A 55353-nucleotide genomic window follows, 5' to 3' on the forward strand; every position below is an offset into this window, starting at 1 on the left:
GGCGCCGGCCGATGGATGGCCGGGTGCCCCGGTGCGGTACAACGATCGGCCAGCCTACCGCGCGCGGTATGACAACAGGATCACGGGGCGCGGTCGGCGGCCCCGTCCGCCACCCTCGGCCACCACCCCTCGACGGGCCACTCAGCGCCGTGGCAGCTCTCCGCTGAGCAGGAAGGCGACACTGCGTTCCTTCTCCGTCCAGGCCCGGGTGTCGAGGCCGACGGACTGCAGCAGGGCGCATTCGACGACGTAGCCGTGCTCGGTCAGGTCGCGGCCGACGAGTTCGGCGGCGTCGCGGGTGGCGGCGTGCGTGACGATGCGCTGCGGGCGGCGGTCGGCGACCGCGGAGACCACGGCCGCTCCCCCGCCGCCGACGCGGACGACGTCGGGTTCGGGGAGGTCCTCCAGGACGTGCGGGGCGGTGCCGCAGACCGTCTGGAGCTGGACGCCGAAGTGGCGGGCGGTGGCCTCGGTGCGGGCGCAGGCGTCCGGGTCGCGGTCGACGGCGATGACGGCGGCGCCGCCGCGGGCGGCCTCGGTGGCGAAGGCGCCGCTGCCGCAGCCGATGTCCCACACGAGGTCGCCCAGGCGCGGTCCGAGGCGGGCGAGTTGGACCGTGCGGAGCAGGTCGGTCTCGCCCTCGCCGAGGCCGCCGCCGTACGCCTCGGCGGGCAGCGACCAGCCGCGGGGGCCGGCGGCCGGATCGCGTCCGGCGGTCCAGCCGCCGTCCGCGCCGGCCCCGGGCCCGCCGGGACCGCCGGGACCGCTGGGGCCGCCGATGACGATGACGACGTTGGGGTCCCGCCAGGTGTGGTCGGCGGCCTTGTCCGAGGTGACGACGGTGACCCGTTCGCGTGCGGTGCCGAGTTCCTCACAGATGACGAAGGTGCGGTGGACGCCCTCCAGGAGCAGGCCGAGTTCGGCGGGGCCGGCGCCCGGCGCGGTGAGGACCGCCACCTTGGTGTGGGCCCGGCACACGTTCACCGCGCGGCGCAGGGTGCGGGGGTGGGCGACGACCACCTGGGCGTCGTCCCAGGGCATGCCGGCCCGGGCGAAGGCGGCGGCGACGGAGGAGACGGCCGGGACGACCTCGACCTCCAGGCCGAACTCGGGGACGCGCAGGGTCCGTACGACACCGAAGAAGCCGGGGTCGCCGTCGGCGAGCACGACCGCCGTGCCGCGGTGGGCGGCGATGCGGCGGGCGGCGAGGGCGACGCTGCCGAGGCGGACGCGTTCGGCGGTGGGCGGCACCTCGGGCAGGGCGAGGTGGTGGGCGGCACCGGCCACGAGGGTGGCGGCGCCGAGCGCGGCGCGTGCCGCGGCGGTCAGCGGCGAACCGTCCCAGCCGATCACCGTGACCCGGTCGGCCATCGTCGTCAGTCTCCAGGTGTTTTGCGCAGATCGTTACGGGAAACGCCCGTGGGCGGGCTTGGTGAGGTTACCCGGTGCGGCGGCCGGGCGCGGCGGTGGCGTCGCCCGTGGGGCCGTTCGGGCCGGTGGGGGGCCGGTCAGTTCCAGTCGGTGAAGCCGGTGCCGGCCGGATGCCCGCCCGCGCCCTCCAGGTCCTCGGGCAGCAGACTCCACACGATGAAGTCGGTGCGCACGTCGGTCCAGGTGCCGTCCTCGGCGCGGACGTGCGCTATGCAGGCGTTGCGCAGGACGCCCTCGCTGATGCAGCCGATCTTCTGGGCGACCTGCTGCGAGGCGGTGTTGTCGGCGGCCGTGCGCAGTTCGATGCGTTCGAACTTCTGGTCGTGAAAGAGCCACCGGGCGGTGGCGAGCGCGGCCTCCGAGGCGTAGCCCTCGCCGCGCGCCCAGGGGGCGATGATGTACGACAGCTCGGTGGAGCGTACGTGCCAGTCGGTCCTGGTGAGCTGGAGGACGCCGACCAGGCGCTGGGTGAGGAACTCGGCGACGGCGAGGTCGAGTCCGCGGCCGGCGGCGCGCCGGGCCGGGGCGTGCTCGGTGACCCAGGCGCGGGCTCCGTCCTCGGTGAAGGGACGCGGGACGTCGGTCCAGGCGGCGACCTGCTCGTCGTTCATCATCGCGGCCAGGGCGGGGACGTCGTCCGCCTCCAGGGGGCGCAGCACCAACCGCTCCGTGCTGATGGAGATGTCGGGGAAGGTGCTCGTCATGCGCCACTCCGTAACCTGGGAGACCTGGGAGACCCGGGAGACCTTGGGCCTTTCGGACCGTCAGGGCCTGCTGAACTGCCCAGCATGCAGCATGGGAGCCTCGAACCGCACCAGGGGGGTCGGCCCCGCCGGGCGGAGCCGACCCCGTGCGTGGCGGGACGGCGGGTCAGAAGGAGGCGACCACGGACCCGGCGTACTTGTCCTCGATGAACTTCTTCACCTCGGGGGAGGTGAGGAGCTTGGCGAGCTTCTTCACGCGCGGGTCGTCCTCGTTGCCCTCCTTGACCACGAGGAGGTTGACGTTCGGGTTGTTCTCGGCGGACTCCAGGACGAGGGCGTCCTTCGCGGGCTTGAGGTCCGCCTCCAGGGCGTAGTTGCCGTTGATGACGGCCGCGTCGACGTCGTCCAGGGAGCGCGGGGTCTGGGCCGCCTCCAGCTCCTTGAACTTGAGGTTCTTGGGGTTCTCGACGATGTCGGCGGAGGTGGCCTCGGTGCCGACGCCGTCCTTGAGGGTGAGGAGTCCGTTGGCGGCGAGCAGCTGCAGGGCGCGGGCCTCGGTCACGGTGTCGTTGGGGACGGCGATGGTCGCACCGTTCTTCAGGTCGCCGGGCTTGTCGGCCTTCCTGGAGTACAGGCCGAGCGGCTCCAGGTGCACCGAGACGACGGACTTCAGGTGGGTGCCGTTCTTCTTGTTGAAGTCCGCCAGGTACGGCTCGGTCTGGAAGTAGTTGGCGCCCACCGAGCCGTCCTCCGTCGCCGTGTTCGGCGTGACGTAGTCGGTGAACTCCTTGACCTCCAGGTCGAGGCCCTCCTTCTTCGCCAGGTTGTCCTTGACGTAGGTGAGGATCTCGGCGTGCGGGACGGGGGTCGCGGCGACGACCAGCGGTCCCGAGGTGTCGGAGGCGGAGCCCTTGTCCGAGCCGCAGGCGGTCAGCCCGAGGGTGAGGGCCGAGGCGGCGAGGACGGCGGTGGTGATCTTGGCGGTGTTACGCACGAAAAGTGCCTTTCCTTGTGGGTGGTGCGACCCCGTCTCCACGGTTGCGGCGGGAACGGGGAGTCCGTGGGGGTGCCCGGCGGTTACGCGGCCTTCCGGACGTCGGCCGCCGCGGGTTCCTTGGCCTTCAGCAGCCGCAGCCTGGGCGCGGGGCCCGAGCGGCCGCCTCGGCGGTGCAGGGTGCGGGCGGCGTAGTCGCCGGCGAACTGGATGAGGGAGATGGCGACGGCGAGGATCGCCACGGTGATCCACATCAGGCCGGTCTCGAAGCGCTGGTAGCCGTAGCGGACGGCGAGGTCGCCGAGACCGCCGCCGCCGACGGTGCCGGCCATCGCCGAGTAGCCGATGAGGGCGATGATCGTGGTGGTGGTGCTGGCGATCAGCGACGGGAGCGCTTCGGGGACGAGGACCTTGCGGACGATCGTCCAGGTGTTGCCGCCCATGGCCTGGACGGCTTCGACGAGGCCGTTGTCCACCTCGCGGACGGCCGTCTCCACCAGGCGGGCGAAGAAGGGGATGCCGCCGATGGCGAGCGGCACGATCGCGGCCTCGCTGCCGATGGTGGTGCCGGTGATCCAGCGGGTGAAGCTCATCAGCGCGACCATGAGGATGATGAACGGCATCGAGCGGCCGACGTTCACGATCTGCCCGACGACCTTGTTCACCACGGTGTTCTGCAGCAGGCCGCCCTTGTCGGTGAGGACGAGCAGGACACCGATGGGGAGGCCGGCCACGACGGCGATCACGGTCGACCAGCCGACCATGACCAGCGTCTCCCGACACGCCTGCTCCAGCAGCGGCTGCATCTCGGACCAGGTCACTTGGCACCTTCCTTCGCCGGTACGGGCCGGTTGTCGTCCACCGCGTCGGCCGCGGCGGCCGTGTCCACCACGTCGACCTGCAGGCCCTGTTCGCGCAGGAAGCCGACCGGTACGACGTTGTCCTCGTAGCGGCCGGGCAGTTCCAGGCGCATCCGGCCGATCTGGAGGCCGCCGACGGTGTCGATGGCGGCACCGAGGATCGATATGTCGATGTTGTAGGTGCGGGCGAGCTGGGAGATGACCGGCTGGGTGGCGGCCTCGCCGTGGAAGGTGACGTCGAGGACGGTGCGGTCGTCGGCGGAGGGCTCCCCGCCGACCGGGAACAGCGCGGCGGCCAGCTCGGAGCCCGGGGTGGCGAGCAGTTCGCTCACGGTGCCGGACTCGACGACACGGCCCTTGTCCATGAGGGCGGCCGAGTCGCAGATGCTCTTGACGACGTCCATCTCGTGGGTGATGAGCAGGACGGTCAGGCCGAGCTGCCGGTTCAGGTCGCGCAGCAGCGTCAGGATGGAGCGGGTGGTCTCCGGGTCCAGGGCGCTGGTGGCCTCGTCGGACAGCAGCACCTTGGGGTCGCCGGCCAGGGCGCGGGCGATGCCGACGCGCTGCTTCTGGCCGCCGGAGAGCTGGGCGGGGTAGGCCTTGGCCTTGTCGGCGAGGCCGACCAGGTCGAGCAGCTCCAGCGCCTTGCGGGACCGTTCCCCGCCCGAGACGCCGAGGATCTCCAGGGGCAGTTCGACGTTGTCCTGCACGGTCCGGGTGGACAACAGGTTGAAGTGCTGGAAGACCATGCCGATGCGGCTGCGCGCCTGCCGCAGTTCCCGGCCGGCGCGGGGTCCCCGGCCGGCGAGCGCGGTGAGGTCCTGCCCGGCGACGGTGACCGTGCCGGAGGTGGGACGCTCCAGGAGGTTGATGCAGCGGATGAGCGAGGACTTGCCGGCACCGGACTGGCCGATGACGCCGTACACCTCGCCTTCACGGACGTGCAGGTCGACGCCGTCGAGGGCGGTGACCTCACGGCCGCGCGAGCGGTAGACCTTGGTGAGGCCCGTGGTGGTGATCACGTGGGTTTCCGTCACTGTCGAGTGCGCGGCGCGTGCGTGGGCGCCGGCACGGGCGTTGTTCTTCGGGGGTCTTCGGAACGCGGCACGGTTCTCGCCAGGGCGGTCGAACCGGGGAGAAACGTGTGCGCGAGGGGGGCGCCCCCCGTGCCGTCCGGCAGTGGGGGCGGCTCGCTCGTCCGCACGGGGGCGCGGTGGCGGACGCGAGCGGCACTCGCTTCGGGGCGCGAGGCTCGGATGGTGCAGGGGCCCTCTAGAAGGCGCACATTCGACGCGTACACAGACAACGAGCACCGGGCGTCATGGTCGCCTCGGTCGCAGGGGTGCGGTCGCTCGTCGTGGTCATGCGATCAGTAAAGCAGACATATGGATGCGGCCGGATACCTCTGTCCGCAATGTGGACAGCGGACGGGCCGGCGGGCGCGCGCCGGGGACGGGCGGTACGCACCCGGCCCCGGTGACGACCAGGATCGATGGGGCGGCGGCCGCCCGCCCGCCGGCCCCGCGCCGAAAGGGGCGGGCGAGGCGGGATGTGGCCAACACCACGGTCGCCGTCCCGCACGCGGACTCCCGGTCCCCGGGCGCGGACCGCTGCCGGGGCCGGGCACCGGGGATCTTTCGGGCCGTAATAGGGTCGCTGCCATGCTTGACGTCCTGACGCTGGCGACCGGCGTCGCCGCGCTGCTGCTCGCCGCATGGTGCGGCTGGGCGGCCTACCGTGATCAGCCGACGAAGGACTGGCACTTCATCGGGATGGCCGTGGTGACGCTGCTGGCCCTGGTCCAGCTGGCGGTCGGCGTCGTGCAGCTGGCGCGGGGCGGGAAGCCGGAACAGGGCACGACGATCTTCGTGGCGTATCTGCTGGGCGCCTTCGCGTGCGTCCCGGCGGCGGGATTCATGTCGCTGGCCGAGCGCACCCGCTGGGGCTCGGTGACGGTCGCGGCCGGCGGTGTGGTCCTGGCCGTGCTGGAAGTGCGGCTCCACGACATCTGGGGAGGCTGAGATGGCGGCCGCGCGGTACGGGCGGGACACGCGGGAGGGACCGGCGCAAACGCGCCTCGTCGGCGGCCCCGGGATCCTGCTCGTCTGGCTGTACGGCGTGATGGTCGTGGGCGCGGTGTCGCGCTCCGTCTACCAGATCGCCACCGGGTTCGACCGGGCGCCGCTCGCGTACTCCCTGTCGGCGGTGGCCGGGCTGGTGTACGGCTTCATCACGTACTCGCTGGTGCGCGGCGGCGAGAGGGCCCGCAGGGCGGCGCTGGTGTGCTGCGCCGCCGAGCTGGTGGGTGTGCTGACCGTGGGCACCTGGACCCTGGCCGATCCGTCCGCCTTCCCGGACGCGACCGTGTGGTCGGACTACGGGATGGGCTACCTCTTCATCCCCGTGCTGCTGCCCCTGTCCGCCCTGTACTGGCTGCGCGGGGGCGCGCGCCGGCAGCGGCGGGACACCGCCGGCTGAGCGGCCGGGGGCGGCCCGCGGGTCAGGCCGTCGCCGCGTACGTCCCCGCGCGCTTCTCCAGCACGACCATGGGGATGCCGTCCGCGCCCCGCGCGGTGCCGATCGCCTCGTAGCCGGCGCGGCGGTACAGGCGCAGACCGCCCTCGCCGCGGTGTCCCGTGCGAAGGCGGAAGTGCGTGGCGCCGTGCTCCTCGGCGAGGGCCGACTCGGCCGCCCTGAGCAGGCGCGCGCCGATGCCGTGCCCCTGGAGGCGGGGGTGGACGCAGAGCTTGCCGATGGACGCGGCGCCGTCCTCGGTCAACCGGCCGCGCACCGATCCGACCACCTCGTCGCCGAGCCGCGCCACGAAGACGCAGTCCCCGGCGACCTCCTCGCGGACGGAGTCCAGGGTCTGGACGAGCGGGTCGATGCGGTAGTTGCCGTACAGCGCCGCCTCGCTCTGGAAGCAGAGGTACTGCAGCCGGAAGATCTGTTCGGCATCCTGCCCGGTCGCCGCAGAGATGGTCACGCTCATGCCCATGTGCGCATGCCTCCCGCTCACCTGCTCGCCTGTCGTCCCCCACTCCTATCCCCGCCGTCAGCGGGCCGCAATCTCCGGGGTGAGCAGGCGCCGCAGACATCCCAGACATCTGGAGCGTTCCGGCCCGAGGCTGCCCTGTGAGATACCCAACTCCCCGGCGATCTCCCGGTATGTCAGGTCCTTCGGGGACAGCAGGGCCTCCACCAGCCGGGGGCAGCGGCCGGGCAGGCGGTGTACCGCCTCGCGCAGGGCCCGGTGACGGGCGGTGGCCAGGGCGAGCGCTTCGGGGCCGCGGGTGACGTCGTCGGCGGGTTCGCTCTCGTACGGCCGCTCGAGACGGGCGGTACGGCGGCTGCGGCGGGCCTCGGAGCGGACCGCGCTGCGCAGCCAGCCGTGGGGGTCGCGGGGCGGGCCGTCGGCCCTCAGGCGTTCCAGGAGGCGGAGCCAGACCGCCTGTTCCAGGTCGCCGGGTTCGGCCCCGGACGCATATGCCTCCGCGGAGGCCTCGGCGGTGAGCAGTGGGCGCAGAACGGCGACCAGGTCGTGCGTCATATGCGCTATGACCCGGCCGTCCGGGCGGGAGTTGCCCGGACGCCGGAAGGCCACCCGACCGGGGTCGTCGGGCTCAGCGGTTGACGAAGTCCTCGCGGGCCAGCAGCCCGGTGTCCGGCTGGTCGGTGAAGATGCCGTCGATGCCGGTGGCGAAGTAGGCCCGGTAGGCGCCGAAGACGTCGCCGTAGGCGTCGGCGCCGGTGCCCTTGCGGAAGTCCGCGGGCAGGAAGGGGTTCTCGTTGCGCAGGGTGTACGGGTGCACGATCAGGCCCGCCCGGTGGGCGTCGCGGACGAGGGTGGTCGGCTCCTTCAGACGGCCGGCGGAGTCACGCGGAATGACCAGGTCGAGGGTCGGGCCGATGCCCCGCGCGTAGGAGGCGATCTCCTTCAGGCCCTCGGGGGTGACGAGGTCGGCGACCGTGCGCGGATCGCCCGCCTCCGTGAAGTCCCACGGGCGGGTGTCGGCGCCGGACAGCAGCACGACCAGCGGGTTGCCGACGAGCTTGGCCAGGCGCCGGACACTGGTCGGCTCGAAGGACTGCAGGACGACCGGGGAGTTCCTCTCGTCCTTGCCGTGCCTGCGCAGGACGCGGGCGACCCGCTCCTCCAGGCCGAGGCCCAGGCCGCGGAAGTAGGTGGGGTGCTTGAGCTCGGGGTAGATCCAGACCTGCTTGCCGCGCCGCCGGGTCTGCTCGTCCTGCCAGCGGAGCACCTCCTCGAAGGTGGGGATCTCCCAGCGGCCGTCGTACAGGGTGTTGTGCGGGCGGTTGGCGGGGATGCGCTCGGTGGCGCGGAGCGTCTTGAGCTCGGCGAGGGTGAAGTCCTCGGTGAACCAGCCGGTGGTGACCACGCCGTCGAGCGTCTTGGTCCGTCTGCGGCCGGCGAACTCGGGGTGGTCCGCGACGTCCGTGGTGCCGCCGATCTCGGGTTCGTGGCGGCAGACGAGGTGGCCGTCCTTGGTGGGAACCAGGTCGCCGGCCTCGACGATGTCGGCGCCCATGTCCAGGGCCAGCTGGTAGGCGCCGAGGGTGTGCTCGGGCCGGTAGCCGCTGGCGCCCCGGTGCCCGATGACCGTCGGGACGGGCAGGCCCTTCAGGCCGCTGCCGCCGCGCCGGGCGCCGGCTGCTCCCGCCGCGCCGGGCAGGCCGAGGACGGCTCCGCCCGCGCCGAGCACGGCCGCGCCGAGGAGCGTCCGCCGCCCGGTCCCGCCCGCCCGCTCGTTCGACTCCTGCGTTCCCATGAGCGCCCTCCTGCCGTCGGCTCCTGTGGTGCGCGCCGATCGTAGGGGCGCGCATGTGACGGGCGGGAGACCCTCGGCGGAACGCCGGGATGACGGGGGGTGACGTGCGTGAGGCGATTTCTGACGGATCGTCGGCTTGTCGGCGGCGGAGCGGGGTACGCGGACGGCGACGAGGACGGCCACGACGGACACCGCGGGCTCACCCCCTGGGGACGCGACGTGCCTCACATCGTTCCGGCCGGGTTGCCGCCGCACGACGGCGCGGCCACGCAGGTGAACGCGCGTCAACAGTGTGTAAGACCTCGGTGAACCCGACGTGCGTTCCCCCATGGGCCGCGAGTAATGTCCTCACCTGCACAGACTCGCACCGCATTCCTCGACGCACCCAGACACCGCTCGACCACTCTCTTGACAACCGGAGGGCCCGTTGTCCCGCTTCGCGATCATCAAGGCAGTGCTCGGTCCGATCATGCGCCTGATGTTCCGCCCACAGGTGGAAGGCGCGGAGCACATCCCGGCCGACGGCCCGGTGATCCTGGCCGGCAACCACCTGACGTTCATCGACTCGGTCGTCCTGCCCCTGGTCACCAAGCGCCAGGTGGTCTTCATCGGCAAGGACGAGTACGTCACCGGCAAGGGCCTCAAGGGTCGGCTGATGGCGTGGTTCTTCACCGGCGTCGGCATGATCCCCGTGGACCGGGACGGCGCGAACGGCGGTGTGGCGGCGCTGATGACCGGACGCCGGGTGCTGGAGGAGGGCCGGGTGTTCGGCATCTACCCCGAGGGCACCCGCTCCCCCGACGGCCGCCTCTACCGCGGCCGTACGGGCATCGCCCGGCTCACCCTGATGACCGGCGCGCCCGTGGTGCCGTTCGCGATGATCGGCACCGACAAGCTCCAGCCCGGCGGCCGGGGCATCCCGCGGCCGGGCAAGGTCACGGTCCGCTTCGGCGAGGCGATGGAGTTCTCGCGGTACGAGGGCATGGACCGCGACCGGTACGTGCTGCGGGCGGTGACCGACTCCGTGATGACGGAGGTCATGCGGCTGTCGGGACAGGAGTACGTGGACATGTACGCCACGAAGGCGAAGAAGGCCGCGTAGCGCGTCGGCACCGGGCACACGGACGGCGGGCCGCCTCCCGGGCGGTCCGCCGTCGCCGTTTCCGGCGGCCGTCCTCGGGACCGGTCCGCGGTTCGCCCCCACCGCACCGGGCGCGCCCCGCGGGCCGGGCCGCCGGGCGCACCCTCCGCCGGCGCCCGCCTTCCGGGCCGGTCCCGGGCTCGCTCCCGCCGGGGCCCGCCCTCCGGGCCGACCCCCTCGGCCGCACCCCCGCCGGAATCCGCCGCGGCGGCGCGGGTCCCGGTGCGCGGGGCGGGAAGCCGGGGCGGGCCCGCGGCTACCCGTGCCCGGCGCCGTCCTCCAGCTTCTGTCCGCGCAGCAGGAACCAGGCCGCCACGGACGCCGCCAGCAGGACCACCGCGCCGGCGCCCGCCGCGAGGGAGAGGCCGTCGACGAAGGACTGCCGGGCCGCGTCCAGCATCGCCGACGCCGTGGGGGCGGGCAGGCGGGCGGCCGCCTCCACGGCACCGCCCAGCGACTCGTGTGCCGCGGCCGGGGTGCCCGCCGGGCCCGTGAAGTCCCGGTACACCCCGGTGACGATGGAGCCGAGCACGGCGATGCCGAGGGCCGCGCCGAGTTCGTACGCCGTCTCGGAGACCGCGGAGGCGGCGCCCGCCTGCTCCTTGGGCACGCCGGAGAGGATCACGTCGGCGGTCACGGTGAACGAGAACCCGGCGCCGGCGCCGACGACCAGCAGCGCCGCGCCGAGCAGCGGGTAGCCGGTGGACCGGTCGATGACGGTCAGCACGGCGAGCGCCGCGCCGACCGCGGCGAGTCCGCCGCAGACCACGGCCCGCACCGAGAAGCGCCGGGCCGCGCGGCCCGCGACCAGACCGGCCGCCACCGCGCCGACGGCGGCGGGCAGTTCGGCCAGCCCCGCTTCGAACGGCCGCCTGCCCTGCACGAGTTGCAGGTACTGGGAGAGGAAGAACACCAGGCCGGACAGGCCCAGGACGGTCAGCAGGTCGGCCAGTACGGCGCCGCTGAAGCCGCGGTTGCGGAACAGCCGCATGTCCAGCAGCGGGGCCGGCAGGGCGAGCTGACGGCGTACGAACCCGGCCAGCGCGGCGGTGCCCGGCACGCCCGCGGCGAGCGTGCCCCAGCCGAAGCCGTGCGCGGCGGTCTCCTTGACGGCGTAGACCACACCGACCATGCCGACCAGGGAGAGCACGACGCTGAGCGGATCCCACGGGCCGGGACCGGGGTCGCGGGACTCCGGCAGCAGCTTGATCCCGACCAGGACGAGGACGGCCATCACCGGCAGGTTGATCAGGAAGACCGAGCCCCACCAGAAGTGCTCCAGCAGGAAACCGCCGGCGATGGGCCCGACCGCCGTACCGGCGGAGGCGGTGGCGCCCCAGACGCCGACGGCGAGACTGCGCTCGCGGGGGTCGTGGAAGAGGTTGCGGATCAGGGCGAGGGTGGCGGGCATCAGGGTGGCGCCCGCGACGCCGAGCAGGGCCCGCGCCAGGATCATCAGCTCCGGCGTGGTCGCGTAGGCGTTCAGGACGGAGATCGCACCGAACGCCGTGGCGCCGACGAGCAGGATCCGCTTGCGGCCGGCGCGGTCGCCGAGGCTGCCCATGGAGACGAGCAGTCCGGCGATGACGAACGAGTAGATGTCGCCGATCCACAGGAGCTGGGTGCCGGAGGGCTTGAGGTCTTCACTGATGTAGGGGGTCGCGAGACCGAGGACGGTCGCGTCGACGGCCACCAGCAGCACGGCCGGCACGAGGACGGCGAGGGCGAGCCAGCGGCCCGGTCGCTCCACCTGTGCCGCGCGGGCCGGCTGCAGGGTGCCGGTCATGATTCCTCCCTCCGCGCCGCACCGCCGAGCAGCAGCTCGACGATCATGAAGGGGAAGTCCTTGGCGGCCACCCGGCCGTCCAGTACGGCCCAGGCGCCCGAGGCGATCAGGCCGTAGAGGGCCTCCGTGAGCCAGGCCGGGGTGAGGTCGATGCGGAACTCGCCGCCGCGCTGGCCCCGCCGGAACATCTCGGCCATGCGCGCGTCGAGCCGGGTCCAGCCCTCGTGCTGCGCGCCGCCCTCGAAGAGCTGGCTCTCGGTGTAGAGGAAGGCCAGCAGTCCGGCGACGGGCTCGATCTCGCGCACCAGCCGCCGCACGGCGTCGCCCGCGCCGCCCTCGTCCAGCCGGGCCCGGTCCAGCGCGGCCTCGCACTCGGCGATGCACAGCGCCTCCAGCGCGCGCACCAGCGCGTCACGTCCGGCGAAGTGGCGGTGCAGCGTGGCCCGGCTGATCCCGGCGGCCTTGGCGACCTCGTCCATGGTCGCGGTGGATTTGCGGGTCAGCAGGGCCGCGGCACTGCGCAGCACATGGTCACGGTCGACAGCCATGAGACAACCATAGACCATGTGAGACATTGATGCCTCATTGCAGGCATGCGTGCCTCATGTAGCTGGTCAGAGCGGGAACAGCGGACGCCGTCCGGACCCACGGACCGGCCCGGGTCGAACCGGGCGGGCCGGGTCAGTGCCAGGGCAACCGCCCGCGCCGCTGCCAGTACGCGCGGGGGTCCTCGGCCAGGTCCGCCAGCCGGGCGAGCCGGTCGTCGTCCAGGTCGACGGCGGCGGCGTGCAGGTTGGAGGCGAGCTGCGCGGTGGTCGCGGCGCCGGAGAGGACGACTCCGGCCCAGGGCTGCCGCAGGATCGCGGCGAGGGCGACGGCGTCGCAGCCCACGGCGGTCTCCTCGGCCACGGCCCTCAGGGCGGCCGGCGCGTCCGGTCCGGCGAGCCGCCCGTTGGCCATGCCCTCCTTGACGATCACCGTCAGCCCGGCGTCGTGCGCCTCGGCGAGCGCGGGACCGGCGGAGGTCTCCAGCACGTTGTACGTCGACTGGACGGTACGGAAGAGGGGCTCGCCGTCGACCGTCACGGCGAGCGCGGCGCGGATGGCGCCGGCCTGGTCCGGGCCGCTGGTGGAGAAGCCGACGGTGACGCCCTGGGCCGCGGCCTCGGCCAGGCGGGCGTGCAGCTCCTTGTCGGTGAGGGCGGGGCTGTCCGGGGTCACCGAGTGGATCTGGTAGAGGTCGAGCCGGTCGCCGAGCAGGGCGTCGGTCTCGGCGCGCTGGCGTGCATACGCGGCGACGCTGTGGTCCTTGATCTCGTGCCGCTCGGCTTCGGTGGACCAGCCGGCGGTGTAGGTGTAGCCCCACTTGCTGCCGATCACCATGTCGGTGGCCTCGGGGCGGGTGCGCAGCCACTCGGAGAGGAACTCCTCGGAGCGGCCGTAGGAGCGGGCGGCGTCGACGTACCGGACGCCCTGCGCGTAGGCGGCGTCGAGGAGGTCGTGGGTGCGCGTCCGCAGCGCCTCCACGCTGCGCTCGGCCGGGAGGTCGCGCTCGCGGCCGAGGTTGATGTAGCCGGGCCGGCCGACGGCGGCGAGTCCCAGGCCGAGGTGGCAGGTGGGGGTCGTCGCTGCGGTGAGGCGGGCGAAGGGCATCGCGGGCTCCGTTCGGTCGGCTGCTCCGTGCGGCTGGGACCAACGTAACCCGCGACGCCCTCAGGTCACTTCCGGGCGCCCGCCCATGCGTGCTGCGCCGCCACGTCGGCCTTGACCTCGGCGAGCTGGACGGCGACCGCGCCGGGCGCCGTACCGCCGCGCCCGCCGCGGGAGGCCAGGGCACCGGGGACGTTGAGGACGGAACGGACCTCGGGGGTGAGGTGGGCGGAGATCGCGGCGAACTGCTCGTCGGTGAGGTCGTCCAGCTCCTTGCCCTCGGCTTCGGCGACCTTCACGCACTCGCCGGCGACCTCGTGCGCGACCCGGAAGGGCACGCCCTGCTTGACCAGCCACTCGGCGATGTCCGTGGCGAGCGAGAACCCGGCCGGCGCCAGCTCCTCCATCCGCTCGCGGTGGACGGTGAGCGTGGCCATCATGCCGGTGAACGCCGGCAGCAGGACCTCCAGCTGGTCGATGGAGTCGAAGACCGGCTCCTTGTCCTCCTGCAGGTCGCGGTTGTAGGCGAGCGGCAGCGCCTTCAGCGTCGCCATCAGGCCGGTCAGGTTGCCGATGAGGCGGCCGGACTTGCCGCGCGCCAGCTCGGCGATGTCCGGGTTCTTCTTCTGCGGCATGATCGACGAGCCGGTGGAGAAGGCGTCGTGCAGGGTCACGAAGGAGAACTCCTTCGTGTTCCAGATGATGACCTCCTCGGCGATCCGGGAGAGGTTCACGCCGATCATCGCGGTGACGAAGGCGAACTCGGCGGCGAAGTCGCGCGAGGCCGTGCCGTCGATGGAGTTTCCGGCGCTGCCGCGCTCGAAGCCGAGGTCCGCGGCGACCGCCTCCGGGTCCAGGCCGAGGGAGGAACCGGCCAGCGCGCCCGAGCCGTACGGCGACACGGCCGTGCGCTCGTCCCACTGGCGCAGCCGCTCGGCGTCCCGGGACAGGGCCTGGACGTGGGCGAGGACGTGGTGGGCGAACAGCACCGGCTGGGCGTGCTGGAGGTGGGTGCGGCCCGGCATGGCCACGTCCGGGTGGGCCTCGGCGAGTCCGATCAGCGCGTCCTGCAGGTCGGCGATCAGGCCGCCGATGATCCGGGCGTGGTCGCGCAGGTACATGCGGAAGAGGGTGGCCACCTGGTCGTTGCGGGACCGGCCCGCGCGGAGCTTGCCGCCGAGGTCGGGGCCGAGCCGCTCCAGGAGACCGCGCTCCAGCGCGGTGTGGACGTCCTCGTCGGCCACCGTCCCGACGAAGTCGCCGGAGGCCACGTCCGCTTCCAGCCGGTCCAGCCCGGCGATCATCCGGTTCAGCTCGTCCTCGGTGAGGAGACCCGCCTTGTGCAGCACGCACGCGTGCGCGCGGGAGCCGGCGATGTCGTAGGGGGCCAGCCGCCAGTCGAAGTGGACGGAGGCGGACAGCTTCGCCAGGGCCTCGGCGGGTCCGTCGGCGAAACGGCCGCCCCAGAGCCGTACGTCACCGCTGTTGCTGCTCACTTGCGTTGCTCCTCGGGAGGGTCTGCGGGAGGTCTGGATGTGCCGCCGCCTCCCCACCCGTGAGTGATCCGTGAGTGAGGAGGCGGCGGCAGGCTCGTGCGTGTGAGGGACGGCCGGGCGCCTACGCCAGGTCCCGCTTGGCGGCGATCTTCGCCGACAGGCTGTAGATGTCGATGAAGCCCTTGGCCGCGGCCTGGTCGAAGGTGTCGCCGGTGTCGTAGGTGGCGAGGTTGAAGTCGTACAGCGACGACTGCGAGCGCCGGCCGGTGACCACCGCGCGACCGCCGTGCAGGGTCATCCGGATGTCACCGGAGACGTGCTGGTTGGCCTCGTTGACGAAGCCGTCCAGGGCGCGCTTGAGCGGGGAGAACCACAGGCCGTCGTAGACCAGCTCGCTCCAGCGCTGCTCGACCTGGCGCTTGTAGCGGGCCAGTTCGCGCTCGACGGTGACGTTCTCCAGCTCCTGGTGGGCGGTGATCAGGGCGATCGCGCCCGGCGCCTCGTACACCTCGCGGGACTTGATGCCGACGAGGCGGTCCTCCACCATGTCGATCCGGCCCACGCCCTGGGCGCCGGCGCGCTCGTTGAGCTGCTGGATGGCCTGGAGCACGGTGACGGGCTTGCCATCGATGGCGACCGGGACACCCTGTTCGAAGGTGATGACCACCTCGTCGGCCTCGCGCGGGAGGGCCGGGTTCTGGGTGTAGTCGTAGATGTCCTCGATCGGCGCGTTCCAGATGTCCTCCAGGAAGCCGGTCTCGATGGCCCGGCCGAAGACGTTCTGGTCGATGGAGTACGGGGACTTCTTGGTGGTCGCGATCGGCAGGCCCTTCTCCTCGCAGAAGGCGATGGCCTTGTCGCGGGTCATGGCGTAGTCGCGGACCGGGGCGATGCACTTCAGGTCGGGGGCGAGGGCGACGATGCCGGCCTCGAAGCGGACCTGGTCGTTGCCCTTGCCGGTGCAGCCGTGGGCGACCGTGGTGGCGCCGTGCTTCTGGGCGGCGGCGACCAGGTGCTTGACGATCACCGGGCGGGACAGGGCGGAGACCAGCGGGTAGCGGTCCATGTACAGGGCGTTGGCCTTGATCGCCGGGAGGCAGTACTCGTCGGCGAACTCGTCCCTGGCGTCCGCGACCTCGGCCTCGACGGCGCCGCAGGCGAGCGCGCGCTTGCGGATGACGTCCAGGTCCTCGCCGCCCTGGCCGACGTCGACCGCAACGGCGATGACCTCGGCGCCCGTCTCCTCGGCGATCCAGCCGATGGCGACGGAGGTGTCCAGACCGCCGGAGTAGGCGAGTACGACGCGCTCGGTCACGGGGTTCTCCTCACAGTGCATTCGCTGATATGCATGAGTATGCAGGAGTCCGCATGATTCGTCAATCCGTCCCGCCAGGACCCGCCGGACCGGAAGCGGACGGGGAAATTCCTTAGACATGCGAAATAAAAGGGCCCATCATGGCGGCCATGGGAAAGACCTACGACCGCATCGACGGTCGGCTCCGCGCCTTCATCGAGTCCCAGCCGCTCTTTTTCACCGCCACGGCGCCCCTGGGCGCCGACGGCACGGTCAACCTCTCCCCCAAAGGGCTCAAGGGTTCCTTCGTGGTGCTCGACGACCGCACGGTGGCCTACCTCGACTTCGCCGGCTCCACCGCCGAGACCATCGCCCACCTGCGGGAGAACGGCCGGATCACCTTGATGTGGTGCGCGTTCCAGGGCCCGCCGAACATCGTCCGCGTGCACGGCCGCGGCGAGGCGGTCCTCAGGGACGACCCGCGCTTCGGGGAACTGCTCGCCCGCTTCCCGGACATCGACCCCGCCCCGCACGGCCTGCGCGCGATCGTCGTCGTGACGGCCGGGCTGATCCGCGACTCCTGCGGGTACGCGGTCCCCCTCATGACGTACGAGGACGACCGCGACCTGCACGGCAGGCGCTTCGCCCGCGAGGACGACGCCTCGCTCAGCGCCTACTTCGCCAAGAAGGAGCACATAGCGACCAGCCTGGACGGACTTCCCGGGCTGCCGTTGCCGCTGCCCCCGTCTACGGTCTGACCCATGCGCCCCGCACGCCCCGGCGTCGCCGTCGTCGCCCTCCTCGTTTCCGCGTCCCTCCTCGCGCTCGGTGCCGCACCCGCCGGCGGGCCGCCGGCGGGGCCCTTGCCGGAGCGGATGGCCGACACCGGCGGCGGCCGTCAGCTGATCACCGCCGTCGCCCCGCGGACCGGTTCGACGACGGGCACGGTCACCTGGTGGGACCGCCGGGGCGGGCGGTGGGTGAGGGCCGGTTCCGCGCCCGCCCGCTTCGGGGCGAAGGGGCTGGTGGAGGGCGCCGCACGCCGGCAGGGCACGAACACCACGCCCACCGGGCTGTACGGCCTGCCCTACGCCTTCGGCACCGAGCCGGCGCCGCGCGGCACGGAGTACCCCTACCGCCCGGTGCGGCGGGACTCCTGGTGGTGCCAGGACAACGGCTCCCGCTCCTACAACCGCTGGACCGAGCCCCGCCCGGCCGACTGCGCCGCCGCCGAGGCCGAGCACCTCGTCACGTACGGCGCGCGGTACGCGCACGCGCTCGTCGTCGGCTTCAACTACGACCGTCCGGTGCGCGGGCGCGGCGCGGGCATCTTCCTGCACGTGAACGGGCGGGGCGCGACGGCGGGGTGCGTGTCGGTGCCGGCGGGGGCGATGCGCCGGATCCTGGCCTGGGCGGACCCGGCGGCCCGGCCGCACCTCGCCGTCGGCACGTCGGGCGGGGCGACGGCGATCACGCGGTACTGAGGCGGGGGGGGCGGCGCGCGGGAGGGTCAGCCGCCGTTCTGCGCCAGCCGCAGCAGATGGTCCGCCAGCGCCTGGCCCCCGTCCGGGTTCCGGCTGATCAGCAGCAGCGTGTCGTCGCCGGCGATCGTCCCGAGGATGTCGTGCAGTTCCGCCTGGTCGATGGCCGAGGCCAGGAACTGCGCCGCCCCCGGCGGGGTGCGCAGGACCACGAGGTTCGCGGACGCCTCCGCGGAGATCAGCAGTTCCTGGGAGAGCCGCCGCATCCGCTCCTCCTTGGCCGACTCCCCCAGCGGTGCGCGCGGGGTGCGGAAGCCGCCCTCGCTCGGGACCGCGTAGATGAGGTCGCCGTCGGTGTTGCGGATCTTCACCGCGTTCAGCTCGTCCAGGTCCCGGGAGAGCGTCGCCTGCGTGACGCTCAGCCCGTCGTCGGCGAGCAGTTTCGCCAACTGGCTCTGGGAGCGCACCGGCTGCCGGTTGAGGATGTCCACGATCCGGCGGTGGCGTGCGGTGCGGGTCTGCGGCACGGCAGGCCCGGGGTGCTGTCCGTGGTCCTGCGCCTGGCTCATCGTCGTCTCATTCTCCGGATCGTCCGTCCCCGTGGGCTTCGTCCAGGATGCCGGGGAGCGCCCCGAGGAAGGCGCCCACCGCATCGTCGCCGAGGTTCAGCGGCGGCATCAGCCGTACGACATCGGGTGCGGGCGCGTTCACGAGGATCCCGGCGTCCTGGGCCGCCTGCTGCACCTGCGGCGCGAGCGGCTCGGTGAGCACGATACCCAGGAGCAGGCCGGCGCCCCGGACGTGGGCGACCAGGGGGTGGCCCAGCGCCTCGATCCCGCCGCGCAGCTTCTCGCCCTGCCGCTTGACGTTGTCCAGCAGCCCTTCGCGGGCGATGGTGTCGAGGACGGCGAGGCCTGCGGCGCAGGCGACCGGGTTGCCGCCGAAGGTGGTGCCGTGCTGGCCCGGCCCGAGCAGCTCGGCGGCGCGGCCGAAGGCGACGGTGGCGCCGAGCGGAAGTCCGCCGCCCAGGCCCTTGGCGAGGGTGACGACGTCGGGCAGGACGCCCTCGTGGGCCTGGTACTCGAACCAGGTCCCGGTCCGTCCGATGCCGGTCTGCACCTCGTCCAGCACCAGCAGGGACCCGGTGGCGGCGGTGATGGCGCGGACCGCCTTGAGGTAGCCGGGGGGCGGGACGACGACGCCGTTCTCGCCCTGGACGGGCTCGATGACGACGAGGGCCGTCTCCTCGGTGACCGCGGCGGCCAGCGCCTGGGCGTCGCCGTAGGGCACGTGGGTGACGTCGCCGGGCAGCGGCAGGAAGGGCTCCTGCTTGGCGGGCTGGCCGGTGAGCGCGAGGGCGCCCATGGTGCGGCCGTGGAAGCCGCCGTGGGTGGCGACCATGTGGGTCCGCCCGGTCAGCCGGCCGATCTTGAAGGCGCCCTCGTTGGCCTCGGCGCCGGAGTTGCAGAAGAACACCTTGCCGCCGCGGCCGAAGAGCTGGAGCAGCCGTTCGGCGAGGGCGACGGGCGGTTCGGCGACGAAGAGGTTGGAGACGTGGCCGAGGGAGGCGATCTGCCGGCTGACGGCTTCCACGACCGCCGGGTGGGCGTGGCCGAGGGCGTTGACCGCGATGCCGCCGACGAAGTCGAGGTACTCCTTGCCGTCGGCGTCCCACAGCCGCACGCCCTCGCCGCGGACGAGGGGCAGCCGCGGGGTGCCGTAGTTGTTCATGAGCGCGTTCTGCCACCGCGCGGTCAGTTCCCGGTTGCTCACGACTCCCCCTGAGCGCTCTGATCGCTGTCGTCGGGCACGACCATGGTGCCGATGCCCTCGTCGGTGAAGATCTCCAGCAGGATCGAGTGCTGGACCCGGCCGTCGATGACGCGGGCGGTGTGCACGCCGTTGCGTACGGCGTGCAGGCAGCCCTCCATCTTCGGGACCATGCCGCTGGACAGCTCCGGCAGGAGTTTCTCCAGCTGGGACGCGGTGAGGCGGCTGATCACCTCGTCGGAGTCCGGCCAGTCCTCGTAGAGGCCCTCGACGTCGGTGAGGACCATGAGGGTCTCGGCGCCCAGTGCCGCAGCGAGTGCCGCAGCCGCCGTATCAGCATTGACGTTGTAGACATGGTGGTCGTCCTGGGAGCGGGCGATCGAGGAGACGACCGGGATGCGGCCGTCGGCCAGCAGCGCCTCGATCGCGCCGGTGTCGATCTCGGTGATTTCGCCGACCCGCCCGATGTCGACGTGCTCGCCGTCGATCTCGGGCCGGTGCTTGACGGCGGTCATGGTGTGCGCGTCCTCGCCGGTGAGGCCGACGGCGAGGGGGCCGTGCCGGTTGAGCAGCCCGACCAGCTCCCGCTGCACCTGCCCGGCCAGCACCATCCGTACGACGTCCATGGCGTCCTCGGTGGTGACGCGCAGGCCCGCCTTGAACTCGCTGACGATGCCGTGCCTGTCGAGCGCGGCGCTGATCTGGGGGCCGCCGCCGTGCACGACGACCGGTCTGAGGCCCGCGTGATGCAGGAAGACGACGTCCTGGGCGAAGGCGGCCTTCAGGTCCTCGTCCACCATGGCGTTGCCGCCGAACTTGATGACGACGGTCTTGCCGCGGTGGCGGGTCAGCCAGGGCAGCGCCTCGATGAGGATGCGGGCCTTGGGGAGCGCGGTGTGCTTGCGCGTCGTTCCGTTGCTCATGAGGAGTAGGCGCTGTTCTCGTGGACGTAGTCGGCGGTGAGGTCGTTGGTCCAGATGGTGGCGGTCTCGGTGCCGGCGGCGAGGTCGGCGACGATGTGGACCTCGCGGTAGCGCATGTCGACCTTGTCGCGGTCCTCGCCGACGGAGCCGTTCTTGCAGACCCAGACGCCGTTGATGGCGACGTTGAGCCGGTCCGGCTCGAAGGCGGCCTTCGTGGTGCCGATCGCGGAGAGGACGCGGCCCCAGTTGGGGTCCTCGCCGTGGATGGCGCACTTGAGGAGGTTGTTGCGGGCGATGGAGCGGCCCACCTCCACCGCGTCCTCCTCGGTCGCGGCGCCCACCACCTCGACCCTGATGTCCTTGCTGGCGCCCTCGGCGTCGCCGATGAGCTGCCGGCCCAGGTCCTCGCAGACGGCCCGCACGGCCTCGGCGAACCCGGCGTACTCGGGGGTGGTCCCGGAGGCGCCGGAGGCCAGCAGCAGCACGGTGTCGTTGGTGGACATGCAGCCGTCGGAGTCGAGGCGGTCGAAGGTGACCCTGGTGGCGGCGCGCAGCGCCTTGTCGAGGGTGGCGCTGTCGAGGTCGGCGTCGGTGGTGAGGACGACCAGCATGGTGGCCAGGCCCGGCGCGAGCATGCCGGCGCCCTTGGCCATGCCGCCGACGGTCCAGCCGTCCCCGGTCACCACGGACGTCTTGTGGACGGTGTCGGTGGTCTTGATGGCGATGGCGGCCTTCTCGCCGCCGTGCTCGGACAGCCGGGCGGCGGCGGTCTCGACGCCAGGCAGCAGCTTGTCCATCGGCAGCGGGACGCCGATGAGGCCGGTGGAGCAGACGGCGACCTCACCGGCGCCGCAGCCGAGCACCTCGGCGGCCTTCTCGGCGGTGGCGTGGGTGTCCTGGAAGCCCTTCGGGCCGGTGCAGGCGTTGGCGCCGCCGGAGTTGAGGACGACGGCCGCGAGCTGCCCGCCCTTGAGCACCTGCTCGGACCACAGGACGGGCGCGGCCTTGACGCGGTTGGAGGTGAAGACGCCCGCGGCGGCGCGGCGCGGCCCGTCGTTGACCACGAGGGCCAGGTCCGGGTTGCCGTTCTCCTTGATCCCGGCGGCGATGCCCGCCGCCCGGAACCCCTGTGCTGCCGTGACGCTCACGGTGCGACTCCGATCGTGGAAAGTCCGAGCTCCTCGGGGAGGCCGAGGGCGATGTTCATGCTCTGGACGGCACCACCCGCGGTGCCCTTGGTCAGGTTGTCGATGGCGCTGACGGCGATGATGCGGCCCGCGGCCGCGTCGTGGGCGACCTGCACCTGAACGGCGTTGGAACCGTACACGGACGCGGTGGCCGGCCACTGCCCCTCGGGGAGCAGGTGGACGAAGGGCTCGTCGGCGAAGGCCTTCTCGTACGCGGCGCGCACGGAGTCCGCGGTGACGCCGTCGCGCGCCTTGGCGCTGCACGTGGCGAGGATGCCGCGGGGCATCGGCGCGAGGGTCGGCGTGAACGACACGGAGACGGGCTCGCCGGCCGCCGCGGAGAGGTTCTGGACCATCTCCGGGGTGTGCCGGTGGGTGCCGCCGACGCCGTACGGCGACATCGAGCCCATGACCTCGCTGCCCAGCAGGTGGGGTTTGGGCGCCTTGCCCGCGCCGGAGGTGCCGGACGCGGCGACGATCACCGCCTCGGCCTCGGCCAGGCCCGCCGCGTAGGCCGGGAAGAGGGCGAGGGAGACGGCGGTCGGGTAGCAGCCGGGCACCGCGATGCGCTTGGACCCCTCCAGCGCGGCGCGGCCGCCCGGCAGTTCGGGAAGGCCGTAGGGCCAGGTGCCGGCGTGCGGGGAGCCGTAGAACTTCTCCCAGTCGGCCGCGTCCTTCAGCCGGAAGTCGGCTCCCATGTCGACGACCAGCACGTCCGGGCCGAGCTGCTCGGCGACGGCGGCGGACCGGCCGTGCGGCAGCGCCAGGAAGACGACGTCGTGTCCGGCGAGGGCCTCGGGGGTGGTCGGCTCCAGTACCCGTCCGGCCAGCGGCGGCAGGTGCGGCTGGAGCGCGCCCAGCCGCTGCCCCGCGTTGGAGTTGCCGGTCAGGGCCCCGATCTCGACCTCGGGGTGGGCCAGGAGCAGGCGCAGCAGCTCTCCGCCCGCGTATCCGCTCGCTCCGGCCACTGCCGCTCGTACCACCATGGAAACCCTCCTCCTGGATGGCATGACTATACGTTTCGTTGCACGTTTATGCAATACCGTGGAGGGTCGTCCGTCCCGGTGCGGCGATCCGCAGCCGGTCCTTCCGATCGATCGCCGGTCCGCCGGTCCGCCGGCCCGCCGCCTCCCGGCGGACCGGCGGACCGGCGGACCGGCGAGATCCTGGCCGGCGTCGCCCTCGCTCTCCGCTCGAGGGCGGCGCACGGCCGGTTTCAGACGACCAGAACCCGGCGCCCGCGCGCGTGACCGGCCCGGCTGTCGATGTGCGCCGCCGCGGCCTCGGCGAGCGCGTACGACTTCTCGACCGGGATGTGGAGCTTTCCCCTCGAGATGAGGTCGACGGCCTCGGCGAGCGCCTCCGGCACGCTCCCGGCCGTGCCGGAGAATCGGACACCGGACTCCGGCGCGTCGAGATCGGCAATGGAGATCACCTTCCGCGCATCTCCGGTCAGTTCGACGAGCTCGCGGATCACGCCCGAGCCGGCCAGGTCGAGGGCCGCGTCGACATGACCGAGGTCCCGCACCCGCTCGACCCAGCCCTCGCCGTACGTCGTTGCGGCGGCACCCAAGCTCCGCAGGTAGTCCTGGTTCGCGGCCCCGGCCGTGCCGATCACCGTGATGCCGCGGTCACGGGCGATCTGCAGCACCGCCGATCCGACTCCCCCGGACGCACCGCTGACCAGCAGAGTCTGCCCGGGCCGCACACCGGCCTCGCGGATGACGCGCAGCGCGGTCTCCACCACGGAGGGATACCCGGCCGCCTCTTCGAAGGTCAGCCCCTCGGGCATGCGGGCCCAGGCCGACAACACGGCGAACTCGGCATACGTGCTCGCACCTTCGCCGAACACGTGGTCGCCGACCCTGACCCCTTCGACGCCCTCGCCGACCTCGTCCACCACCCCGGAGGCGTCCAGCCCGACTCCGGAGGGCAACTCGACCGGGTGGGCCCCCAGGACCTGGCCCTCGCGGATCCTCCAGTCGACGGGGTTCACGCCCGCCGCCCGCACGGCGATGCGTATCCGGCCGGGGCCCGCATGGGGCTCCTCGGCGTCTACGAGCTGCAGGACGTCCGGACCGCCGAACCTGGCGAAGCTCACCTTCTTCATGCGGCGACCGTAACACTAACGGGTAGCTTTTTGAATCGGTTATGAATTTGCACCTGATAGCGTGAAGGCATGACCATGCCGACCGGACGCCGTGAGCGCAAGAAGGCCGTGACCCGTCAGAGGATCGCTGACGCCGCCCTGCGGCTCTTCCTGGAACGCGGGTACGACGCGGTGGGCATCCGTGACGTGGCTGCCGAGGCCGACGTGGCCGTCACCACGCTCTTCTCCCACTTCGCCTCGAAAGAGGCCCTGGTCTTCGAGCAGGACGAGGACTTCGAGCAACGCCTCACGCGGGCGGTCGCCGACCGGGCGCCGCACGAGCCGCTCATCCCCGCGCTGCGCCGCGAGATCCAGGCCCTGGTGCGCCACTGCACGGCGGACAGCGCCGCCCCGATCCGGCGCATGATCGACGCATCACCCGCCCTGCGGAAGTACGAGGAGTCGATGAGACTGCGCCACGCGGAGTCCCTGGCAACGGCCGTCGCCGCCGACCTCGACCTGTCACGGACCACAACGGCCTGCCGGGCGATCGCGAGGTTCGTGATCGACGCCTATTCGCTGGCCCGTGAGGCGGCCGATCCGAAGGCCGCGGTGGACGAGATCTTCCGGATGATCGAAGCGGCCTGGGAGGTCACCTCCCCCTCCGCTGACTCCACCGGCACGGCCGGACCGTAATCAGTACCCGACTCCGCCCGGCGCCGTTTCGCCGGACCCCGGCGGCAGAGCGGATCAGCGCGCGAACCGACCCCGATCGTTCCCTACCGGCGCCCCCATGGCCGCACAGTCCTGCCGGCGGTCGGGCTGCGGCCGGACCCCATGAGCACAACCGGCCGAGGCCCTTTGGAGCCGCCCACCGCCCGTCACCGGGGCCGGCAACACTTCTTCGCAAGCCGCTGAGCACCGGCTGCTGGACGTTGCGCGGCCACCTGTCGGTCCTCGTCGCACCCGAAAGGCCCTCCCGGGCCTCAGCGGCGCATCGGCAGCCGCACCAGGGCCGCCAGCTCGGCGTCGGTCGCGGGCCGCAGCGTCGACAGGACGTGCCGGGCCGCGGGCAGGTCGGCGCGGGTGCCCGGGAAGGACACGGTGTACACCAGGCCGTCCCGGCTCAGCCGCAGCTCCCGGCGCTCGTGATCGCCCCCGTAGGACACGAGCAGGCGGCCCCCGCCGTCGTCCGTGCAGCGGACCGGCTCCCCGTACGGGACGGGACAGCCGCGCGCGTCGGCGCGCCGGGTGTCGTGGCCCGCGCGCGCCACGCCCAGATGCAGGAGCGCGGTCGCCCCGTCCCGTTCCCGCGCCGGGCGGAGCGGGACGTAGTCGACGCCGAAGCCGTCCTCGCTCGCGCCCAGGACGCTCGGCGTGTGACCCGCCGGCGGGTCGCCGACCCGCAGCAGGGCACGGTCCACGTCATTGGCGGTGAGCCACGCGTCGAGGGTGGGCGGCCGTGCGGCGTCCCGGGCGGCGTACGCCCCCACGGCCGCGAGGGCGACCGCCGTCCCGAGGGCGGTCGCCCTGACGCGGGCGCCAGGGAGGAACATCGCGGCGGCCAGCGCGTAGCAGCCGCCCCCGGCCAGGAGGAACAGCGGCCAGGCGGCCGGGCGGCCGATCCCGAACCACACCATGACGACCCCGGACGCGCCGGTCGTACCGAGCGCGTGGACGCCCGCCGCCCAGGCCCACCGACCGCGCGGGCGCCGGGCGAGCGGCACGACCGCGCGGGCGGCGGCGCCGAGTGGCGCGAGCGCGGCCGCCGCCGGCAGGACCATGACGGCGAGGACCCCGGCGGCGGCGACCGGGTCCCCGCCGAAGAGGGTGGCGAGCACCGCCTGCGCCTGGACGGCGACCAGGACGCAGCCGGCCGCCCAGACGGCTCCCAGATGGCCGATGGCGATTCCCGCCCGCTGCGCCCGTGTCATGCCCGTGATCACGCCGGGTCGCCGGCCGCGGTTCCCCGTACGGTGGTCCGCCGGGACGACGGGAGCAGTCCCCTCCCCGGCCGGCCGGGGAGGGGACTGCGGTTACCGCCGCGGGATCCGCAGGAACGTGACCGAGTTCGCCGGGAAGGTGTACGTGAACCGGTCCGCCACCCCGGAGAAGGTGGAGGTCACCGGGGTGACCGGCGTGTCCGTCTCGGTGTTGACCGCGTCCTGGTCGGCGGCCAGCGTGGTGACCTTGGCCCGGGAGGCGGTCCGCGCGCCGCCGAGGTCGATCGCCGTACGGGCTGCCGCGTCCTGGGCGTTGACGACCTTGACGATCAGCTCACCGGTCCGCGCGTCGCGGGTGACGACCTGGCGGAACGGCTCGGCCGGCTTGTCGTCGGTGAAGCGGCCCCACTCCTGCCCGTCGAGGTAGAGGGTGACCTGGCGGCCCCGCACCTTGATGTCGATGTCGTAGGCGCGGCCCGTCTCGATCGACCCGGCCTTGGAGATCAGCGTCGACTTGCCGCCGTCCGAGGCCTGCTCGACGGCGGACTGGGTGTTGTTCCAGCCGCCGAGGTTCCACCAGTAGTAGTTGCCGGTGTCCTTGACGCCGAAGGCGACGAGGAAGCCCTCCTTGCCGGACCTCTTGGTGGCCTTCACGTGCAGGTCGTAGTCCTTCCAGGCCGGGTCGCCGGCGGTGACCAGGGTGTTCTCGGCGGCGGCGTCCGTCTGGACGTACCGGCCGTCCTGGACGCTCCAGCTGCCGCCGCCGACGTGCCTCCACTTCGAGGCGTCACCGGAGAAGTCGTCGCTCAGCAGCGTCGAGCCGTCCGCGGCGGTGACCTTCACGTCGTCGTAGGCGGCGCTGGTCGCCCACGTCGACAGGCCCACGGCGCCGCTGATGGGGCCGCTGACGTCCGGCGTGCCGGACGCCTTCGACGGGACGACCCGGTCGCCGGTGTTGTTCATGAACAGCTTCTGGACCTCGTAGTTGGCCGAGCCCCAGGATGCGCGGTTGTTGAACCAGATCATGTCGGGCCGCCACTGGACGTAGTCCTCGTTGGCGAGCAGCGGGGCGTAGGAGGCGAGCTTGACGACGTCCGCGTTGCGCTCCAGGCCGGTCATGAACGCGGCCTCGGCGAGGGCGTTCTTCCAGGCGTTGCCCTGGGAGGCGTACTCGCCGAGGAAGACCTTGGGGCCGTTGCGGTCGTAGGAGTCGTAGCGGTCGTTGTTCTGGAGGAACCACTGGGGGCTGTTGTAGTAGTGCTCGTCGACCATGTCGACCCCGCCCTCGCGGTTGAGCTTCCAGGCGGTGTCGAAGACCGTGCCGGAGTCGTCGGGGCCGGAGTTGGAGACGACGGTGATGTCCGGGTGCTTCGCCTCGATGGCGGCGCGGAACTTCTGGAAGCGGGCGAAGAACTCGTTCGGGAGGTTCTCCTCGTTGCCGACGCCGATGTGGGTGAGGTGGAAGGGCCTCGGGTGGCCCATCTCGGCGCGGACCTTGCCCCAGGTGGAGGTCGCCGGGCCGTTGGCGAACTCGATGAGGTCGAGGGTGTCCTGGATGTGCCGCTCCAGCAGCGCCTCGTCGTCGGTGGCGCGGTTCTGGCCGCAGCCGGTCACCAGGGCGGGGACGACGGGCAGCGGCATGGCGCCGATGTCCTCGGCGAAGCGGAAGTACTCGTAGTAGCCGAGGCCGTAGCTCTGGTTGTAGCCCCAGAAGTTGGCGTTGGTGGCGCGCTGCTCGACGGGGCCGATGGTGTCCTTCCACTGGTAGGCGCGCTTGCGCTGCCAGCCGGAGGCCTCGCTGTAGTCCTCCATGGAGCCGGTGTTGACCAGGCAGCCGCCGGGGAAGCGGAGGAAGCCCGGACGCAGGGCCTCGATCTTCTCGGCGAGGTCCTTGCGCAGGCCGTTGGGCTGGTTCTTGTAGGTGTCGCGGGGGAAGAGCGAGACCATGTCGAGGGCCGCGGCCTGCGTGGTGGCGACGGCGAGCCGGCCGCGGTTGCTGGTGCGGGTGGCGGTGAAGGTGGCCTCGTACCGGGCCCAGCCGCCCTTCACGGCCACCTGCCGGGCGGTGGCCAGGGCGCCGGCGGCGTCCTTGAGGGTGACGGCGAGGGTGGTGCCGCCCTCGGCGCGGGCCCACACCGAGAAGTCGTACTTCTTGCCCCGCTCGACGCGGATGCCGGTGTTGTAGCCGGAGTTGGTGACGGAGGAGCCGGCGCCGAGGGAGAGGTAGGTGCGGTTGCGCTCGTTGAGGCGGCCGGAGTCGCTGCGGGCCTCGGCCGTACCGGTGACCGTCCAGGACGTCAGCGGGGTGTAGGAGGCGTTGTCGGCGGGCGCGTACTCGAAGGACCGGTTCTGCACCAGCTCGGCGTACAGTCCGCCGTCGGCGGCCCGGTTGATGTCCTCGAAGAAGACGCCGTACATCGTGTCGTCGATCGCCGCGCCCGGGGCGGCCGGATCGACGGTGATCGTGTAGTCGGTGACGTCCTCGGCGTGCGCGGGGACGGGCAGCAGGGCCGTTGCCGTCAGGAGGGCGGTGACGCCGAGACCGAGTCTCCAGCGTGTGCGTGACATGGGTGCTCCGCGGCTCTAGGGAGGAGTTGTTCGATATATCAAACGTCGGTCAGCACTTCGAACGGCAAGATAGGGAGGGGGCGCACAGGCGTCAATGGGTCGCGCACCAACGGATGTGCGCGCGGGCGCGGGCGGGGGCGGAGGGAGAACGGAACGGGATGGACGGGAAGCGGGAGGCGAGGAGCGGACTCCGGCCGGTGCCGGACGTACTGGCGTACCTCGCCGGACGGTGGCGCACGACGCGGTCGGTGCGGGACCTGGCGAGCGGGGACGACGGCCGCTTCGAGGGCGTCACCGTGTTCTCCCCGCTGGCCGGCGGCGGTCTGCTCAGCCACGAGAGCGGCGGCTTCACCTGGCGGGGCGTGACCCGCCCCGCCGAGCGGACGCTGCGCTTCCTGCCGGGGTCCGCGCCGGGCACGGCGGACGTGCGCTTCGCGGACGGCCGCCCCTTCCACGATCTGGATCTGGCCACCGGGCACCATGTCGCGGAGCACCCGTGCGCGGCGGACCTCTACCGCGGCGAGTTCACCGTCCGGGACGCGGACCGGTGGCGGACGGTGTGGCGCGTGGGCGGGCCGGCCAAGGACCTGGTGCTCACCACCGACTACGCGCGGATGACCGGTCCGGTCACTCGAACACCAGGGCCATGAACTGGTCCGGCCGTTCCAGCGGGGCGAAACCGGCCTTCGCGTAGACGCCGTGCGCGTCGTGCGTGGCGAGCAGGACGCGCCGCACCCCGCAGGGCCGCAGGTGCTCGCGCACGGCCGCCGCCAGCGCCGTGCCGATCCCCTTGCCGCGCACCGAGGGGTCGACGTACACGTCGCACAGCCAGGCGAAGGTGGCCCGGTCGGTCACCACCCGGGCGTACGCCACCTGCTCCCCCGACGCCACGTCGTACACGCCGAAGTTGAGCGATCCCGCGATCGCCCGGTCCTGCCCGTCCCGGCTGCGGCCGAGCGCCCAGTACGCGTCGGTGGACAGCCACCGGTGCACGCGCCCGGCGTCGACGCGGTCGGGGTCGGTGGAGATCTCGTAGCCCTCGGGCAGGCCCGGCGTCTCGGTCATGGCCGGATCCTGGCAGCTCGGACGCCCCGTGTCGAACGGTTTCCCGGCCGCGGGAACACCTCGTCGCAGGCCGCGCGCAGCCGGCGCACCCCCTGGGCGATCTCCCCGGTGCCGGCCACCGCCGCGAAGCTCAGCCGGACGTGGCCCGCCGGGGGTTCGGCGCTGAAGTACGGGCGGCCCGCGGAGACCGCCACGCCCGCGCGCAGGGCCGCCGCCGCCAGGACGGACTCGTGGACCCCGTCGGGCAGGCGCAGCCACAGGTGGTAGCCGCCGGACGGGACGTGCGGCAGGGCGAGGCCGGGCAGGTGTGCGCGCAGCGCGGACGTCATCGCGTCCCGGCGGGCTCTCAGCTCCGCGGAGACGGCCCGCAGGTGGCGCGGCCAGGCGGGTGAGCCGACCAGTTCGAGCGCCGCCTCCTGCAGGGGCCGGGGCACGAAGAAGGTGTCGACGACCTGGATCGCGCGCAGCCGCTCCAGCACCGGCCCGCGCGCGGCCAGGGCGCCGACCCGGAAGCTGGGCGAGGTCGCCTTGGTCAGCGAGCAGACGTGGACGACCACGCCGTCGGGGTCGTCGGCGGCGAGCGGACGCGGCAGCGGTCCCGCGTCCTCGTGCACCAGCCGCCGTACGAAGTCGTCCTCGACGACGAAGGCGCCGGCCTCGCGCGCGATGCGCAGTACCTCGCCGCGCCGCTCGGGGGCGAGGACGGCGCCGGTCGGGTTCTGGAACAGCGGCTGGCAGACGAGGACGCGGGCACCGCTCGCCCGGAAGGCGTCGGCGAGCAGGTCCGGCTTCACCCCGTCCGCATCGACGGGGACCGGCACCGGGCGCAGTCCGGCGGCGCGGGCGATCGCCAGCATGCCGGGGTAGGTGGGCGACTCGACGAGGACGGGGGCGCCGGGCGGGGCCAGCGCGCGCAGCGCCGTGGTCAGCGCGGACTGACCGCCGGAGGTGACCAGGACCTCCGCGGCGGTGACGGCCGCGCCGATGTTGCGCGCGAACCACTCCCGCAGCTCCGCCAGTCCCTCCATGGGCGGACGGCCCCAGGCGCCGGGCCGTCGCCCCGCCCGGGACAGCGCCGCCGCCATCGCCCGCTCCGGTTGCAGCGAGGGGTGCAGATAGCCGCCGGTGAACTCGATGACGCCGGCGGACGGGACGGCCAGCGTGGCCATGACCCCGGAGGCGTCCACGGAGCGCGGGACGGGATCGGCGGTGGCGTCGGCGCTGAGGGCGACCTCCTGCCAAGAGGTGTCCCCGGCGGGCGCGGCGGGCCGGCGGGGCCGTGCGCGAAACGCCCCGGCGCCGGGCCGGGTCACCACCAGCCCCTCGGCGGCCAGCTGCGCGAGGGCCCGCGAGACGGTCACGGGGCTCACCCGGAACCGTTCGACGAGAGCACGGCTCGACGGGAGCTTTTCACCGGGTGAGTAGCGGTTCACTTCCCTCCGCAGCCGTTCCGCCAGTTCGTCGACGCTGCTACGCTCTTGCATGAGAGCACAGAGTAGCGCTACTGCCACTTCACCGGTAGCGGTCGGCGGCGGGCCGACCGATACCGAACCGGTCGGCGGCGAGCCCGTCCGCCCCGGCTTCGGCACCCTCCAGGCAGCTCTGGGCGTCACCGCCTTCTCCCTCACCTTCCCCGCCACCGCCTGGGGACTGGAGGGCTTCGGGCCCTGGTCCCTCGTGGCCGTGCGCAGCGTCCTGGCGGCGCTGATCGCCGGAGCCTGCCTGCTCTTCCTGCGCGTCCCGCCGCCCGGCCGCCGCCACTGGGCGGGCCTCGCCGTCGTCGGCGCGGGCGTGGTCCTCGGCTTCCCGCTGCTGACCACGCTCGCCCTGCGGACGTCGACCACCGCGCACGCCGCCGTCGTCGTCGGCCTGCTCCCCCTGACCACCGCCCTGCTGTCCGCCCTGCGCGTCGGCACCCGTCCCTCGCGCACCTTCTGGATCGCGGCGCTGGCCGGGGCCGCCGCGGTGGTCGCCTTCACCGTGCAGCAGAGCGGAGGTGCGCTGACCGCCGCCGACGCCTACCTCTTCGCGGCGCTGCTGGTGTGCGCGGCCGGCTACACCGAGGGCGGCCGGCTGGCCCGGGTCATGCCGGGCTGGCAGGTCATCGGCTGGGCACTGGTGCTGTGCCTGCCGCTCACCGCGCCGGTGACCGCGCTGGCCCTCGCGTACGAACCCGTGCGCCTGACCGCGCACAGTGTCACCGGTGTGCTGTGGCTGGCGGCCGGCTCGCAGTTCGTCGGCCTCGTCGTCTGGTACCGGGGCATGGCGGCCATCGGCATCCCCAAGGCCAGCCAGTTGCAGCTGGCCCAGCCGCTGCTCACACTGGTGTGGTCGGTGCTGCTCCTGGGCGAGCACCTGACGGTGGCCGCCCCGCTGACGGCCGCGGCGGTGCTCGTGTGCATCGCCGTCACACAGCGGGCGCGGGGCTGAACGGCGCCTGCGCGCGGGCGCGCGTCCGGCCCCGCGCCGTAGACTCGAGGCCACGGACCGCTGCTCCCGCACATGGTGAGGAGGCCCCGCAGATGCGCGCAACCGTGGGCGACCGGCTTGTCCAGCACGGCAGGGTGGTCGGTCAGCACGACAAGGTCGCCGAGATCGTCGAGGTCATGGGCCAGGAGGGCAATCCTCCGTACCGCGTCCGGTTCGAGGACGGGCACGAGGCCGTCTGCTCCCCCGGCCCCGACTCCGAGATCCGCCACGAGGAGACCCGTCTCCAGCAGTAGGGGACCGCGGGGGATCCCGGGGACCGCGAAGGATCAGCGCGGGGGGTTCGCCGGCTGCCCGTAGTGGTCGGCGGCCACCCGCGCCATCGCCCCGATCCGGTTCGCCGCCACGTCCTTGGCGGCGAAGAAGACGTGCCCGCGCACCTGCGCGTACTTCCCGGCCAGCGTCAGGTGGCGGGACAGCTCGGCCGCGTCCTGCCAGGCGGCGGGCTGCGCCGGGTCGCCGGCCTTGTACAGCGCCTCCCCCACGTACAGCCGGGTCCGGCTGCCCCGCGCCACCTCGGCCCACCACGGCACCAGCTTCGCGTAGTCGGCGGCGGCCAGGCCGATGTTCCAGTACAGCTGCGGCACCACGTAGTCGATCCAGCCCTCGCGCACCCAGGTGCGGGTGTCGGCGTACAGGTCGTCGTACGTCTGCACGCCCGCCCGCGTGTCCGAGCCGCGCGCGTCGGTGGCGGCGTTGCGCCACACCCCGAACGGGCTGATGCCGAACCGGGTCGTGGGCCGGACCTCCTTCACCCGGGCCGCCGTCTCCCGCACCAGCCGGTCGATGTTGTCCCGGCGCCAGTCGGCCCGGCTGCCGAAGGCGCCGCCGTGGGCCGCCCAGGCGGCGTCGTCGTCGAAGGTCTGCCCCGCCACCGGGTAGGGATAGAAGTAGTCGTCGAAGTGGACGGCGTCGACGTCGTACTTCGCCACCGCGTCCAGCATCGCGTCCTGGACGAAGGCGCGGACCTCGGGCAGCCCGGGGTTGTAGTAGAGCTTCCCGCCGTACGGCACCACCCACTCCGGGTGCTCGCGGGCCGGGTGGCCGGCCACCAGCCGCCTCGGGTCGGCGTGGTTGGCGATGCGGTACGGGTTGAACCAGGCATGCAGCTCCAGGCCGCGGGCGTGCGCCTCCGTCACCGCCGTGCCCAGCGGGTCCCAGCCCGGGTCCTTGCCCTGGGTGCCGGTCAGGTACTGCGACCACGGCTCGTACGGCGACGGCCACAACGCGTCGGCCGTCGGCCGCACCTGGAAGACCACCGTGTTCAGGCGGTACCGCACCGCCGTGTCCAGGTGGGCGATCAGCTCGGCGCGCTGCGCGGACGCGCTCAGCCCCGCCCGGGACGGCCAGTCGCGGTTGGCCACGGTCGCCAGCCACACGCCCCGCATCTCGGTGATCACCCGGCGCCGCCGCCCGGGCGCCGCCGCCGCGGAGGGCGCCGTCGCGAGGGCCGACAACGCGGCCACCGCGAACGCCCGGCGTGACACTCGGCTCACTCGACTCATGGGAAGACCCCCGCAACGCTGTGGATCCGCACGGTCACGGATCGTCTCGGCGCCCCAGCATGCCCGACCCGGGCGCCCGAGCGGCGGCACTCCACGGGTAACGTGCACGATCGGAGCAGGCGCCGGGGACCCCGGGAACCTGCCACAGCCACAGATCAGCGAAGGGGACGATGTGACCGGCATCTCGGGAGATATCGCACGCGTCGGCGTGGTCGGCTGCGGTCAGATGGGAGCGGGCATCGCCGAGGTGTGCGCCCGTGCCGGCCTGGACGTGAAGGTGGCGGAGACCACCGGCGAGGCCCTGGAGATCGGCCGTACCCGGGTGTTCAACTCCCTGGCCAGGGCCGCCGAGCGCGGCAAGATCACCGAGGAGGAGCGGGACGCGACGCAGGCGCGCCTGAGCTTCACCACCGACCTCGGCGAGTTCGCCGACCGTGACCTGGTGATCGAGGCCGTCGTCGAGAACGAACAGGTCAAGACCGAGATCTTCCAGGTGCTCGACCAGATCGTGGTGCGCCCGGACGCGATCTTGGCCTCCAACACCTCCTCCATCCCGCTGGTGAAGCTGGCCGTCGCCACCTCCCGGCCGGACCACGTCGTCGGCATCCACTTCTTCAACCCGGCCCCGGTGCAGAAGCTGGTCGAGCTGATCCCCGCCCTCACCACCTCCGAGGGCACGCTCAGCCGGGCGCAGCTGTTCGCCGAGAAGGTGCTCGGCAAGCACGCGATCCGCGCCCAGGACCGCTCCGGGTTCGTGGTGAACGCGCTGCTGATCCCCTACCTGCTCTCCGCGATCCGGATGTTCGAGTCGGGCATCGCCAGCCGCGAGGACATCGACAACGGCATGGAGCTGGGCTGCGCCCACCCGATGGGCCCGCTGAAGCTGGCCGACCTGATCGGCCTGGACACGGTCGCCTCGGTCGCCCACAGCATGTACGAGGAGTACAAGGAGCCGCTGTACGCCGCTCCCCCGCTGCTCCAGCGCATGGTCGACGCCGGGCGACTGGGCCGGAAGTCGGGCTCCGGCTTCTACACCTACGACTGAAGGACCTCCGACTGATCACACAGGGTAATCATTCGGCCAGTCACGGGCCCGGCACCGGAGAGGGTGCCGGGCCCGCGGCGTTCACACACCGTGTGCGCGCCGGGCCCGCATATGCCTTGCGCACACGCTCCCCGGGCGCCCCCCGGGACGGTTGACTGGCCCTGCGTGCGCAAGAGATGCGATTCCCCTGCGGAGCATTACGGAAAGGAGCGGATCGTGACCATCGATCCCGAGCATCCGGTCGTCCACGGCGAACTCGCGGAGTTACGGCGCCGCCTCGACGTGGCGTACGCCCGCGTCGAGGGCGGACTGGCCCTGCTTCGCCACCGCACCGAGGAGACCGCCAAGGAACTGGACGAGCTGGACACCCGGATCACCGGCCTGGAGCGCGCCCGCTGGCCGCTGCCCGCGGTCACCGCCCTCACGGCCGTGGGCGCGCTCGTCGTGGCGCTCTGGCAGGCGTTCGGCCGCTAGGGCCGGACCGGGGAACGCCGGGGCCCGGGGGGATCAGGGCATGACGTCCTGCCCGAGCCTGAGGTGGTGCAGCAGGAGCAGCGCGGCCGCCATGTTGGCGGCCGGGACCTCCCCGCGGGCGACCAGGTCGGGGACGACCTTCAGGGGCACCCACTCCCTGCGGTCGGACTCGAAGTCGTCCACGGGGTGCCCGACGTACTCGGCCCCGTCGGCCCAGTAGACGTGGTGCCGGGCGTCGGTGAGCCCGTTGGACGGCTCCACGCTCATCAGGTGCCGCAGCGGTCCCGGCCGCCAGCCGGTCTCCTCCTCCAGCTCCCTGGCCGCCGCCGCGGCGATGTCCTCGCCGTCCTCGACGACGCCCGCGGCCAGTTCCCAGCCCCAGCTGTCGGTGATGAAGCGGTGCCGCCACAGCAGCAGGACCTCGTTGGCCTCGTTCACCACCGTGGCCACGGCGACGGGCCGCAGCCTGATCAGGAAGTGGTCGAGATGCCGGCCGTCCGGCAGTTCGACATCCGCGAGATTGACGCTGAACCAGCGGTTTGCGTACACAGTCTGTTCGTTCTGTTTCGTCCACTGCACGGTTCTGCCACCTTCCGCCGAGTAGATGGCAATATCGCAGCCGGGGCGGTGGGGCAGCAGGCGCACGGGGACCGCTCATGGCGCAGCCCCGGGCGCAGATTCCGTGTCGTGGCGGGCCGCGGGTCACAGCGGTACGCGCAGTGCCCCGTCGATGAGCTCGGCCGCCTCCGCCGTGCCGGCGCAGCCGCTGCGCGCGAGGTGCTCGCGCACCGCCCGCAGCCGGTCGCGCAGGCGCCGGGACTCCATGCCGCGGGCCCGCTCGGCCATCTCCACCGCGGTCGCCACGGCCCGGTCGGCGTTGCCCTGCCGCAGTTCGATCGTGCTCAGCATGGCGAGCCGGTGCACCCGTCCCCGGTCGTGGGCGGGGTTGTCCACGGCCGCCGCGGCGTGCTCCCGCGCGGCGGCGAGCTCGCCGAGGCTGAGCAGCGCCTCCGCCACCTGGACGTTGACCAGGCCGGGCTGCACATAGCCCGTCTCGTCGGGTTCGTATCCGCGCCGGATGCGCTCGGCGGCCCGCTCGGCCCGCCGGATGCAGGACAGCGCGCCGGAACCGTCGCCGAGGTGGGCGTACGCCTTGGCCTGCATCGCGTACAGGTCCGAGGCGAGCGCCGGGGTGATGTGCTTGCCGGCGGCGCGCAGGGCGGCCTCGGCGAAGGCGACGGCCTGGCGGTACTCCTTCATGAACAGCGCCTGGTTGACCAGCAGCGCGATGACGTAGGCGCCCAGGCCCCGGTCGCCGCTGGCCTTGGCCAGGCGCAGCGCCTGGTGGAAGTAGCGCTGGGCGAGGCCGTGCGCGTCGGAGTCGTAGGCGCAGATGCCCGCGATGGCCACCAGTCCGCCGGTGGCCCGGTGCAGTTGGCGGCCTGTCGCGTCGGTGTAGCCGCCGCGCAGCAGGGGAGCGGCCTCGGCGTTGAGGAAGCCGACGACCCGGGCGCGCGTCGCGATGCCGCCGGCCTTGCGGTACATCTGCTCGTAGTGGGCGCGGGCGGCGCGCAGCGTCTCGATGTCGGCCGGGGTGACCCGGTGCCGGCCGCCGCGGGAGACGTCCGTGTCCTCGGGCGGGTTCTCCCACTCCCACACCGGCATCACGGCGGGCGTGCCGGTGACCGCGGGCGCGCCCAGCAGGTGGGGGCGGCGCTGCTGGTCGGAGCGCCACAGCGCGGTGGCGCGTTCGACGAAGCCGGACAGCGAGCCGGTGGGCGGGGCGGACGGCCCGCCGGGCACGCCGAGGCCGATGTCGTCGAGGGTGACGGGCCGCCGCAGCCGGGCCGCGAGCACCTCGCAGATCAGGTCGGGCACCTGGCCGCGCGGGCGCTGCCCCTTCAACCAGCGCGCCACGGCGGTGTGTTCGTACCTGAGGGCCAGACCGCGTTTGCGTCCTGCCTGGTTGACGTGTGCGGCGAGTCCCGCGTGCGAGATCCCGGCCTCGTCCAGGATCGCGTCGAGGAGAGTGTTGGGCTGCATGGGTGCCCCCCGGGTGGCTGGTGCCGTCAGAGTAGTGGGTCCGTCCTCGAAGCGGTCCCGGCTTCGCACGGGGTGTTTCACACGGGGTGTGAACGGAGTGCGCGAATCCGCGCTGTGCGCGCGCTGTCGCGGAGCGCTCCGGGCCGGTTGACTGAACTGCCTCGCAAGAGGCCGGCCGGGCCGTCGGCTCCCCCCTCCCTACGCGGCGGCCCGTGCACGCCGTCCGCCCGGCCGCCTGCCCGGCACTCCGCGACCGGGCGGACGGCGGCGCCGATGGCGGCCCGCGGGGCGCGGCCCGCTACCGCAGCCGGTCGGCCGGCTGCGGACAAGGCGTGGTGCGGCCCGCCCCCGCGGCCACGTCGCGGGGGCCGCCGCCGGGGGACGCCGCCGGGGCGCGGTCGTTGCGCAGCATCAGCAGGGCGACGTCGTCGGACGGGGCGCCGCCCGTGTGGCGCAGGAGAGCGGTGAGCACCGCGGTGAGCAGGGCCTGTGGTGTGGAGGACGGTTCGCGTACGGCGCGCGCCAGCACCTCGGGGAGCGGGAAGAAGCGTCCCTCGGCGTCGCGCGCGTCCTGCGCGCCGTCCGTGTGCAGCAGGAGCGCCTCGCCCGGCGGGAGGCTGCCGCAGGGGGTGGCGGACAATTCGGCCGGGAGGGGGAACAGCCCGAGCGGAGGCAGGGGTTCCGCGCGGGCGAGCGGCTCGATCCGCCTCTCGGCCAGACGGTACGGCCAGGGGTGGCCGCAGTTCAGGACGCGGACCTCGCCGTCCGCGCCGATCTCCAGCAGCAGGACGGTGACGAACTCCTCGGTGACCGGGGCCGTCGAGGGCGGTTCCGAGCAGGGGTGCTCGGCGCGGGCGCGCTCGCGCAGGTGCCGGGCGAGGGCGCGGTCGAGTCGGCGCAGTACGCGGTCCAGTTCCGGTTCGTCGTACGCGGCCTCGCGGAAGCTGCCGAGCACGGCGGCGGCCGTGCCGAGGGCGGCGATGCCGTGGCCGCGGGCGTCGCCCATCACCACCCGTACGCCGTGCTCGGTGGCCACGGCCTCGTACAGGTCGCCGCCGATCGCGGCGCCGGGGTCGGCGGAGAGCTGGGCGGCGGCGACGCTCAGCCCGTCGATGCGCGGGGGCGGCGGGCGCAGCAGCACCCCCTGGGCGGCGCTCGCGATCCGGCGGGCCTGGCGCAGTTCGCGCAGCAGGGTGCGCCGGGTGTGCAGGATCAGCCCGGTGCCGACGACGAAGAGCACGGCACTGCTGACGAGCCGGGCGCCGATTCCTTCCTGGTGGGCGAGTGGGCAGGTCAGCCGGTAGGTGACCGCGACCGCGCCCCAGGCCGCGGGGAGGGCGAGGCGCACCATCCGGCGCAGTGGTGGCCGATCGACCCGGCGCACGGCCCGGCGGACGGCCTCGCGCAGATCCCTCCGGCCCGTCCCGGGAGCGGGCTCCGGGTGGTTCGTCCGGGGCCGCCCTGCCCTGCGGTGAACCCCAGCCCTGATGCGGATCATGCCGATGGCCCCCCATGTAGGCCCTGACAGCACAGACGGACCGGCCTCGAAGGGCCGGTCCGATTCTGTCGACCGTATGGCCCGGAAGGACCGGATCGCCCAGGAATCTCACTCGATCGAGTGAGATGGCCGCCCCGCTCCCGAGGGGCGCGGGAACGCCGCGGCCGGGCCGCCGCGCTCCCGCGTGCCGCCTAAGGTCTTTCGTTTGGATCAGGTCGGATCAGGAGCGGGACCTGGTGCCGTGCATCGCAAGGCGGAGGAGGGCGCCATGGCGAAAGCCATGGCAACCGACGACAACGCGGCGAGGCACGGCACCAGGCCCCGCGAGCCCGGCATGATCCGAACGGGAGGCCCTAGCCGCGCAGTACGGCTCCCGTGCGCTCGCCCGCCAGGGCGACCGCGGCGTCGCGGGCCGCCGTCGCCTCGTCGACGGTCAGCGTCCGGTCCGCCGCGCGGAACCGCAGCGCGTACGCCAGGGACTTGCGGCCCTCGCCGAGCTGCTCGGCGTTCTCGTAGACGTCGAACAGCCTGATGGACTCCAGCAGTTCACCGGCGCCCTCGCGCAGGGCCGCCTCGACGTCCGCCGTCGGCACGGAGCCGTCGACGACCAGGGCGACGTCCTGCGTGGCGACCGGGAAGGTGGAGATGCCCGGCGCCTGCGGGAGGGCGTCGCCGGCCTGCTCCACGGCGTCCAGGTCCAGCTCCATCGCGCAGGTGCGCGCGGGCAGGCCCAGGGCCTTGAGCACCCGCGGGTGCAGTTCGCCGGCGTGGCCGACGACCCGCTCGGTGCCGTCGACGGCGACCGCGAGCTCGGCGCAGCGGCCGGGGTGCCACGGCCCGTACTGCCCCTTGCGGACGATCAGCTCGGCGCCGGCCTCGCGGGCGACGGTCCGGGCGGCCTCAACCGCGTCGGCCCAGTCGGCCGGGCGGCCCTTGCCCCACCAGCCGACCTGCTCGCGGGCGCCGGCGAGGACGACGGCGACGTGGCGCGGCTGGTCGGGCAGCGCGGCGTTCAGCCCGGCGAGTTCCTCGTCGGACGGGCGCCGGTCGACGGGCAGCCGGACGGCGGTGCGCTGCTCCTCGCGGGGCCGGAACACCAGACCGGTCTCGAACAGCGCGAGGTCGTGGCTGCCGCGGCCGTCGTTGCGGCGCAGCGCGCCGAGCAGGCCCGGCAGCAGCGACGTGCGCAGCGCGGGCTCCTCGTCGCTGAGCGGGTTGACCAGCTTGACGACGCGGCGGGCCGGGTCGTCGGCGGCCAGGCCGAGCTGGTCGAAGACCTGCTCGCTGACGAAGGGGTAGTTCGGCGCCTCGACGTACCCGGCCCCGGCCAGGGCGCGGCCGACGCGGCGGTGCAGCCGCTGGCGGCGGGTCAGCCCGCGGCCGGCCGGCGGCCTGGGCAGCGTGGAGGGCAGGTTCTCGTAGCCCTCCAGGCGGATGACCTCTTCGGCCAGGTCGTTGGGGTCGGTGAGGTCGGGCCGCCAGGACGGGACGGTGACGATCAGCTCGTCCTGCCCGTACACGTCGCAGCCGATTTGCTGGAGCCGCCGGACGACGGTCTCCCGGCCGTAGGCGACGCCCGCGACCTTGTCCGGGTGGTCGGCCGGGATGGTGAGGGTGCGCGGTGCGAAGGGGGCGATGACCTCGGTGACGCCGGCCTCGGCGGTGCCGCCCGCGAGGAGGACCAGCAGGTCGACGGTGCGCTGCGCGGCAGCGGCGGCGGCCTGCGGGTCGACGCCGCGCTCGAAGCGGCGGGACGCCTCGGAGGACAGCTTGTGGCGGCGGGCGGTGCGGGCGATGGAGACCGCGTCGAAGTGCGCCGCCTCGATCACCACGTCCGTCGTCGCGTTCCCGGGATCGTCGTGGTCGGCGATCTCGGTGTCGGCGCCGCCCATGACACCGGCGAGCCCGATCGGGCCGCGCTCGTCGGTGATGACCAGGTCCTCGGCGTCGAGGGTGCGGGTGACGCCGTCGAGGGTGGTGATCTTCTCGCCGGGTTCGGCGCGGCGCACGCCGATCGTGCCCTGGACCAGGTTGCGGTCGTAGGCGTGCAGCGGCTGGCCCAGCTCCATCATCACGTAGTTGGTGACGTCGACGGCGAGCGAGACCGGGCGCACGCCGACCTTCTGCAGGCGGCGCTGGAGCCAGATCGGGGAGCGTGCCTCGGGGTTGAGGCCGGTCACCGTGCGGGCGGTGAAGCGGTCGCAGCCCATCGGGTCGGAGATCCGCACCGGGTGGCCGTAGGCGTTCGGGGCGGGCACGTCGAGCAGCGCCGGGTCGCGCAGCGGCAGGCCGTAGGCGATGGCGGTCTCGCGGGCGACGCCGCGGATCGACAGGCAGTAGCCCCGGTCGGGGGTGACGGCGATGTCGAGGACCTCGTCGACCAGCTCCAGCAGCTCGATGGCGTCCCGGCCGACCTCGGTCTCCGGCGGCAGCACGATGATGCCCTTGGTGCCGTCGTCGCCCATGCCCAGCTCGTCGCTGGAGCAGATCATGCCGTGCGAGACCTTGCCGTAGGTCTTGCGCGCGGCGATCTCGAAGCCGCCGGGCAGCACCGCGCCCGGGAGCACGACGACGACCTTGTCGCCGACGGCGAAGTTCCGGGCGCCGCAGACGATCTCCTGCGGCTCGCCGGTGCCGTTGGCCTGTCCGACGTCGACGGTGCAGAAGCGGATCGGCTTCTTGAAGCCCTCCAGCTCCTCGATGGTCAGCACCTGGCCGACGACCAGCGGGCCCTTGAGGTCGGCGCCGAGCTGCTCGACGGTCTCGACCTCCAGACCCGCCGAGATGAGCTTGGCCTGGACGTCACGGCCGGTCTCGGTCGCCGGCAGGTCGACGTACTCCCGCAGCCAAGAAAGCGGGACCCGCATCAGATCTCCATCCCGAACGGCCGGGTGAAACGGACGTCACCCTCGACCATGTCTCGCATGTCCTCGACGTTGTGGCGGAACATCAGCATCCGCTCGATGCCGAACCCGAAGGCGAAGCCGCTGTACCTCTCCGGGTCGATGCCGCAGGCGGTGAGCACCCGCGGGTTGACCATGCCGCAGCCGCCGAGCTCGATCCAGCCCTCGGACGAGCAGGTGCGGCAGGGCCGGTCGGGGTTGCCGACGGACGCGCCCTTGCAGACGTAGCAGAGCATGTCCATCTCGGCGCTGGGCTCGGTGAAGGGGAAGAAGTTCGGCCGCAGCCGCGTCTTCATGCCCTCGCCGAACAGGGACTGGACCATGTGGTCCAGGGTGCCCTTGAGGTCCGCCATGGTCAGGCCCTCGTCGATCGCGAGCAGCTCGACCTGGTGGAAGACCGGGGTGTGGGTGGCGTCCAGCTCGTCGGTGCGGTACACGCGGCCGGGGCAGATCACGTAGACCGGCAGCTCGCGGCCGAGCGCCGAGCGGATCTGCACGGGCGAGGTGTGGGTGCGCAGCACGACGCCGGAGTCGGCGGTGCCGTCGGGACCGGCCACGAAGAACGTGTCGGCCTCACCGCGGGCCGGGTGGTCCGGGCCGATGTTCAGGGCGTCGAAGTTGAACCACTCGGCCTCGGCCTCGGGGCCCTCGGCGACCTCGTAGCCCATGGCCACGAAGATGTCCTCGATGCGCTCCGACAGCGTGGTCAGCGGGTGGCGGGCGCCGGCCGGGACGCGGTCGTAGGGCAGCGTGACGTCCACGGCCTCCTCGACCAGGACGCGCGCGTCCCGCTCGGCCTCCAGTTCCTCCTGCCGGGAGGCGAGGGCCTTGTTCACGGCACCGCGGGCCATGCCGACGCGCTTGCCGGCCTCGGCCTTGGCGTGCGGGGGCAGGGCGCCGATCTCGCGGTTGGCGAGGGCCAGCGGGGAGGCCGGGCCGGTGTGGGCGACCTTCGCCTCGTGGAGCGCGTCGAGGGAGTCCGCGGCGGCGAAGGCGGCGAGCGCCTCGTCCCGCATGCGCTCGATCTCTTCCGGTTTCAACGCCTCGACCTCGACAGGGTCGTACGACTTATTGGGTGCCGACATCTCTTCCCGTGCTTCCGATTGGCTGGCTGGTGGTCCCCGTCACCGACTCACAGGGCGGCGTGCAGGACACAAAGGTGCCAAAGGCCGAGTCTAACGGGGCGGTGACGGGCGGATGAGCCCGCGGGCTGCTCAGGCCAGGTAGGCCGGAGCGCTCACGGGCAACGTGAATCGGAACTCGGCGCCGCCGCCGGGGGCGCGGCCGACGGTGACGGTGCCGCCGTGGGCCTCGACGATGCCCTTGACGATGTAGAGCCCGAGTCCGGTGCCGCCGCGCTTGCTGCCCCGCCAGAAGCGGGTGAAGACACGGTTCATGGACTCCTCCGGAATGCCGGGCCCCTCGTCGCTCACCGTGACCGACGTGCCGGTGTCCTCCCCTTCCCGGGGGGACGCCGCGGGCGTGATGTCGATGGTGACGGTTCCCTCGCCGTGCCGCACGGCATTTTCGATGAGGTTGCTGAGCACCTGGTCGATCTTGTCGGGGTCGGCCCACAGGTCGGGCAGGGGCTGTTCGACGCGGAGCAGGAAGCGGTCGGCGGGCTGGCCGGCGGCGACGTAGGCCTGGATGTGACGGCCGACGGCGGCGCCGATGTCGACGGGCTGGCGGCGCAGCTCCAGCCGCCCGGAGTCGATGCGGGAGATGTCGAGCAGTTCGGCGATGAGCCGGGTGACGCGGTCGGCGTCGGCGTCGACGGTCTCCAGCATCAGCCGTTTCTGCTCGTCGGTGAACCTCTCCCACTTGGCCAGCAGGGTGGCGGTGAAGCCCTTGACGGAGGTGAGCGGGGAGCGCAGTTCGTGGGCGACGGTGGCGATCAGCTCGGCGTGGCTGCGCTCGGTGCGGCGGCGGGCCTCGGTGTCGCGCAGGGCGACGACGACGCGGCGGACGGGGCCGGTGGGCCGGGCGCGGACGTAGCGGGCGGAGACGAGCACCTCGCGTCCGCCGGGCAGCAGCAGGTTGCGCTCGGGCTGGCGGACGCGGATGGCGAGCCCGCCGTAGGGGTCGGTCAGCTGCCACCAGCGGCGGCCTTCCAGGTCCTCCAGCGGAAGGGCCGTCTCCAACGGCTGCCCGAGGGCGTCGGCGGCGCGCCGGGCGGTGATGCGCTCGGCGGCGGCGTTGAAACAGATCACCCGCCCGTGCTCGTCGGCGACGACGAGGCCGTCGGGCAGGTCGTCGGGGCCGATGCCGGGACCGGTGAGGTCGGCGAGGCCACCGGGCGGCCGCCGTGCCTGCCGTGATCCCGGTGCGCTGCTCGTGCCGACGCTCATCCCCGTACCCCACCTCTCCGCCGTGCAGGGGCCCCCGAGCAGGCCACCCTACTAGCTCTTGGTGACGGAGCGGCACCCGCCGGCGGCGCGCTGTGCACGCGCGGACGCGTACAGGCAGACGGCGGCGGCGGTGGCGAGGTTCAGGCTCTCGGCCGTGCCGTGGATGGGGACGCGGACGACGCCGTCGGCGAGGGCGCGGGTCTCCTCCGGCAGCCCCCAGGCCTCGTTGCCGAAGACCCAGGCGGTGGGCCCGCCCATGGTGCCGCGGTCGAGTTCGGCGTCCAGGTCGCACTCGCCCGCGCCGTCGGCGGCCAGCACCCGGACGCCGGTCTCCCTCAGCCCGGCCACGGCCCGCTCGACGGGGACGCCGACGGCGACGGGCAGGTGGAACAGGGAGCCGACGGAGGCGCGCACGGCCTTGGGGTTGTACAGGTCGACGGAGGCGTCGGTGAGGACGACGGCGTCGGCTCCGGCGGCGTCGGCGCAGCGCAGTACGGTGCCGGCGTTGCCGGGGTCGCGGACGTGGGCGAGGACGGCGACGAGCCGGGGGCGGGCGGCGAGGATGTCGTCGAAGGGGGTGTCCAGGAACCGGCAGACGCCGACGAGTCCCTGCGGGGTGACGGTGGTGGAGATGTCGGCGATGACCTGCTCGGCGGCGAGGTGGACGCGGGCGCCGGCGTCACGGGCGGCGCCGATGATGTCGGCGTAGCGGTCCGCGGCCTCGGGGGTGGCGAACAGTTCGACGAGCGGGGAGGTCCCGCCGGTCCGGTGCGTGGCCGCCTCCCGTACCGCCTGCGGCCCCTCGGCGAGGAAGAGCCGTTCCTTGCCCCGGAAGTTCCGCTTGGCCAGCCGCCGTGCGGCCAGGACGCGCGGGGAGCGGGGGGAGATCAGCTCGGGGGAGGCGGGGGGCATGCGGTTCACCTTGGGGTTCGGCGGTTCACGGACACGGCAGGACCCGCAGGCCGGGCCGGCCTGCGGGTCCCTTTCGTCACGTCGGCTCAGGGCCGGCGCGTCACGCGGCCTTCGGCGCGTTGACGTCGCTCGGCAGCGCCTTCTGGGCGACCTCGACGAGCGCGGCGAACGCGGTCGGGTCGTTGACGGCCAGCTCGGCGAGGATCTTGCGGTCGACCTCGACGTTGGCGGCCTTCAGGCCCTGGATGAAGCGGTTGTACGTGATGCCGTTGGCGCGGGCAGCGGCGTTGATGCGCTGGATCCACAGCTGACGGAAGTCGCCCTTGCGCTTCTTGCGGTCGTTGTAGTTGTAGACCAGCGAGTGGGTGACCTGCTCCTTGGCCTTGCGGTACAGGCGCGAACGCTGACCGCGGTAGCCGGAGGCCTGCTCGAGGATCGCCCGGCGCTTCTTGTGGGCGTTGACTGCCCGCTTGACGCGTGCCACTTGTTAACTCCTTGTAGCGGGGCCGCGGTGGTGCTCACGCGGCCCGGAATCGATGGGGTCCCGGTCCTGACGTACGGCGCCCGGTGGGGCGCCGCCGCGTCACTTGCCGAGAAGCTTCTTGATCTTCGCGGCGTCGCCCGGGGCCATCTCGGCGTTGCCGGTGAGGCGACGCGTCACGCGGGACGACTTGTGCTCGAGCAGGTGGCGCTTGCCGGCGCGCTCACGGAGCACCTTGCCGGAGCCGGTGATCTTGAAGCGCTTACTGGCACCGCTGTGCGACTTGTTCTTCGGCATAGCGCCGTTCTCTCCTCGTCGGTGGCGCTCCGGTGCCCGGTCGCGAGAACCGGGCACGGTGGAGCGTCGCTCTTGTTTCGGTTACTTCCTGGGGGACTCGCGCCCCCGGGGATCACGCCTCGGCGGAAGCGTCGGCCGGAGCCTCGGCGTTGGCGGCGTCGGGGTCCGCGGCGTTCATCGAACGGCCGGGATTGGCCTTCGCCTCCGCCTTGCGGGCCTCCTGCGCCTGGCGAGCCTCGGCCATCGCCTCGGTCTTCTTCTTGTGCGGACCGAGGACCATGATCATGTTGCGGCCGTCCTGCTTCGGGTTCGACTCGACGAAACCGAGGTCCTGGACGTCCTCCGCGAGGCGCTGCAGCAGCCGGTAGCCCAGCTCGGGCCGGGACTGCTCGCGACCACGGAACATGATCGTGATCTTGACCTTGTCGCCCTGCTTGAGGAACCGGACGACGTGACCCTTCTTGGTGTCGTAGTCGTGCGGGTCGATCTTCGGCCGGAGCTTCATCTCCTTGATGACCGTGTGCGCCTGGTTCTTGCGCGCCTCACGGGCCTTCATGGCCGACTCGTACTTGAACTTCCCGTAGTCCATGAGCTTGCACACGGGCGGACGGGCGTTCGCCGCGACCTCGACGAGGTCGAGGTCGTACTCCTGCGCAAGCTCCAGGGCCTTGGCAAGCGGGACAATCCCGACCTGCTCGCCGCTGGGACCGACAAGTCGCACCTCGGGAACGCGAATCCGGTCGTTGATGCGGGGCTCGGCGCTGATGGATCCTCCTCGGTAGCACCACGCGACGGTCTGGCGGACAGCCGCGTAACGTCTGTGTTCGTTAGACCTAACCGCGCCGAGACAGAAAAAATGCCCCGGACGATCACAACGGGGCTCCGCGAACTACCGGAACACCGCCGCGTGACCGCGGGGCGCGCTTTCGGGCCGGTCGCCGCCGGAGCGGGACCGCCTGACCGGTGACCCGCCGTCCCGGGGGACGGCCAGGTGGGAGTTCGGAAGCCTCCACTTGTGGGTCGGGCGCCGCCGCCGTGAGACAGAGCCACGGCATGACGTCCGACCGGTCGTTACACCAGGTTAGCAGTTCCGGGATGCGCGCGCTAACCCGGTGCCTCCCGGTCGCCTGCTGTCAAGGGGGCCCGTGCCTGGCCCTATCGTGTGGGCATGAGTGAGACCCCTCCTGAGACGCCCGACTTCGACGCCATGACCCGCGACATCGCCGAGGTCCCGGCGGTCGAGGTGATCGTGACGGTCGCCGTGAACCTGATGAGCGCCGCCGCGGTGAAGCTCGGCCTGACCGAGGAGGGTGACGCGCACAAGGACCTGGACGAGGCCCGCAAGCTGGTGCACGCGCTGGCCGGCCTGCTGGACGCGAGCGCGACCGAGATCAGCTCGTTCCACGCGGCGCCGCTGCGCGACGGCCTGAAGTCGCTGCAGCTGGCGTTCCGCGAGGCGTCGCTCGTCCCGGACGAACCGGGCCAGGGCCCCGGGGAGAAGTACACGGGTCCCGTCTACGGCTGATCCGCCCGCCCCACCGCCTGATTCACCGACGCTTCACCGACGTACGTACAAGGGCTCGCCCGGCGGCGTCGCCCCGGCCGGCAGCAGCGCCAGGTCGAGGCCGCGCACCAGGCGGGCCCTGAGCGTTTCGTCGGCGGCCAGGCGCCCGGCGATCGCGCGGGCGGCCTCGGCCGGCGCGACGGCCGGGTCGAGGACGAGGGCGAGGGTGCCGTCGGCCTGTCCCGGACCGAGGTGGGCGCGCAGGACGGCGGGTTCGGCGGCCACGGCGCGGCGCACGGCCTCCACGACGGCGGGGTCGGCAAGCGGGTCGGTCGTCGTACGGCCCTCCGCGAGCGCCAGCAGCGCGGGCCCGGTCAGCTCGAACGGGACCGGTCCGGCCAGGTCCAGCACGATCGTGTCCGCCTTCTCGTGGGCGGCGGCCTGGAGGGCCTGGTGCAGGGGGACGGCGACCGGGCGGGCCGCCGGGTCCCAGCGGGCGAGGGTGTCGGTGGAGGTGAAGGCGGGCAGGGCGGTGCGGCCCGCGGCCTTCAGGGTGGGGACGGCCATCTCGCTGGTCTTCTCGCGGCGCAGCCCCCTCTCGTCCTCCTCGGCCTCGCCGAGCACGGCCACGACGGGGACGAGCAGCCGGGCGTCCCTGAGGGCCGCGAGGACCGGGCCGACGGCGGTGCGGTCCTCGGCCCAGGCCGCGAGCGCCGCGCTCAGCCGGGGGTCGGCGGAGCCGTCGTCGTCGGGGAAGCCGGAGTCGGGGATGTTCTTGTTCGCCACGGTCCCCGACCCTATCGGGGGGAGGAGGCGGGGTCGGTGCGGGCCCGTCCGGGTGCGCCGGGGGCCGGCGTGGCCGGACGCGCTCGATCGGCAGCCGCCCGCCGTGAGCGGTCGGCCGGGCACTACGGAGGATGCGGAGATCCCCGTGCGGTGCGGTCCCGGACGGCTCCGCCGCACCGGAGGCCTTCGCCGTGATCAGGCCCTGCGGCCGTCGACGACGCTCCTGGTCAATACAGCTGGGGGCGGTCGTGGCGGGTGCGGCGCCCGCGCCACAGGACGGCCGCCGCGACCAGCAGGACGCCGCCGGCGCCGCCCGCGAGCGGGGCGGCCCAGGCGGCGGTGCCGCCCTCGGGGCGGCCGGTGTCCGGGCCGGGGCCGAAGTACTCCTCGCCGTACGCCGCCGGCTCGAGGCGCTCCGGCTCCAGGCGGCCGGCGGCCTCGATGGCGGCGACGGGGTCGATGAAGCCGAAGCCGCGGGAGTCGTCGCGGCCGCCGGCGGGGGCGTCGCCGGCGGTGTCCTCCAGGAGCCGCTTGACCTGGGCGGGGGTGAGTCCGGGGTGGGCCGCCTTGAGGAGGGCGACGGCGCCGGAGACGAACGCGGCGGCGGCGCTGGTGCCCCAGCCCTCGTAGTAGCGGTGGTCGGGGTCGGCGATCACGATGTCGACGCCGGGGGCGCTGACGGTGGCGTACCAGCGGCGGGTGGAGAAGGAGGCGCGGGTGCCGTAGCGGTCGACGGCGGTCGCGGCGATGACGCCGGGGTAGGCGGCCGGGTAGGAGATGTGGTCGCCCTTCTCGCCGCCGTTGCCGGCGGAGGCGACGACGCTCACCCCCTTCCTCAGGGCGTACTGGATCGCCTCGTCCTCGGTGGCTTCGGGGTGGGCGGAGGCGGAGTCGTCGCCGAGGGAGAGGTTGATGACGTCGGCGCCGTGGTCGGCGGCCCAGCGGATGCCGTCGGCGAGGGCGTTGCCGCGGGTCTTGCGGGCCTCGGCGCGGGAGGGGTCGGCGTCCTCCAGGATGACGCGGACGGGCAGGATCTTCGCCTCGGGGGCGACGCCCATGACGCCGTCGGCGCCGCCGGGGCCGTGTCCGTGGCCGGCGATGATCCCGGCCATCGCGGTGCCGTGGCGGGCCCAGGCGCGGTCGCCCTGCTCCGCTCCGAAACCGACCATGTCCTTGCCGGTGAGAACGTTGCCGGCGAGATCGGGATGGTCGGCCTCGACGCCGGTGTCGAGGACGGCGACGGTGACGCCCTCGCCCTTGGTGGTGCGCCAGATCTGCCGGGTGTGCAGGGCGTCCAGGGCCCACTGCTTGGCGCGGATGCCGTCGGCGTACGCGGTGGTGGGCGGGACGAGGGCGAGGGCGGCGGCGAGGAGGACGCCGAGGGCCGCGGCGCGGCGGGACGGGACGGTCACGAGGGCTGCTCCGTGGCGGAGGCGGCGTGTTTGCGCAGGCCCCGTTCGATGCGGTCGGCGAGGCCGCGGGCCTCGTGGCCGAGGCCGGCCTGGGCGGGGGCGGTGGTGGCGCCGGGTTCCATGGCCTCCTCGGCGGGCTGCGGGTCGTCGACGGCGCGGCCGTCGGCCCAGCCGGAGACGGCGTAGACGACGACGGGGGCGTCGGTGAGGACGGAGACGGTCCACGAGGCGCGCTGCCCGGCGCCGAAGCCGGCGGCGGCGGTGCCCCTCGCGGCGTAGGGCAGGGGCATGAGGTCGCTGCGGCGGGCCAGGCCCTCCTTCTCGAAGCGGCGGGCCAGCGAGGCCGTCGCGGCGGCGTCGGCCCGGGTGAAGAGCAGGCCGACGGTGGTGACGTGGCTCTGGGTGGCGTCGGTGTAGGTGGCGCGCAGCAGGCGGGCGCAGCCGGCCGGGTCGAGGGCCTTGCGCAGCAGCGGGTCGAAGGCGTCCGCGCAGCCGCTGTCCGGGGCGACGGCGATCCGCGTCCAGGTGCGGTCGGCGCCGCCGGGGCCGGCCCCCCGGCCCTGGACGGTCGGCGGGAAGAGCCGGTCGACCGGCACGCTGTGCCACAGGTCCCCGGCCGCGGCGAACGCGCCGCGGGCGCCGCCCTCCCCCGGGCCCCCGGTGAGCCAGCCGCCGGTGACGGCGCCGCCGACGAGGCCCACGCCGAGGACGAGGCAGACGGCGGCCGCGACGATCCGGGGGCGCCCCTGACCGCCGGGGCGGCGGGACCGGGCCTGCCCGTCGTACGCGCCGTACTGCTCGGGTCCGCCGTACTGCTCGGGCGGCGGGCCGAACGGTGTGAAGGGCCGGCCGGCGCCGGGGGCGGGAGTGTTCCGGGGCCGGGGAGCCGGGGTGGCGGGGACCGCACCGGTGGATATGGGGGGCGGTGTGCGCCCGTCGTCCGGGCCGCCGGGCGCGCCCGTGCCGTCGAGGGCGCTTCCGGCCGGTGCCGGCGCCTCCGCCGGGACCGGGCGCAGCCGGGTGGTGGTCTCGGAGGGCCTCTCGGCGGGGCCGTCGGCGCGGGGCGCCGGGTGCGGTGAGGCGGTGGCGGCCCGGGGTCGCGGTCGGCCGGGGCCGCCGGCGGGGCGCACCGGGCGCAGCCGGGTGGTCGTCTCGGACGGCGTCTGGGCGGGGGCGCCGGTGCGGGGTGCCGGTGCCTGCGGCCGCCCGTCCGGGCCGGCGGGTACGGCGCTGCCCGGTGCCGGCGGGCCGGGCGGCCCGCTCGGCGCCGGGAGGCCGACCGCTGGCGGCGCGTCCGGGAAGCGGGCGGACGCCGGGGGCGGCGGCGGGGTGGATCCGGTGGCCGGGGCGGGGGAGTCCGCGGCGCCGCAAGGGCCCGGCGCGGGTGCCTGCGGCGGGGGCATGGGGCCGGGGTGCGGGATGGGGGACCCGGCGGCGGAGGCGGGAGCCGGCGCGGGGCGGGCCGTGACGGGTGCCTGCGGCGGGGGCATGGGGCCGGGGTGCGGGGTGCGGGGCCCGGCGGCGGAGGCGGGAGCCGGCGCGGAGCGGGCCGTGACGGTGGGGTCCGGGGCGTGTGCCGTCCGCGGCGGGGGTTCGGGGGTGCCGGGGCGGGGCGGGGTCGCGGGACTCGGGGGGCTCGAGGGGGAGGAGGCGCGTCGCGCGTCCGTGCTCATGCACTCCCCGTTCCCTCGTGCCCGGGCCGCCGCCTCTTCCTCGTGCGCGGACGCGGGTCCTCCTGCCCTGGCCCGGCGGGCGCTGCTCCTCCCGGGCACGCGTACCCGCACGACCGGACCGCCACCCCGTACGGACCTCCGGCAGGAGTCGTTCCGCCGTGCGTGCGCGTCACTTTACGGCGTGCCGCCCTCCGGAGGGGAACCGGTCCGGACGACCGCGGCTTTGGCCCGGATCGTCCCTACCCTGCGGTAATCCCGTCTGGCAGGCTGCGTTCATGACCGCGCGCCCCACCGACCGGGCCCGTTACGACCGGGCCACCGCCCGTCTCGACGCCCCGCTGGCCATCGTCGACCTGGAGGCGTTCGACGCCAACGCCGGCGATCTGGTCCGGCGTGCCGGGGGCAAGCCGATCCGCGTCGTCAGCAAGTCCGTGCGCTGCCGGGCGCTGCTCGAACGCGTCCTGGCCCGGGACGGGTTCGCGGGCGTCATGTCGTTCACGCTGGCCGAGTCGCTGTGGCTGGCGCGTTCCGGTGTCGAGGACGTGCTGCTCGCCTATCCGTCGGCGGACCGGGCCTCCTTCGCCGAGCTGACCGCCGATCCCGAGCTGGCCGCGGCCGTGACCGTGCTGGTGGACGACCCGGCGCAGCTGCGGCTGATCGACGAGGCGCGCGGGGACGGCCGTGAAGTGGTGCGGGTCTGCCTGGAGTTGGACACGTCACTGCGGCTGCTGGGCGGACGGGTGCGCGTCGGGGCCCGCCGCTCGCCGCTGCGCTCCCCGGCGCAGCTCGCCGATCTGGCCCGCCTGGTGGACCGGCGGCCGGGGTTCAGGGTCGTGGGGCTCATGGCGTACGAGGGGCACGTCGCCGGGGTCGGGGACGCGGTGGCGGGTCGGCCGCTGCGGTCGCGCGCGGTCCGGCTGATGCAGGCCGCCGCGCGCCGGGAGCTGGCCGGGCGGCGGGCCGAGGCGGTGCGGGCGGTGCGGGCGGTGGTGCCGGACCTGGAGTTCGTCAACGGCGGCGGCACCGGCAGTGTGCAGCACACCGCGGCGGAGGCCGCGGTCACGGAGATCGCCGCCGGGTCGGGGCTGTACGTGCCGCGGCTGTTCGACGGCTACACGTCGTTCAGCGGCCGTCCGGCGGCCCTGTTCGCCCAGCCCGTCGTACGGCGGCCGGGGGCGGGGGCGGTGACGGTCCTCGGCGGGGGCTACCCGGCCTCCGGGGTCCCCGGGGCGGACCGGCTTCCGGAGCCGTATCTGCCCCCGGGGCTGCGGTACGACCCGCGGGAGGGGGCCGGCGAGGTGCAGACGCCGCTGCTCGGTTTCCCCGCCGACGACCTCCTGATCGGGGACAAGGTGTGGTTCCGGCACGCCAAGGCCGGTGAGCTGTGCGAGCGGTTCGACGTGCTGCACCTGGTGGAGGGCGAGCGGGTGACGGCGACCGTGCCGACGTATCGCGGCGAGGGCCGTACGTTCCTCTGAGCGCCGTTCGGGCTCCGTCCTACAGGGGGGTGACGTAGGCGCCGGAGATCCCGCCGTCCACCAGGAAGTCGGTGGCGTTGACGAAGGAGGAGTCGTCGCTGGCCAGGAAGGCGACGGCGGCGGCGATCTCCTCGGCCTCGGCGAACCGGCCGAGGGGTATGTGGACCAGGCGGCGCGCGGCGCGCTCCGGGTCCTTGGCGAACAGCTCCCGGAGCAGGGGGGTGTTGACGGGGCCGGGGCACAGGGCGTTGACGCGGATGCCCTCGCGGGCGAACTGCACGCCCAGTTCGCGGGAGAGGGCGAGGACGCCGCCCTTGGAGGCCGTGTAGGAGATCTGCGAGGTCGCCGCGCCCATGCGGGCCACGAAGGACGCGGTGTTGATGATGGAGCCCTTGCCCTGGCGCCGCATGTAGGGCAGGGCGGCCTTGCAGCACAGGTAGACGGAGGTGAGGTTGGCCTCCTGGACTCGCTTCCACGCCTCCAGGCCGGTCTCCAGGATGGAGTCGTCCTCGGGCGGGGAGATGCCGGCGTTGTTGAAGGCGACGTCGACGCTGCCGTAGGTGTCGTACGCCGCCCGGAACAGGGCCTCGACCTGTCCGGGGTCGGTGACGTCGGCCTTGACGAAGGTGCCGCCGGTCTCCTGCGCCACCGCCTTGCCGCGCTCCTCGTCGATGTCGCCGCACACCACGTGGGCGCCCTCGGAGGCGAGGCGGCGGGCGGAGGCGAGGCCGATGCCGCTGCCGGCTCCGGTGACGACGGCGGTGCGGCCGGCCAGGCGGCGGCAGACGGCGTCCGGGGTGGGTGAGGCCGAGGTCTGCGCGGTCACTGTGCGGGGCCCTCCGTGCTGATAAAGACGTTCTTGGTCTCGGTGAAGGCGGTCAGGGCGTCCGGGCCGAGCTCACGGCCGAGGCCGGACTGTTTGAAGCCGCCGAACGGGGTCCAGTAGCGGACGCTGGAGTGGGAGTTGACGGACAGGTTCCCGGCGCGGACGGCCCGGGTGACGCGCAGCGCGCGGCCGACGTCGCGGGTCCAGACCGAGCCGGACAGGCCGTAGTCGGTGGCGTTGGCGAGGCGGACGGCGTCGGCCTCGTCGTCGAAGGGGAGGACGACGGCGACGGGGCCGAAGACCTCCTCCACGGCCACGCGCGCGCGTGGGTCGACGCCGGTGAGGACGGTGGGCGGGTACCAGAAGCCGGGGCCCTCGGGGGCCTTGCCGCGGATGCCGGCGGCGTCCTCGGGGACACAGGAGCGGACCCGCTGGAGCTGGCGGCGGGAGATCAGCGGGCCCATCTGCGTGCGCTCGTCGGCCGGGTCGCCGACGACGACGGACTCGACGGCGGGGGCGAGCAGGCCGAGGAAGCGGTCGTGGACGGTGCGCTGGACGAGGATGCGGGTGCGGGCGCAGCAGTCCTGGCCCGCGTTGTCGAGGAAGGACATGGGCGCGGCGGCCGCGGCGGCCTCCAGGTCGGCGTCGGCGAAGACGATGTTGGGGCTCTTGCCGCCGAGTTCGAGGGTGACGCGCTTGAGGTGGGCGGAGCCCTTGGCCAGTACCTGCCTGCCGACCGCCGTCGACCCGGTGAAGACGATCTTCGCGACGCCGGGGTGGGTGACGAGCGCGTCGCCCGCGACCGGGCCGTGGCCGGGCAGCACCTGGAACAGGTGTTCCGGCAGGTCCGCGGCCAGGGCGAGTTCGGCGAGGCGCAGGGCGGTGAGCGGGGTGACCTCGGCGGGTTTGAGGAGGACCGCGTTGCCCGCCGCGAGGGCGGGGGCCGTGCCCCAGGCCGCGATGGGCATGGGGAAGTTCCAGGGGGCGATGACGCCGACGACGCCGAGGGGTTCGAGGATCGTGACGTCGAGGCCGCCGGGGACCGGGATCTGGCGGCCGGTCAGCCGCTCCACTCCCCCGGCGGCGTAGTCGAGCAGGTCGCGGACGTTGCCCGCCTCCCAGCGGGCGTTGCCGAGGGTGTGGCCGGCCTCCCGGACCTCCAGGCGGGCCAGTTCCTCCAGGTGGTCGTCGACGGCGGCGGCGAAGCGGCGCAGCAGCCGGGCCCGCTCGCCGGGGGCGAGGGCGGCCCACCGCGCCTGCGCCCGCGCGGCCCGGGCGACGGCGGCCTCGACGTCGGCGGCCTTGGCGGCGGGGACGGTGGCGATGGTCTCCTCGGTCGCGGGGTTCAGGACGTGCAGTTCGTCGGGCAGGCCGTCGGACGGTTCACCGGACAGGTCGTCGGACAGGTCGTCGGGCACGAGGGGGCCTCACATGCGTTCGAAGGAGCGGCGCAGCTCCCAGTCGGTGACGGCGGCGTCGAAGGCGTTCAGTTCGACGCGGGCCATGTTCCGGTAGTGGGCGACGACCTCGTCGCCGAAGGCGGCATGGGCGAGGGGGCTGTTCCCCCAGAGTTCGGCGGCCTCGCGCAGGGTCGCCGGGACGTGCGCGAAGCCGGCGGTGTAGGCGTTTCCGGGGCAGGGCTCGGGCAGTTCCAGCTTCCGCTCGACGCCGTGCAGCCCGGCCGCGACCATCCCGGCGACCGCCAGGTAGGGGTTGACGTCGCCGCCGGGGAGCCGGTTCTCGAAGCGCAGGGAGCGGCCGTGGCCGACCACGCGCAGGGCGCAGGTGCGGTTGTCGTGGCCCCAGGCGACGGCGGTGGGGGCGAAGGAGCCGGGCTGGAACCGCTTGTAGGAGTTGATGTTCGGGGCGTAGAGGAGCGAGAAGTCGCGCAGTGCGGCGAGCTGTCCGGCGAGGAAGTGCCGCATGAGGGCGGACATGCCGCCGGGCCCGTCCCCGGTCATGACGTCGTGGCCGTCGCGGTCGGCGAGCGAGAGGTGGATGTGGCAGGAATTGCCCTCGCGTTCGTCGTACTTGGCCATGAAGGTGAGGGAGACGCCTTCCTGGGCGGCGATCTCCTTGGCGCCGGTCTTGTAGATCGCGTGCTGGTCGCAGGTGACGAGGGCCTCGTCGTAGCGGAAGGCGATCTCGTGCTGGCCGGGGCTGCACTCGCCCTTGGCGGACTCGACGGTGAGGCCGGCGCCGGCCATCTCGTTGCGGATGCGGCGCAGCAGGGGCTCGACGCGGCCGGTGCCCAGGACGGAGTAGTCGATGTTGTACCGGTTGGCCGGGGTCAGCCCCCGGTAGCCGGCGTCCCAGGCCTGCTCGTAGGTGTCCTTGAAGACGATGAACTCCAGCTCGGTGCCGACCTGGGCGGTCAGGCCGTGCGCGGCCAGGCGCTCCAGCTGGCGGCGCAGGATCTGGCGGGGCGCGACCGTGACCGGGGAGCCGTCGCTCCAGGCGAGGTCGGCGACGAGCAGCGCGGTGCCCTCGTTCCAGGGGACGCGGCGCA

53 protein-coding genes (1 of these 53 running past the window's edge) are annotated in these 55353 nt (G+C 73.5%); 13 read left to right on the forward strand and 40 right to left on the reverse strand.

Features of this window, described 5'->3' with window-relative positions; translation table 11 throughout:
* Nucleotides 1–141: 141 nt before the first annotated feature.
* From cbiE to ACSU6Z_RS04660, 5 genes are all read right to left on the reverse strand, one after another.
* Nucleotides 142–1371: a precorrin-6y C5,15-methyltransferase (decarboxylating) subunit CbiE gene (gene cbiE / locus ACSU6Z_RS04640; RefSeq protein WP_437043117.1), complete on the reverse strand. Its 1230-nt coding sequence runs from the start codon at nt 1369–1371 to the stop codon at nt 142–144.
* A gap of 137 nt (nt 1372–1508) precedes the next feature.
* Nucleotides 1509–2135, reverse strand: coding sequence for a GNAT family N-acetyltransferase (locus ACSU6Z_RS04645; RefSeq protein ID WP_437043119.1), 627 nt, complete (start codon nt 2133–2135; stop codon nt 1509–1511).
* Nucleotides 2136–2301: 166 nt separating this feature from the next.
* Nucleotides 2302–3129: a MetQ/NlpA family ABC transporter substrate-binding protein gene (locus ACSU6Z_RS04650; protein ID WP_437043121.1), complete on the reverse strand. Its 828-nt coding sequence runs from the start codon at nt 3127–3129 to the stop codon at nt 2302–2304.
* Between the two features lie 83 nt (nt 3130–3212).
* Nucleotides 3213–3950 (reverse strand): methionine ABC transporter permease, encoded by a 738-nt coding sequence (locus tag ACSU6Z_RS04655; protein WP_437043123.1) that lies wholly within the window; start codon nt 3948–3950, stop codon nt 3213–3215.
* Nucleotides 3947–5011 (reverse strand): methionine ABC transporter ATP-binding protein, encoded by a 1065-nt coding sequence (locus ACSU6Z_RS04660; protein WP_437043124.1) that lies wholly within the window; start codon nt 5009–5011, stop codon nt 3947–3949. The genes ACSU6Z_RS04655 and ACSU6Z_RS04660 overlap by 4 nt, the downstream gene beginning before the upstream one ends.
* Nucleotides 5012–5650: 639 nt before the next feature.
* Here ACSU6Z_RS04660 and ACSU6Z_RS04665 point away from each other — a divergent pair.
* Together ACSU6Z_RS04665 and ACSU6Z_RS04670 are read left to right on the forward strand one after the other, a co-directional pair.
* Nucleotides 5651–6010 carry a hypothetical protein gene (locus tag ACSU6Z_RS04665; RefSeq protein WP_437043126.1) on the forward strand — a complete coding sequence of 120 codons (360 nt, stop codon included), beginning with the start codon at nt 5651–5653 and terminating at the stop codon, nt 6008–6010.
* Between the two features lies 1 nt (nt 6011).
* A complete protein-coding gene (locus ACSU6Z_RS04670; RefSeq protein WP_437043128.1) occupies nt 6012–6467 on the forward strand; it encodes a hypothetical protein in 456 nt (151 codons plus the stop codon).
* A 22-nt stretch (nt 6468–6489) separates the two neighbouring features.
* Here the strand turns inward: ACSU6Z_RS04670 and ACSU6Z_RS04675 are convergent, their stop codons facing one another.
* The 3 genes from ACSU6Z_RS04675 to ACSU6Z_RS04685 all read right to left on the reverse strand — a co-directional run bounded on the left by ACSU6Z_RS04675 (nt 6490) and on the right by ACSU6Z_RS04685 (nt 8779).
* Complete coding sequence (locus ACSU6Z_RS04675) at nt 6490–6987, reverse strand: GNAT family N-acetyltransferase (protein ID WP_437043129.1); 498 nt, start codon at nt 6985–6987, stop codon at nt 6490–6492.
* Nucleotides 6988–7044: 57 nt separating this feature from the next.
* On the reverse strand, nt 7045–7539 hold the full coding sequence (locus ACSU6Z_RS04680) for an RNA polymerase sigma factor (RefSeq protein ID WP_437043131.1): 495 nt from the start codon (nt 7537–7539) through the stop codon (nt 7045–7047).
* 73 nt (nt 7540–7612) lie between these two features.
* Complete coding sequence (locus tag ACSU6Z_RS04685; RefSeq protein WP_437043133.1) at nt 7613–8779, reverse strand: glycerophosphodiester phosphodiesterase; 1167 nt, start codon at nt 8777–8779, stop codon at nt 7613–7615.
* 427 nt (nt 8780–9206) lie between these two features.
* On the opposite strand from ACSU6Z_RS04685, the gene ACSU6Z_RS04690 reads away from it, so the two are divergent.
* Nucleotides 9207–9881: a lysophospholipid acyltransferase family protein gene (locus ACSU6Z_RS04690; protein ID WP_437043135.1), complete on the forward strand. Its 675-nt coding sequence runs from the start codon at nt 9207–9209 to the stop codon at nt 9879–9881.
* Nucleotides 9882–10176: 295 nt separating this feature from the next.
* Here the strand turns inward: ACSU6Z_RS04690 and ACSU6Z_RS04695 are convergent, their stop codons facing one another.
* The 5 genes from ACSU6Z_RS04695 to ACSU6Z_RS04715 all read right to left on the reverse strand — a co-directional run bounded on the left by ACSU6Z_RS04695 (nt 10177) and on the right by ACSU6Z_RS04715 (nt 16167).
* Nucleotides 10177–11706, reverse strand: coding sequence for an MFS transporter (locus tag ACSU6Z_RS04695; protein ID WP_437043137.1), 1530 nt, complete (start codon nt 11704–11706; stop codon nt 10177–10179).
* Nucleotides 11703–12254 carry a TetR/AcrR family transcriptional regulator gene (locus ACSU6Z_RS04700; RefSeq protein WP_437043139.1) on the reverse strand — a complete coding sequence of 184 codons (552 nt, stop codon included), beginning with the start codon at nt 12252–12254 and terminating at the stop codon, nt 11703–11705. Before ACSU6Z_RS04700 ends, ACSU6Z_RS04695 begins: the two co-directional genes overlap by 4 nt.
* A 133-nt stretch (nt 12255–12387) precedes the next feature.
* On the reverse strand, nt 12388–13359 hold the full coding sequence (locus ACSU6Z_RS04705; RefSeq protein WP_437043141.1) for an aldo/keto reductase: 972 nt from the start codon (nt 13357–13359) through the stop codon (nt 12388–12390).
* A gap of 65 nt (nt 13360–13424) precedes the next feature.
* Nucleotides 13425–14852 carry an argininosuccinate lyase gene (gene argH, locus ACSU6Z_RS04710; protein WP_437043143.1) on the reverse strand — a complete coding sequence of 476 codons (1428 nt, stop codon included), beginning with the start codon at nt 14850–14852 and terminating at the stop codon, nt 13425–13427.
* A 121-nt stretch (nt 14853–14973) separates the two neighbouring features.
* Complete coding sequence (locus tag ACSU6Z_RS04715; RefSeq protein ID WP_437021152.1) at nt 14974–16167, reverse strand: argininosuccinate synthase; 1194 nt, start codon at nt 16165–16167, stop codon at nt 14974–14976.
* A gap of 149 nt (nt 16168–16316) precedes the next feature.
* Here ACSU6Z_RS04715 and ACSU6Z_RS04720 point away from each other — a divergent pair, with 149 nt between their 5' ends.
* On the forward strand, nt 16317–16904 hold the full coding sequence (locus ACSU6Z_RS04720; protein ID WP_437043146.1) for a pyridoxamine 5'-phosphate oxidase family protein: 588 nt from the start codon (nt 16317–16319) through the stop codon (nt 16902–16904).
* Between the two features lie 3 nt (nt 16905–16907).
* Complete coding sequence (locus ACSU6Z_RS04725) at nt 16908–17630, forward strand: L,D-transpeptidase family protein (RefSeq protein ID WP_437043147.1); 723 nt, start codon at nt 16908–16910, stop codon at nt 17628–17630.
* 26 nt (nt 17631–17656) lie between these two features.
* Here the strand turns inward: ACSU6Z_RS04725 and ACSU6Z_RS04730 are convergent, their stop codons facing one another.
* The 6 genes from ACSU6Z_RS04730 to ACSU6Z_RS04755 form a co-directional block, all read right to left on the reverse strand.
* The gene (locus ACSU6Z_RS04730) at nt 17657–18196 is read right to left on the reverse strand and encodes an arginine repressor (protein WP_044380253.1); all 540 of its coding nucleotides are present in this window, start codon (nt 18194–18196) and stop codon (nt 17657–17659) included.
* 7 nt (nt 18197–18203) lie between these two features.
* The gene (locus ACSU6Z_RS04735) at nt 18204–19400 is read right to left on the reverse strand and encodes an acetylornithine transaminase (RefSeq protein WP_437043150.1); all 1197 of its coding nucleotides are present in this window, start codon (nt 19398–19400) and stop codon (nt 18204–18206) included.
* Nucleotides 19397–20320: an acetylglutamate kinase gene (argB, locus tag ACSU6Z_RS04740; RefSeq protein ID WP_437043152.1), complete on the reverse strand. Its 924-nt coding sequence runs from the start codon at nt 20318–20320 to the stop codon at nt 19397–19399. The genes ACSU6Z_RS04735 and argB overlap by 4 nt, the downstream gene beginning before the upstream one ends.
* Nucleotides 20317–21468, reverse strand: a complete 1152-nt coding sequence (argJ, locus tag ACSU6Z_RS04745; RefSeq protein WP_437043154.1) for a bifunctional glutamate N-acetyltransferase/amino-acid acetyltransferase ArgJ — start codon at nt 21466–21468, stop codon at nt 20317–20319. The genes argB and argJ overlap by 4 nt, the downstream gene beginning before the upstream one ends.
* A complete protein-coding gene (argC, locus tag ACSU6Z_RS04750; RefSeq protein ID WP_437043156.1) occupies nt 21465–22493 on the reverse strand; it encodes an N-acetyl-gamma-glutamyl-phosphate reductase in 1029 nt (342 codons plus the stop codon). Before argC ends, argJ begins: the two co-directional genes overlap by 4 nt.
* A 230-nt stretch (nt 22494–22723) precedes the next feature.
* Nucleotides 22724–23617: an NADP-dependent oxidoreductase gene (locus ACSU6Z_RS04755; protein WP_437043158.1), complete on the reverse strand. Its 894-nt coding sequence runs from the start codon at nt 23615–23617 to the stop codon at nt 22724–22726.
* A gap of 69 nt (nt 23618–23686) precedes the next feature.
* Here ACSU6Z_RS04755 and ACSU6Z_RS04760 point away from each other — a divergent pair, with 69 nt between their 5' ends.
* Entirely contained in the window at nt 23687–24292 is a 606-nt protein-coding gene (locus ACSU6Z_RS04760; protein ID WP_437043160.1) for a TetR/AcrR family transcriptional regulator, read from the forward strand.
* A gap of 290 nt (nt 24293–24582) precedes the next feature.
* Here ACSU6Z_RS04760 and ACSU6Z_RS04765 read toward each other — a convergent pair whose 3' ends face one another.
* Both ACSU6Z_RS04765 and ACSU6Z_RS04770 read right to left on the reverse strand, forming a co-directional pair.
* Nucleotides 24583–25530, reverse strand: a complete 948-nt coding sequence (locus tag ACSU6Z_RS04765) for a hypothetical protein (protein WP_437043162.1) — start codon at nt 25528–25530, stop codon at nt 24583–24585.
* 102 nt (nt 25531–25632) lie between these two features.
* Complete coding sequence (locus ACSU6Z_RS04770; protein ID WP_437043164.1) at nt 25633–28107, reverse strand: alpha-L-arabinofuranosidase C-terminal domain-containing protein; 2475 nt, start codon at nt 28105–28107, stop codon at nt 25633–25635.
* Nucleotides 28108–28265: 158 nt separating this feature from the next.
* On the opposite strand from ACSU6Z_RS04770, the gene ACSU6Z_RS04775 reads away from it, so the two are divergent.
* Nucleotides 28266–28757: a DUF6314 family protein gene (locus tag ACSU6Z_RS04775; RefSeq protein ID WP_437043166.1), complete on the forward strand. Its 492-nt coding sequence runs from the start codon at nt 28266–28268 to the stop codon at nt 28755–28757.
* On the opposite strand, the gene ACSU6Z_RS04780 is transcribed toward ACSU6Z_RS04775, so the two are convergent.
* Nucleotides 28735–29172, reverse strand: a complete 438-nt coding sequence (locus tag ACSU6Z_RS04780; protein ID WP_437043168.1) for a GNAT family N-acetyltransferase — start codon at nt 29170–29172, stop codon at nt 28735–28737. The two genes, ACSU6Z_RS04775 and ACSU6Z_RS04780, sit on opposite strands and share 23 nt — an antisense overlap.
* Nucleotides 29169–30656: a PLP-dependent aminotransferase family protein gene (locus ACSU6Z_RS04785; protein ID WP_437043171.1), complete on the reverse strand. Its 1488-nt coding sequence runs from the start codon at nt 30654–30656 to the stop codon at nt 29169–29171. The genes ACSU6Z_RS04780 and ACSU6Z_RS04785 overlap by 4 nt, the downstream gene beginning before the upstream one ends.
* Here ACSU6Z_RS04785 and ACSU6Z_RS04790 point away from each other — a divergent pair.
* Nucleotides 30655–31602 carry a DMT family transporter gene (locus ACSU6Z_RS04790; RefSeq protein WP_437043173.1) on the forward strand — a complete coding sequence of 316 codons (948 nt, stop codon included), beginning with the start codon at nt 30655–30657 and terminating at the stop codon, nt 31600–31602. The genes ACSU6Z_RS04785 and ACSU6Z_RS04790 overlap by 2 nt on opposite strands.
* 92 nt (nt 31603–31694) lie before the next feature.
* The gene (locus ACSU6Z_RS04795; RefSeq protein ID WP_437043174.1) at nt 31695–31895 is read left to right on the forward strand and encodes a DUF1918 domain-containing protein; all 201 of its coding nucleotides are present in this window, start codon (nt 31695–31697) and stop codon (nt 31893–31895) included.
* 33 nt (nt 31896–31928) lie between these two features.
* On the opposite strand, the gene ACSU6Z_RS04800 is transcribed toward ACSU6Z_RS04795, so the two are convergent.
* Entirely contained in the window at nt 31929–33155 is a 1227-nt protein-coding gene (locus ACSU6Z_RS04800) for a glycoside hydrolase family 10 protein (protein ID WP_437043176.1), read from the reverse strand.
* A gap of 181 nt (nt 33156–33336) precedes the next feature.
* Here ACSU6Z_RS04800 and ACSU6Z_RS04805 point away from each other — a divergent pair, with 181 nt between their 5' ends.
* Nucleotides 33337–34209: a 3-hydroxybutyryl-CoA dehydrogenase gene (locus ACSU6Z_RS04805; RefSeq protein ID WP_437043178.1), complete on the forward strand. Its 873-nt coding sequence runs from the start codon at nt 33337–33339 to the stop codon at nt 34207–34209.
* A 216-nt stretch (nt 34210–34425) separates the two neighbouring features.
* Nucleotides 34426–34683, forward strand: a complete 258-nt coding sequence (locus ACSU6Z_RS04810) for a hypothetical protein (RefSeq protein WP_437043180.1) — start codon at nt 34426–34428, stop codon at nt 34681–34683.
* A 33-nt stretch (nt 34684–34716) separates the two neighbouring features.
* Here ACSU6Z_RS04810 and ACSU6Z_RS04815 read toward each other — a convergent pair whose 3' ends face one another.
* The 10 genes from ACSU6Z_RS04815 to infC all read right to left on the reverse strand — a co-directional run bounded on the left by ACSU6Z_RS04815 (nt 34717) and on the right by infC (nt 45931).
* On the reverse strand, nt 34717–35262 hold the full coding sequence (locus ACSU6Z_RS04815; protein ID WP_437043182.1) for an NUDIX domain-containing protein: 546 nt from the start codon (nt 35260–35262) through the stop codon (nt 34717–34719).
* Nucleotides 35263–35385: 123 nt separating this feature from the next.
* Nucleotides 35386–36726, reverse strand: a complete 1341-nt coding sequence (locus ACSU6Z_RS04820; RefSeq protein ID WP_437043183.1) for a transcriptional regulator — start codon at nt 36724–36726, stop codon at nt 35386–35388.
* A 298-nt stretch (nt 36727–37024) separates the two neighbouring features.
* On the reverse strand, nt 37025–38077 hold the full coding sequence (locus ACSU6Z_RS04825; protein ID WP_437043185.1) for a PP2C family protein-serine/threonine phosphatase: 1053 nt from the start codon (nt 38075–38077) through the stop codon (nt 37025–37027).
* 500 nt (nt 38078–38577) lie between these two features.
* Complete coding sequence (gene pheT / locus ACSU6Z_RS04830) at nt 38578–41091, reverse strand: phenylalanine--tRNA ligase subunit beta (protein ID WP_437043187.1); 2514 nt, start codon at nt 41089–41091, stop codon at nt 38578–38580.
* Nucleotides 41091–42167, reverse strand: a complete 1077-nt coding sequence (pheS, locus tag ACSU6Z_RS04835; RefSeq protein WP_437050177.1) for a phenylalanine--tRNA ligase subunit alpha — start codon at nt 42165–42167, stop codon at nt 41091–41093. Before pheS ends, pheT begins: the two co-directional genes overlap by 1 nt.
* 174 nt (nt 42168–42341) lie before the next feature.
* Nucleotides 42342–43475 carry an ATP-binding protein gene (locus tag ACSU6Z_RS04840; RefSeq protein ID WP_437043189.1) on the reverse strand — a complete coding sequence of 378 codons (1134 nt, stop codon included), beginning with the start codon at nt 43473–43475 and terminating at the stop codon, nt 42342–42344.
* Nucleotides 43476–43526: 51 nt separating this feature from the next.
* Nucleotides 43527–44387: a TrmH family RNA methyltransferase gene (locus ACSU6Z_RS04845; protein WP_437043191.1), complete on the reverse strand. Its 861-nt coding sequence runs from the start codon at nt 44385–44387 to the stop codon at nt 43527–43529.
* Between the two features lie 100 nt (nt 44388–44487).
* Complete coding sequence (gene rplT, locus ACSU6Z_RS04850) at nt 44488–44871, reverse strand: 50S ribosomal protein L20 (protein WP_200261503.1); 384 nt, start codon at nt 44869–44871, stop codon at nt 44488–44490.
* 99 nt (nt 44872–44970) lie between these two features.
* On the reverse strand, nt 44971–45165 hold the full coding sequence (gene rpmI / locus ACSU6Z_RS04855) for a 50S ribosomal protein L35 (RefSeq protein ID WP_003977225.1): 195 nt from the start codon (nt 45163–45165) through the stop codon (nt 44971–44973).
* 112 nt (nt 45166–45277) lie between these two features.
* Nucleotides 45278–45931, reverse strand: a complete 654-nt coding sequence (gene infC / locus ACSU6Z_RS04860; protein ID WP_078648369.1) for a translation initiation factor IF-3 — start codon at nt 45929–45931, stop codon at nt 45278–45280.
* Between the two features lie 402 nt (nt 45932–46333).
* On the opposite strand from infC, the gene ACSU6Z_RS04865 reads away from it, so the two are divergent.
* The gene (locus ACSU6Z_RS04865) at nt 46334–46690 is read left to right on the forward strand and encodes a DUF1844 domain-containing protein (RefSeq protein WP_358783467.1); all 357 of its coding nucleotides are present in this window, start codon (nt 46334–46336) and stop codon (nt 46688–46690) included.
* Nucleotides 46691–46723: 33 nt separating this feature from the next.
* On the opposite strand, the gene ACSU6Z_RS04870 is transcribed toward ACSU6Z_RS04865, so the two are convergent.
* The 3 genes from ACSU6Z_RS04870 to ACSU6Z_RS04880 form a co-directional block, all read right to left on the reverse strand.
* Nucleotides 46724–47455, reverse strand: a complete 732-nt coding sequence (locus ACSU6Z_RS04870; RefSeq protein ID WP_437043194.1) for an SseB family protein — start codon at nt 47453–47455, stop codon at nt 46724–46726.
* Nucleotides 47456–47682: 227 nt separating this feature from the next.
* On the reverse strand, nt 47683–48867 hold the full coding sequence (mycP, locus tag ACSU6Z_RS04875) for a type VII secretion-associated serine protease mycosin (RefSeq protein WP_437043195.1): 1185 nt from the start codon (nt 48865–48867) through the stop codon (nt 47683–47685).
* Nucleotides 48864–49997, reverse strand: coding sequence for a hypothetical protein (locus ACSU6Z_RS04880; protein ID WP_437043197.1), 1134 nt, complete (start codon nt 49995–49997; stop codon nt 48864–48866). The genes mycP and ACSU6Z_RS04880 overlap by 4 nt, the downstream gene beginning before the upstream one ends.
* Before the next feature lie 818 nt (nt 49998–50815).
* On the opposite strand from ACSU6Z_RS04880, the gene ACSU6Z_RS04885 reads away from it, so the two are divergent.
* A complete protein-coding gene (locus ACSU6Z_RS04885) occupies nt 50816–52018 on the forward strand; it encodes an amino acid deaminase/aldolase (RefSeq protein ID WP_437043199.1) in 1203 nt (400 codons plus the stop codon).
* Nucleotides 52019–52037: 19 nt separating this feature from the next.
* Here the strand turns inward: ACSU6Z_RS04885 and ACSU6Z_RS04890 are convergent, their stop codons facing one another.
* The 3 genes in view from ACSU6Z_RS04890 to ACSU6Z_RS04900 are tightly spaced (at most 57 nt apart) and all read right to left on the reverse strand, a layout consistent with a single transcriptional unit that may run on beyond the window.
* Entirely contained in the window at nt 52038–52844 is an 807-nt protein-coding gene (locus ACSU6Z_RS04890) for a 3-oxoacyl-ACP reductase (RefSeq protein WP_437043201.1), read from the reverse strand.
* Nucleotides 52841–54214, reverse strand: a complete 1374-nt coding sequence (locus ACSU6Z_RS04895) for an aldehyde dehydrogenase family protein (RefSeq protein WP_437050179.1) — start codon at nt 54212–54214, stop codon at nt 52841–52843. Before ACSU6Z_RS04895 ends, ACSU6Z_RS04890 begins: the two co-directional genes overlap by 4 nt.
* Nucleotides 54215–54271: 57 nt before the next feature.
* Nucleotides 54272–55353: the 3' portion of a glutamine synthetase family protein gene (locus ACSU6Z_RS04900; RefSeq protein ID WP_437043203.1), read on the reverse strand. The gene runs 283 nt beyond the window's last position; the window shows 1082 of its 1365 coding nt (coding positions 284–1365); its start codon lies beyond the right edge, outside the window; the stop codon is at nt 54272–54274.

The organism is Streptomyces sp. enrichment culture (assembly GCF_964273145.1).
Taxonomy (GTDB): domain Bacteria; phylum Actinomycetota; class Actinomycetes; order Streptomycetales; family Streptomycetaceae; genus Streptomyces.

Bases quoted from the DNA above. Each gene is read 5' to 3' on its own strand.
- ACSU6Z_RS04675 (WP_437043129.1), bottom strand. From the start codon at position 6,987: ATGGGCATGAGCGTGACCATCTCTGCGGCGACCGGGCAGGATGCCGAA.
- ACSU6Z_RS04775 (WP_437043166.1), top strand. From the start codon at position 28,266: ATGGACGGGAAGCGGGAGGCGAGGAGCGGACTCCGGCCGGTGCCGGAC.
- argC (WP_437043156.1), bottom strand. From the start codon at position 22,493: ATGGTGGTACGAGCGGCAGTGGCCGGAGCGAGCGGATACGCGGGCGGA.
- ACSU6Z_RS04865 (WP_358783467.1), top strand. From the start codon at position 46,334: ATGAGTGAGACCCCTCCTGAGACGCCCGACTTCGACGCCATGACCCGC.
- cbiE (WP_437043117.1), bottom strand. From the start codon at position 1,371: ATGGCCGACCGGGTCACGGTGATCGGCTGGGACGGTTCGCCGCTGACC.
- ACSU6Z_RS04765 (WP_437043162.1), bottom strand. From the start codon at position 25,530: ATGACACGGGCGCAGCGGGCGGGAATCGCCATCGGCCATCTGGGAGCC.
- ACSU6Z_RS04695 (WP_437043137.1), bottom strand. From the start codon at position 11,706: ATGACCGGCACCCTGCAGCCGGCCCGCGCGGCACAGGTGGAGCGACCG.
- argB (WP_437043152.1), bottom strand. From the start codon at position 20,320: ATGAGCAACGGAACGACGCGCAAGCACACCGCGCTCCCCAAGGCCCGC.
- ACSU6Z_RS04780 (WP_437043168.1), bottom strand. From the start codon at position 29,172: ATGACCGAGACGCCGGGCCTGCCCGAGGGCTACGAGATCTCCACCGAC.
- ACSU6Z_RS04685 (WP_437043133.1), bottom strand. From the start codon at position 8,779: ATGGGAACGCAGGAGTCGAACGAGCGGGCGGGCGGGACCGGGCGGCGG.
- ACSU6Z_RS04670 (WP_437043128.1), top strand. From the start codon at position 6,012: ATGGCGGCCGCGCGGTACGGGCGGGACACGCGGGAGGGACCGGCGCAA.
- ACSU6Z_RS04820 (WP_437043183.1), bottom strand. From the start codon at position 36,726: ATGCAGCCCAACACTCTCCTCGACGCGATCCTGGACGAGGCCGGGATC.
- ACSU6Z_RS04755 (WP_437043158.1), bottom strand. From the start codon at position 23,617: ATGAAGAAGGTGAGCTTCGCCAGGTTCGGCGGTCCGGACGTCCTGCAG.
- ACSU6Z_RS04790 (WP_437043173.1), top strand. From the start codon at position 30,655: ATGAGAGCACAGAGTAGCGCTACTGCCACTTCACCGGTAGCGGTCGGC.
- ACSU6Z_RS04680 (WP_437043131.1), bottom strand. From the start codon at position 7,539: ATGACGCACGACCTGGTCGCCGTTCTGCGCCCACTGCTCACCGCCGAG.
- ACSU6Z_RS04720 (WP_437043146.1), top strand. From the start codon at position 16,317: ATGGGAAAGACCTACGACCGCATCGACGGTCGGCTCCGCGCCTTCATC.
- ACSU6Z_RS04885 (WP_437043199.1), top strand. From the start codon at position 50,816: ATGACCGCGCGCCCCACCGACCGGGCCCGTTACGACCGGGCCACCGCC.
- ACSU6Z_RS04705 (WP_437043141.1), bottom strand. From the start codon at position 13,359: ATGCCCTTCGCCCGCCTCACCGCAGCGACGACCCCCACCTGCCACCTC.
- ACSU6Z_RS04795 (WP_437043174.1), top strand. From the start codon at position 31,695: ATGCGCGCAACCGTGGGCGACCGGCTTGTCCAGCACGGCAGGGTGGTC.
- ACSU6Z_RS04645 (WP_437043119.1), bottom strand. From the start codon at position 2,135: ATGACGAGCACCTTCCCCGACATCTCCATCAGCACGGAGCGGTTGGTG.
- rpmI (WP_003977225.1), bottom strand. From the start codon at position 45,165: ATGCCGAAGAACAAGTCGCACAGCGGTGCCAGTAAGCGCTTCAAGATC.
- ACSU6Z_RS04840 (WP_437043189.1), bottom strand. From the start codon at position 43,475: ATGAGCGTCGGCACGAGCAGCGCACCGGGATCACGGCAGGCACGGCGG.
- ACSU6Z_RS04665 (WP_437043126.1), top strand. From the start codon at position 5,651: ATGCTTGACGTCCTGACGCTGGCGACCGGCGTCGCCGCGCTGCTGCTC.
- ACSU6Z_RS04700 (WP_437043139.1), bottom strand. From the start codon at position 12,254: ATGGCTGTCGACCGTGACCATGTGCTGCGCAGTGCCGCGGCCCTGCTG.
- ACSU6Z_RS04825 (WP_437043185.1), bottom strand. From the start codon at position 38,077: ATGGTGCGCCTCGCCCTCCCCGCGGCCTGGGGCGCGGTCGCGGTCACC.
- ACSU6Z_RS04730 (WP_044380253.1), bottom strand. From the start codon at position 18,196: ATGAGCCAGGCGCAGGACCACGGACAGCACCCCGGGCCTGCCGTGCCG.
- ACSU6Z_RS04725 (WP_437043147.1), top strand. From the start codon at position 16,908: ATGCGCCCCGCACGCCCCGGCGTCGCCGTCGTCGCCCTCCTCGTTTCC.
- pheT (WP_437043187.1), bottom strand. From the start codon at position 41,091: ATGCGGGTCCCGCTTTCTTGGCTGCGGGAGTACGTCGACCTGCCGGCG.
- ACSU6Z_RS04785 (WP_437043171.1), bottom strand. From the start codon at position 30,656: ATGCAAGAGCGTAGCAGCGTCGACGAACTGGCGGAACGGCTGCGGAGG.
- ACSU6Z_RS04845 (WP_437043191.1), bottom strand. From the start codon at position 44,387: ATGCCCCCCGCCTCCCCCGAGCTGATCTCCCCCCGCTCCCCGCGCGTC.
- ACSU6Z_RS04760 (WP_437043160.1), top strand. From the start codon at position 23,687: ATGACCATGCCGACCGGACGCCGTGAGCGCAAGAAGGCCGTGACCCGT.
- ACSU6Z_RS04770 (WP_437043164.1), bottom strand. From the start codon at position 28,107: ATGTCACGCACACGCTGGAGACTCGGTCTCGGCGTCACCGCCCTCCTG.